The following is a 55,672-nucleotide window of genomic DNA, read 5'->3' as shown; positions in this document are numbered from 1 at the left end:
AAAGCCCAGCTCGGTGGTGCACACCGGCGTGAAGTCGGCCGGGTGGGAAAACAGCACACCCCAACTATCGCCCAGCCACTGGTGAAACCGGATGGTACCGGCGCTGGAATCCTGTTCGAAATCCGGGGCGATATCGCCCAGTCTGATACTCATGGTGCTGCTCCTGGTGAGTGCTGGTTGAGTTCAACTGTGCCTGCATTTTTTATTCATTAAAAAGAATAAATATCGATTTATTTAGATCGCAAAGGAATATTAAACATCTCTTCACTGGACGCCCGAACCCATCGCCCCCAACATCGGCCACAAGGTTCGAGAAGGCCTTGAGTTGCTGTAAAAGAGGGGAAATACGAGGCCGGTTTACGGGGGTGAGCCCGCCTCGAAAACGCAAAAGCCCCGCCCGGCGTGATGCCGGGCGGGGCTTTTTTTTGCGTCGGTTACCCTGTGGGAGCGAGCAGGCTCGCTCCCACACGCTATTACAACAGCGGGATCGAGTAGCTGACGATCAGGCGATTCTCGTCCTGGGAGCGAGTGTTCGGCAGATCGGTACGCCAGCTGGCGTTTTTCCACATCACGCCGAGGTTTTTCAACGCACCGGACTGAACGACGTAACCCACGGTCAGGTCGCGTTCCCACTCGGAAGCGCCGCTGGCCGCTTCGCGACCGGCAGAGTTGACGGTATCGATATCGTCGCCATGCAGGTACACCACGCCCGCCGTCAGGCCAGGCACGCCAACCTTGGCGAAGTCATACGAGTAGCGTGCCTGCCAGGTGCGTTCGCCGGCACGGGCGAACTTCTGGATTTGCGAGTCAGTGATGATGTAGGCCGACGATCCGTCGCCCTGGTTCAGCCACGGGAAATCGCTGCTGCCGTTGCTGACCTGGTAACCACCACCAAAGGTGTGACCGGCAACGGAATACAGGAACAGGCCGCTGTACAGGTTGTTGTCGACCTTGCCTTTACCGTTTGGAGCGTTGTAGTTGCCGGTGGTGAAGTACAGCGGATCGTGACCGTTGGCACCGTCATCGGAACTGTTGAAGTAGCGCAAATCCGACTTCAACACACCGGGGCCGATTGCCCAGTTGTGCACCAGGCCCAGGAAGTGTTGCTTGTAGAACTCTTCGAGGTTGCCGTAGTAGTACTGGGCTGTCAGGTCCTTGGTGAGCTTGTAGTCACCACCGGCGTAGATGAACTTATTGCTGTCTCGACCTGTTGAGGCACGGCTGTTGGCGCCCGAGATCGACAACTGTTCGTTGTTGCTCGAGTTACGACCTTTTACCTGCTCGATCTGGCCACCGATCAAGGTCAGGTCCTTGATATCGCCCGAGCTGAGTTGGCCACCCTGCCAGGTTTGTGGAAGCAGGCGACCATCGTTGGTCACGATAACCGGCAGTTTTGGCTGCAGGGTGCCCAGTTTCAATTCAGTCTGGGAAACCTTGGCCTTGGCAGTCAGGCCCAGGCTGGAGAAGTTATCAACCGCTTCGCCGTTGGACTTGCTTGGGAACACCGTACCGCCATAGGACGTCGCAGTGGCGCCGTTTGTACCGCCGCCCGAATCCAGGCGCACGCCCAGAAGGCCGATCGCATCAACACCAAAACCAACGGTGCCTTGGGTATAACCGGAAGTGAAACGCAGGTCGAAGCCTTGGCCCCACTCTTCGTTTTTGTTCGGACCGGTACCATCACGGTAATCGGTGTTGATGTAGAAGTTGCGCAGCCCCAACGTTGCCTTGCTGTCTTCGATGAAACCGGCGGCGCTTGCTTGCTGCGCCAAAACCCCTACGGCCACTGCCACGGCCAGGTTGGACTTGTTCATTGTTTCGCTCCTATCGTTTTCTAATTCTTGGTCCTGGGTCGAATGCCCTGGATCCGCCGGCGCCATTAGCGCCAGACCGTCTGGATCGGTCTTTTTTTGGGCCGCGCAGAATACCCCTTCATAATCCTAAAAAGAATTGAAAAATAAATTTTAATCGCATTTAGGAATATGCCCCGACGGTAAAGCCCGAGGTATCGACGACAAGCCGATTCCTGGAATTCTTGGGTGTTCGGGGATTTGGAACTCGATCCGAAGCTTACGGTGCGTATCGGATGGCCTAACTTTAAGCGCTTGAGTAAAATTCTAAAAAGAATAAAAAATAATCATATGCATTGTTTATGGAATATAAAACGGGAGGCGAAAAAAAGCCCCGTCCGCCGACGAGGCTTTTTGCTACGGCTTACTTGAAGGCGTAGGTGTAGTTGAAGATCACACGGGTCTGGTCTTCATCAAGGGTACTGGTGTTACCACGATACATACCGTGACGCAGCGTCGTACCAAAGCCTTTAAGCGGACCGGTTTGAATCACGTAATCCACACGCAGGTCGGTCTCGCGCTCGTTCAGGTCCTTGCCCACGCCGTTGGTGGCCTTGATGTCCTGGCCGTACAGGTAAGCAGCCGACGCTTTCAAACCTGGAACACCCAGCGAAGCGAAGTCATAAGAGTACTGACCGTAGGTGGTGTTTTCACCGGCACGGATAAAGCTGCCGACGGTGGCATCGGTAAACGAGTAGAAGCTGGCGCCGCCAGCACCTTCGTTGCGTCCGTTACCATCGACAACGTTGGCCTGGTTCAGGAAAACAAAGCCGCCGTCATCGTTGACACGCTGATGCCCGAGCAGGAATGCACTGCCACCCAGGGTATAGGTGAACGTGGCGCTCCAGGTCTTGTTATCGACCTCGCCCGGCGTCTTGGCGAAGCCGTTGTTGTTGTTGAACCGGTAGCCCGCCTGGCCGCTGCCGTTCTTGCCATCGGAGCTGCTGTCGAAGTAGCGAATGTCAGTCTTGAACGACTGGTTAGGCGCGATCGGGTAAACGTGCACCAGGCCGAGGAAGTTCTGCTTGTAGAAGTCTTCCAGGTTCGCGTAGTAGTACTGCAGCAACAGGTCCTTGGTGACCTTCCAGTCAGCACCGGCGTAACGGAACTGGTTGCTGTCCTGGGTAGCGCCAGCCACAGACAGGCCAGTGCTGTTCGAGGAGGCGCGACCCGTCGCGTGCTCGAGTTGACCGACGTTGAAGGTCACGTTGTCGATTTCCTTCGAGGTGATGGTGCCACCCTCAAAGGTTTGTGGCAGTACGCGACTGTCGTTCGCGATCAGGATAGGCATGTTGGGCTGCAAGGCACCCCCGTAGTGGGCCTCGGTCTTCGAGACGCGTGCCTTGACGTTGCCCGCCAAACGGCTCCACGAACTCTCTGCCGAACCATCGGAATCGCTAGGGGAGAAGGAGTTGTTGTCCGGGTGATGGCCCTTGCCGCCGTCCAGATGGATGCCGACCAGTGCCTGGGCGTCGATACCGAAGCCAACGGTGCCTTGGGTGAAGCCCGACTGGTAATCGAACTTCAGGCCTTCCGCCGCTTCACGCTGCCGGTTGGCAGGCGTACTGGCACCTTCACGCTTATCCGAGTCGAAATAATAGGTGCGCGAACTAACGGAAGCCTTGCTGTCATCGATGAAACCGGCGGCGCCTGCCTGCTGCGCCAGAACCCCTACGGCCACGGCCAGGGTCAAGGTCGACTTGTTCATTGTTTAAACTCCTCTCGTCTCTAATTCTTATTGGTCCTGGTTCCGGGTCATATGCCTGGAATCTAAGATGCGCGATTAGCGCCAGAGCGTGACCCACAAGTCAATCGTAACTACATGTGTCTACGACCATAGTCTAATCCCCGATTTTTTGGTCCTTGCCGGTCATGCTTTCGTCATAAACCTGAAAAGAATGGATGGTTTCTTTTCTCATACCGTTTAGGAATTTCGCTCATTTTTTGCCTTTCCTCAGGCTAGAGCCTCCGGCTCATAAGCTAATTCCTAAATGGTATTTATTAGGCGTTTTTTAGATCGATTAGGTTTGGAAGCAATTCCGAAACAAAACCTTTCATAAAGGCCAACGCCATGTCGATCAGACGCGCACTATCCAAGCCATTTGTTACAGTTTGTGTATCGCTCGTATTTTCTTTTTCCACCCATGCGGCAAACCTCACGGTTGGCTACCAGACCGGCATTGATCCAAGCAAAGTCCCCCAGGCCGATGGCCTTTATGAAAAAACCATTGGCGAGAAAATCGACTGGCGGCGCTTCAACAGTGGCCCGGAAGTGGTCACCGCCATTGCTTCCGGCGACGTGCAGATCGGCAACCTCGGCTCCAGCCCACTGGCCGCCGCGGCCTCGCGCAATCTGCCGATCGTCGCGTTCCTCGTTTCCGCACAGATCAATGCCGCCGAAGCCTTGGTGGTGCGCAATGGCAGTGGTATCGCAAAACCGCAAGATCTGATCGGCAAGACCATCGCCACGCCGTTCGTTTCCACATCCCACTACAGCCTGTTGGGCGCGCTTAAGCACTGGGGCCTGGACGCGTCGAAAGTCAAAGTGGTGAACCTGCAACCGGCAGAAATCGCCGCCGCCTGGAAGCGTGGAGACATTGATGGCGCATTTGTGTGGTCGCCAGCCCTGGGGGAAATCCGCAAGACCGGCAAGACCTTGACCGATGCCGCACAAGTCGGCCAATGGGGTGCACCGACCTTCGAAGTCTGGGTAGCGCGCAAGGATTACGCCGAGAAGCACCCAGAGGTCATCGCCCGGTTCGCCAAGGTCACCCTCGACTCATTTGCCGACTATGCGGCGCATAAGGACAGCTGGACCGAGGATTCGGTACCGGTGCAGAAAATCGCCAAATTGACCGGAGCCAATGCAGCCGATGTACCGGAATTGCTGGCCGGGTCCGCGTTCCCGGATGCCAAGGCACAACAGACCAGCGCCCTGCTGGCCGGCGGTACGGCGCTGGCGATTGGCGAGACGGCGAAATTCTTGAAGGAACAGGGGAAGGTTGAAACGGTGCTGCCGGATTACTCACCGTATGTCAGCGCAAAATTCGTGCAGCAATAACCCCCCCTGCACTTGATCGTTCCCACGCTCCGCGTGGGAATGCAGCCCGGGACGCTCCGCGTCCCCACTCAGAAGCCAAACGCGGAGCGTCCGTTGAGGCGTTCCCACGCAGAGCTTGGGAACGATCCGGTCGACCGTGACCGCACAATCACAAGGCTTTTTCGAAGATCTTCGAGTTACGCTGGTAGTTGTACAGCGACGCCCGTGCCGACGGCAGGCGATCGACGCTGCTCGGCACGAAGCCACGCTCGCGGAACCAGTGAGCCGTGCGCGTGGTGAGGACGAACAAGGTTTTCAACCCCTGGGCCCGTGCACGGGTTTCAATGCGCTCGAGAAGCTCATCACCGCGACCGCCATGACGGTACTCCGGGTTCACCGCCAGGCACGCCAACTCTCCGGCATCGGAATCGGCGATCTGATACAGCGCCGCGCAGGCGATGATCATGCCCTCACGCTCGACCACGCTGAACTGCTCGATCTCACGCTCGAGTACTTCGCGGGAGCGGCGTACCAGGATGCCCTGCTCTTCCAGCGGGCTGATCAAGTCCAGCAAGCCGCCGACGTCTTCGATGGCCGCTTCGCGCACCACCTCGAATTGCTCCTGGGCCACCAGCGTACCGCCACCGTCACGGGTAAACAGCTCGGTCAGCAGCGCACCGTCTTCGGCATAGCTGACGATATGGCTGCGGGCCACGCCGCCACGGCAGGCTTCAGCGGCGGCATCCAGCAGCTCGGCCTGGTAATTGCTGCCCAGACGCTGCAAATGCGCCGGCACCTGCTGCGGACGCAGTTCGCGTACCAGCCTGCCGTGTTCATCGATCAAACCAAGGTCGGCGCCAAACAGCAGCAGTTTGTCTGCGCCCAGGTCGATGGCCGCGCGCGTGGCGACATCTTCACAAGCGAGGTTGAAAATTTCGCCGGTCGGCGAATAGCCCAGTGGCGACAAGAGCACGATGGAGCGCTCGTCCAGCAAGCGATTGATGCCCTTGCGGTCAACCCGACGCACTTCACCGGTGTGGTGATAGTCGACACCTTCAAGCACGCCGATGGGACGCGCCGTCACCAGGTTGCCGCTGGCCACCCGCAGGCGCGAGCCTTGCATCGGCGAAGACGCCATGTCCATGGACAGCCGCGCTTCGATGGCGATGCGCAGTTGGCCGACCGCATCGATCACGCACTCCAGGGTCGCCGCATCGGTAATGCGCATTCCATGGTGGTAATGCGGGGTCAGGCCGCGAGACTCGAGGCGTGCTTCGATTTGCGGGCGCGAACCGTGCACCAGCACCAGGCGCACGCCCAGGCTGTGCAACAACACCAGGTCGTGGACGATGTTGCCGAAGTTCGGGTGTTCAACGCCATCGCCGGGCAGCATGACGACAAAGGTGCAATCGCGGTGGGCGTTGATGTAGGGCGAAGCGTGACGAAGCCAATTGACGTATTCGGGCATGAACCTGGGCCTGTAATAAATAGCAGCCGAAAAAAGGGCGGAACAGAAAACGCACAGCGGGCTGATGGTTATCGTCGGAACAGGCTTGGCGACACGCGCGCTCTCCTCATGAATACGGGTTGGGACACCGGCAATTTAAACTGCGCATTCAACCGGTTGGTACCGATTTTTGGGCCGGCGTCAGGCAGTAATGTTCAATCAACTGTCGTAATAGATGCACCGTAGGCTGCAAACGTGACATTTCGAGGAATTCCCCCGGTTGGTGGGCACAGGCGATATCGCCCGGGCCAAGCACCAGTGTTTCGCAGCCAAGTCGCTGAAGATAAGGCGCTTCGGTGCCAAATGCCACTGCTTCGGCGCCATGGCCGGTGAGCTTTTCGGCAATGCGTACCAGTTCCGCATCCTCAGCCTGCTCGAAAGGAGGCACTTCGGGGAAGAGCGGTGCGTAATCGATTTTTACCTGGTGCCGCTCGGCAATCGCCTTGAGCTTCTGCGAAATATCGGCTCGCAGGATCTTGGGATCCATGCCCGGCAACGGCCGCAGATCGAACTCCAGCGAACACTGGCCGCAGATGCGGTTGGGGTTGTCGCCACCATGGATGCAGCCGAAGTTCATGGTCGGCATCGGCACGCTGAATTGCGGATTACGGAATTCACGCTGCCACAACAGGCGCAAGCCGCGTAGTTCACCGATGGCATCGTGCATGGCTTCGAGTGCGCTGTGCCCCAGGCGCGGGTCCGAGGAGTGGCCGCTCTGCCCGAGGATATCGATGCGCTCCATCATGATGCCTTTGTGCATGCGGATCGGCTTGAGCCCGGTCGGCTCGCCGATCACGGCTGCACGTCCCAGCGGCCGTCCCGCCTGGGCCAGTGCCCGGGCGCCGGACATCGAGCTTTCTTCATCGCAGGTGGCAAGGATCAGCAGCGGCTGCTTGAACGGTTGGTCGAGCAGCGGCCGGACGGCTTCGATGGCCAGGGCGAAAAAGCCCTTCATGTCGCAACTGCCCAGGCCGACCCAGCGCCCGTCGACCTCAGTCAGCTTCAGGGGGTCGGTCTGCCACAACGCGCCATCGAACGGCACCGTATCACTGTGACCGGCCAGCACGAGCCCGCCGGGGCCACTGCCAAAACTGGCCAGCAAGTTGAATTTGCCGGGGCTGACCTGCTGGATGTCGCAGGCAAAACCCAGATCACCGAGCCAGGCGGCCAGCAAGTCGATCACCGGACGATTGGATTGATCGAGGCTTGGCTGGGTGCAACTGACGGATGGCGCAGCGATCAGTGCAGCGAACTGATCTTTCATGGACGGCAAAGGCATCGCTGACTCCAACTCCCGAATTGAAGTCCATCATAGAGCCATCCGGTGACAGGAATAAACCGTCGCACGGCGTAGGCAGGTTGAGTCCTGTACACTGCACGACCTTGGCAGCCACCTTTTCCCCCGGCTGCGCTCCCGATCCTGGATTTTCCGGCCATGCAGAAAGAAACCGAAATCAAGCTCCGCGTCAGCCGCGAAACCCTCGCCGCCCTGCGCGAGCACCCGTTACTGAAAAAACGCAACAAAAGTGGCTGGGAACGCCGTGAGTTGATGAATCAATACTTCGACACCCCTGAGCGTGACCTGGCCCGGGCCAAAGTCGCCCTGCGCCTGCGCAAGGATGGCGAAGAAGTGATCCAGACCCTCAAGACCCGCGGCCAAAGCGTCGCTGGCCTGTCCGTACGTAACGAGTACGACTGGAACCTGCCCAAAGCCAAGCTCGACCTGAAAAAACTGGACGGCGAATGCTGGCCCGAAGAACTGGCCGAGCTGGACAAGAAAACCCTGAAAGCCATCTTCACCACCGACTTCGTCCGCGAGCGCGCGGAAATCGCCTGGGGCCGCGGCAAGACCAAAGTGGTCATCGAAGCGGCACTGGACCTGGGCCACGTGGTGGTCGGCAAGCAAAAAGAAGAAATCTGCGAACTGGAACTGGAATTGCGCGAAGGCGAACCCGCTGCGCTGCTGGAACTGGCCGCCGAACTGGCTGAAAAACTGGCGCTGATGCCATGCGACATCAGCAAGGCCGAACGTGGCTATCGCCTGTACGACGCCCACAGTTACTCCTTGAGCCTGCCGGCACCGCAGATCAGCGCCGAAACGCCACTGGACGACGCCTTCGCCGCACTCAGCTGGCACTTGCTGGGCAGCAGCCAGCGCCTGGCCGAGCAGTATCGTTTCAATGGCCACTGGCGCCTGTTGCAGGACTGGGTCGAGAACCTGGCTGAAATGCGCGCGCTGATCAGCAGCCTCGGTCAAGCCGCACCGCGCCAGTCGACCCACGATTTGCGTGTCGCCCTCGACGCCCTGCTGGAAGACTGGCGCCCGCTGGTACAGGCTGGCCTGGACGATGAAGACGTTCGCAAAGCCGCGCCGGAGCAGTTCCTCGAAGAACTCGAAGACCCGCGTTGGGGCTTGTTCTCCCTGAACACCTCGCGTTGGTTGCTGGCCCGCACCTGGACCGCCGAGCGTAATACCCGGGGCAATCGCCAGGGCGCCGCGCAATTGGGCAGCTGGCTGCCGCGCCTGCTGGGCGAGGAAGCCACCTCGCTGCAATTGCAGCGCTACCAGCAACAGCCGGAAGACCTGGCCGAGCAACTGCCGCGTATCGAGCGCATTCAGGTCTGGTTGCACCACGCACGCAACGTGCTGGAGATCCCGGAAATGGATCGCCTCTACGGCGAGCTGAACAAGCTGGCGCAACTGGCCAACGAGCCGATCACCGACGAAACCCTGGATGCGCGCAAGCAGCAGGCGATCGCGGTTTATCAGAATCGTGCCTGGAAGATGCTTCTGCGTCTGTAACACCGCTAAAAGATCGCAGCCTTCGGCAGCTCCTACATAGAATTGTGTACCCCTGTAGGAGCTGCCGCAGGCTGCGATCTTTTGCTTTACCGCAACACCGGCAAACTGGTCGTCGATTTGATCTCCGACAACGCCACGATCGAGTTCACCTCCTGTATCCCCGGCACCAGCGACAGCTTCTCGAAGAAGAACCGCTCGTACGCCTCGATATCCGCCGCGACGATCCTCAACATGAAGTCCACCGCCCCCATCAGCACGTAGCACTCCAATACTTCAGGAAAACCTCGAATGGCCTCGGTGAACTCGGTGAAGTTCGAACGGCCATGGGCGTTGAGTTTTACCTGGGCAAAAATCTGCGTGTTCAGGCCGATTTTCTTGCGGTCGAGCAAGGTGACCTGGCTGCGAATGATCCCCTCCTCTTTCATTCGCTGAATCCGCCGCCAACAGGGTGACTGCGAAAGCCCCACCTGTTCGGCGATCTGCGCGCTTGAAAGCGAAGCATCCTCCTGCAGCAAGGCGAGAATCCTACGGTCGTAGCTGTCCAACTCGCTATGCATAAAAAAACCTTCAACTGATGATCTTGCGAATTACTTAATTCAACATAACGCGAATATGTCCAATCATAGATAAGAAATACCCGCCACCGAATGTAAAAATTTCTCCAATCAGATTGGAGATCGAGCATGCCTTACCTGGAAGCCGTGAATACCTCGCTAACCCGCGCCGATGCCTGGAATGCCGGCAACACCCATTGCCGCGTTCACTATCAATTGCTCGCCGAAGCCGAACCGGACCTGTTATGCCGCGCGCTCAACCTGTTTGCCTTGCAGTGCCTGACCCCGCAGCAGGTGCAGGTGCAGCGTCACGACGATTTGCTGGCCATCGATGTGGTCGTCGACGGCTTGAGCTGGCATCGCGCCCAGGTGATTGCGCAAAAACTGCGCAACCTGATCAGCGTCTGTTCGGTCGATCTGCAAGCGGCGGATTGCGCCTGGGGAGAAGCGGTTCTGGCGGCGGGCTGAAAAACCCCGATACGGCTTCGTCGGGTAGTGGCCCAACGGCTTGCAGGGTCACGACTATCCTTTGCGCACTGTTTTCAAAAGGAGCCCGCATGTCCGTTCAAATCGCCCTTCAGGACCGCTGGCTGGACCTCAATGATGTGCTGCGTGAACTGGTCGCCCAGGGCTTTGTCAGCCAGGACTCGGCCGAACAGGCGTTGAACGCCCGACGCCGTCACGCCGCCGATGGCCAGATACACCCGCTGGAGTTCATCGCCAGCCAACACCTGGACGACCTCAGCCGTCCGGGCAAGCACCTCGACCTTGAAAGCCTGACCCTGTGGCTATCCCAGCAGGCGGGCCAGCCTTACCTGCGGATCGATCCGCTGAAAATCAACGTCGCGGCCGTGACGCCGCTGATGTCCTACGCCTTCGCCCAGCGCCACAAGATTCTCGCGGTGTCGGTCGATCGCGACGCAGTAACCATCGCCAGCGCCCAGCCTTATGTAACGGGTTGGGAAGCAGACCTGGCCCACGTGCTGAAGTTGCCGATCAAGCGCGTGGTGGCCAACCCGGTGGACATCCAGCGTTTCAGCGTGGAGTTCTTTCGCCTGGCCAAATCGGTCAGCGGCGCGAACAGCGCCGATCAGCAGGTCAGCCACCTGGGCAATTTCGAGCAGTTGCTCAACCTCGGCGCCAGCGACCAGGAGCCCGACGCCAACGACGCGCACATCGTCAATATCGTCGACTGGCTGTTCCAGTACGCCTTCCAGCAGCGCGCCAGCGATATCCACATCGAGCCCCGACGCGAACAGGGCACGGTGCGCTTCCGCATCGACGGCGTATTGCACAACGTCTACCAATTCCCGCCCCAGGTGACCATGGCCATCGTCAGTCGCCTCAAAAGCCTGGGCAGAATGAACGTTGCGGAGAAACGCAAACCCCAGGACGGCCGGGTGAAAACCAAGACTCCGGAGGGTGGAGAAGTCGAGTTGCGGCTCTCGACCTTGCCCACGGCCTTCGGCGAAAAAATGGTCATGCGGATCTTTGACCCGGAAGTGCTGCTCAAGGATTTCGATCAGTTGGGTTTTTCCGCCGATGACCTGCGGCGCTGGCAGGACATGACCCGCCAGCCCAATGGCATTATCCTGGTCACCGGGCCGACCGGTTCGGGCAAGACCACTACGCTCTACACCACGCTGAAAAAACTGGCGACGCCGCAAGTCAACCTCTGCACCATCGAAGACCCGATAGAAATGGTCGAGCCGGCGTTCAACCAGATGCAGGTCCAGCACAACATCGACCTGACTTTCGCCGCCGGTGTCCGGGCGCTGATGCGGCAAGACCCGGACATCATCATGATTGGCGAGATCCGCGACCTGGAAACCGCCGAGATGGCCATCCAGGCGGCCCTCACCGGGCACCTGGTGTTATCGACGCTGCACACCAACGATGCACCCAGCGCCATCAGCCGTTTGCTGGAACTGGGCGTGCCGCACTACCTGATCAAGGCCACCGTACTCGGCGTGATGGCCCAACGCCTGGTGCGCACCCTGTGCCCACACTGCAAGGCCCCGCAAACCCTGGGCGAGGAAGACTGGCAAACCCTGACCCGGCCCTGGCAGGCCCCCTTGCCTGGCAACGCCCAGCGCGCCATTGGCTGCCTGGAATGTCGCGATACCGGCTACCACGGTCGTGCCGGGGTGTACGAAATCATGCAATTGAGCGACGGCTTGAAGGCGCTGATCAATCCCGACACTGACTTGCTGGCGGTGCGGCGCCAGGCGTTCAAGGAGGGCATGCGCAGCCTGCGACTGTCGGGGGCGCAGAAAGTGGCGGCGGGCCTGACGACGATTGAGGAGGTGTTGCGGGTGACTCCGCAGAGCGAGCAGAAGTAGGTGGACCGTTACGGAACTCGATTGGGGGTCGACAATCCAACATCGCAGTTAATCAGTGGAGTCACCCATCATGCGTTTCAAAGTTGCTGTCGCTACCATCGCCTTGTTGTCCCTGCCTGTCGGCTCGGCGATGGCTGATAGCTTTTGGCGTAACGTCCTTACCTCCGGTGCAACCACCGGCTCGACCTACCTGACGTTCAAGGATAACAAGATGATCGTCGCGGCCCAGGACGATGCCGGCAGCTTTGTGGCCAGTGACGGCAGCATCCGCGGCCCGTACCTGGAAGCGGCAATGCAGAAAGTCCGCGCCGACAACCCGGGTTTGCAGGCCACGGATATGGAACTGGCGAATGCGATCCTGGCGAAGAATGCCGTGGCTTCGGAATAAGGTTGCCGAACAAAAAATGCCGCCCATATGAGCGGCATTTTTTATGGACGTTTAAAAGCAAAGATCGCAGCCTGCGGCAGCTCCTACGGGGGATCGCATTACCATGTGGGAGCTGCCGCAGGCTGCGATCTTTTGACCTTGCCTAACGGTATTCGTCCAGCGGCACACACGCACAAAACAGGTTCCGGTCGCCGTAGACATTGTCCACCCGGTTCACCGCCGGCCAATACTTGTGCGCCTTGGTGTGCGCATCCGGTGTGACCGCCTGCACGATGCTGTAAGGCCGTTCCCACACGCCAGTGATGTCCGCCAGCGTATGCGGCGCTCGTTTCAACGGGTTGTCCTCGGCCGGCCAGTTGCCATTCTGCACCTCGGTAATTTCCGCGCGGATGCTCAGCATCGCGCCGATAAAACGGTCCAGCTCTGCCTTCGATTCGCTTTCGGTGGGCTCGACCATCAACGTTCCCGGCACCGGGAACGACATGGTGGGTGCATGGAAGCCGTAGTCCATCAGGCGCTTGGCAACGTCCTCCTCGCTGATGCCGGTCAGCGCCTTGAGGGGTCGCAAGTCGAGAATGCATTCGTGGGCCACTCGCTCGTTGCGGCCGGTGTAGAGGACCGGAAACGCGCCGGACAGGTGCCGCGCCAGGTAATTGGCCGCCAGGATCGCCACTTCACTGGCGTCGGCCAATTGCGGCCCCATCATGGCGATGTACATCCAGCTGATCGGCAAGATGCTTGCACTGCCCCAGGGCGCCGCACTGACTGCGCCATTCTGTGGTTGCGGTCCTTCGATAGGCACGACCGGGTGATTGGCCACGAACGGCGCCAGGTGGGCGCGCACGCCAATCGGCCCCATGCCCGGCCCGCCGCCGCCATGGGGAATGCAGAAGGTCTTGTGCAGGTTCATGTGTGACACATCGGCGCCAATGTCCGCCGGGCGCGCCAGCCCGACCTGGGCGTTGAGGTTGGCGCCGTCCATGTACACCTGGCCGCCGTGGCTGTGGATAACTTCACAGATTTCGCTGATGCCTTCTTCATACACGCCGTGGGTCGATGGATAAGTCGCCATCAGGCACGCCAGCTTATCCCCGGCCTGGGCGGCCTTGTCTTTCAGGTCCTCCAGATCGACGTTGCCCGCCTCGTCACACTCGACGATCACCACGCGCATCCCGGCCATCTGCGCCGAGGCCGGATTGGTGCCGTGGGCCGACGAAGGAATCAGGCAGACATCCCGCCCGCCCTGCTGGCGGCTCTCGTGGTATTTGCGGATCGCCAGCAGGCCGGCATATTCGCCCTGGGCCCCGGAGTTGGGCTGCATGCAGATCGCATCAAAACCGGTAATCGCGCAAAGCCAGCGCTCCAGTTCTTCGATCATCAATGAATAACCGAGGGCCTGTTCTCTGGGCGCAAACGGGTGCAGGTTGGCGAACTGCGGCCAGGTAATCGGGATCATTTCGCTGGTGGCGTTGAGCTTCATGGTGCACGAGCCCAGCGGGATCATCGATTGATTGAGTGCCAGATCCTTGTTTTCCAGTTGCTTGAGGTAGCGCAGCATCTCGGTTTCGCTGTGGTGGGCGTTGAACACCGGGTGGCGCAGATAGGGCGAGGTCCGTGCCAGCGTGTCGGGAATGCCGCCGTCCAGGGTTTCAGCGTCCAGCTCGTCGACACTGAGCCCATGATCGGCCCCCAGGAACAGGTCGAACAGTTTCGCCACCGTGGTTTCATCGCAGGTTTCGTCGAGGCTCACACCCAATTGCCCACGCCCCAGAATGCGCAGGTTGATTTGCGCGGCCTGGGCGCTTTCGATGATTGCGGTCTGGGTGCCACCGACCTCCAGGGTCAGGGTGTCGAAGAAGTGTTGGTTGAGACGGGTAATGCCCTTGCGCTCAAGGCCCGCGGCAAGAATGCAGGTCAGCCGATGGACGCGCTGGGCAATCCGTTTCAGCCCTTCGGGGCCGTGATAAACCGCGTAGAAGCTGGCGATATTGGCCAGCAGCACTTGAGCGGTGCAGATGTTCGAGTTGGCCTTTTCACGACGGATATGCTGCTCGCGGGTTTGCAGCGCCATGCGCAGGGCAACGTTGCTGCGGGCGTCTTTTGACACGCCGATGATGCGGCCGGGAATCGCCCGCTTGTACTCGTCACGGCTGGCGAAAAACGCCGCGTGAGGGCCGCCGTAACCCATGGGCACGCCAAAACGCTGGGATGAACCGAACACCACGTCGGCACCCAGTTCCCCCGGCGGGGTGAGCAGCAGCAGGCTCAGCAAATCAGTGGCGACACACGCCAGCGCCTGCTGGGCATGCAGATGATCAATCAGCGGACGTAGATTACGGATCTCGCCGTGGGTGTCGGGATATTGCAGCAGTGCACCAAATACCTGGTGCTGTTTCAAGTTATCCACAGCGTCGACGATCAGCTCGAACCCGAAGCCTTCGGCACGGGTCTGCACCACGGAAATGGTCTGCGGATGGCAGTTTTCGTCGACAAAGAACAGATTGCTTTTCGACTTGGCAACCCGCTTGGCCAGGGCCATGGCTTCCGCGGCCGCAGTGGCTTCATCCAGCAGCGAGGCGTTGGCCAGTTCAAGTCCCGTGAGGTCGATGGTCAACTGCTGGAAATTCAACAGCGCTTCAAGCCGGCCTTGGGCGATTTCCGGTTGATAGGGCGTGTACGCGGTGTACCAGCCGGGATTTTCCAGGACGTTGCGCAGGATGACGGCGGGGGTCAACGTGCCGTGATAGCCCATGCCGATCAGGCTGGTCCAGACCTGGTTTTGCTCAGCGTAACCGCGCAGCTTGGCCAGTGCGGCTTCTTCGTCGAGGGCTGGCGGCAGGTCGAGTGGTCGGTTCAGGCGGATTCCCGGCGGGACCGTCTGCTCGATCAATTCGACCCGGCTGCCGAGGCCAAGGCAGTCGAGCATCGCCTGCTGCTCGGCGGCATCAGGGCCAAGGTGGCGGCGAAGAAAGGCATTGGGGTCGCGTAACTGGCTCAGGGACGGCAACTGGGACATGACGGGCTCTCTCTTGGCTGGCGCTCAGCGTCGATGCAACTCGGTCAATCCAGCATAGCAGTCGATGCCAGACCCGAACCCTTGTAGGAGCGAGCATGCTCGCGATGAACCTGAGAACACCGCGGGGTGTCAGGCTTCCAGCGTCATCGTTGACGACCATCGCGAGCGTGCTCGCTCCTACAGGGGAAAAATCGCCAGAAGCAAAAAAGCCCCGACAGGTCGGGGCTTTGAGATAACGCTGAAGGCTTACTCGCCGATGGCGGCCTTGTAACCCGCTGCATCAAGCAGCTTGTCCAGGTCAGCCGTGTTGCTTGGCTTGAGCTTGAAGATCCACGCGCCGTACGGGTCGGAGTTGAGCAACTCAGGCTCACCGCTCAGAGCTTCGTTGACCGCGATCACTTCACCGGCAACCGGGGAATAGATGTCGGAAGCGGCCTTGACCGACTCCACCACACCAGACTGATCACCGGCGGCGAAGACGTTGCCGACTTCAGTCAGCTCAACGAACACCACATCACCCAGCGCTTCCTGCGCGTGATCGCTGATGCCCACGGTGACGGTGCCATCGGCTTCCAGGCGAGCCCATTCGTGACTCTCGGCAAAACGCAGGTCGGCAGGGATATTGCTCATGTTCTGTGTCCTCAGGAAATTTATCGGCGGTCAACATCCGCCGGGAAAGGTTAGATCAAGGTTTTGCCATGGCGCACGAAGGTCGGCTTGACCACTCGGACCGGGTACCACTTGCCACGGATTTCCACTTCCGCGCGGTCGGCGGTGGCCATCGGCACCCGCGCCAGTGCAATGGACTTGCTTAGCGTAGGAGAGAAACTACCACTGGTGATCTCCCCTTCGCCAACATTGGCGATGCGAACCACCTGATGAGCGCGCAAAACCCCGCGTTCCTCAAGGACCAGACCGACCAGTTTATGTTGTACGCCACCGCTGCGCTCGGCTTCCAGCGCCGGGCGGCCGATGAACTGGCGAGTGGAAGGCTCCCACGCGATGCTCCAGGCCATATTGGAGGCCAGCGGGGAAACGTCCTGGTGAATGTCCTGACCGTACAGGTTCATGCCCGCCTCGACCCGCAGGGTGTCGCGCGCGCCCAGGCCTATGGGGGAAATGCCCGCCCCCACCAGATCGTTGAAGAACCCCGGCGCCTGGTCGGCAGGCAGAATGATTTCCAGGCCGTCTTCACCGGTGTAGCCGGTGCGTGCGATGAACCAGTCACCGTCGGGCCGACCTTCGAACGGCTTGAGTTTCTGGATCAGTGCGCCGCGTGCCTGGCTCACCAGCTCGGCAATCTTGTGCCGGGCATGGGGGCCTTGAATGGCCAGCATTGCCAATTCGGATCGCTCGTTGAGCTGTACGTCGAAACCATCGAGATGCGCCTGCATCCACGCCAGGTCCTGGTCGCGGGTGGAGGCGTTGACCACCAAGCGGTAACCGCTTTCGAGACGATAGACGATCATGTCGTCGACGATACCGCCGCGCTCATTGAGCATGGTGCTGTACAACGCGGTACCGGGTTTATGCAGGCGTTCGACGTCGTTGGCCAGCAAATGCTGGAGCCAAGCCTTGGCCTGGGGGCCGTCGACATCGATCACGGTCATGTGGGATACATCAAAAACACCGCAATCGCGGCGCACTTGATGGTGCTCCTCGACCTGGGATCCATAATGCAGAGGCATATCCCAACCGCCAAAATCGACCATCTTCGCGCCGAGGGCAAGATGAAGGTCATACAGAGGCGTACGCTGTCCCATGGGTTTCTCCTTCCGGGCGTGGCGAAGGTGCGGTCGAGTGATAATTTGTGCGGGAACCTTGAAATAAAAGGCTTCCAGCCGCTTTCACTACCTTATCTGTCAGACGGACCGCACCGAATGCCGCGCATTGTAGCCGCAAGGTGTAGGACTGGCACCTAGCTGTTTCGATGCGCCGAACGTCGTATCAATCCGATGACTGGTAGCAGCCCGACCAAAACCAGGGTCAAGGCCGGTAAAGACGCCCTCGCCCACTCACCTTCACTGGTCATTTCGAAAATCCGCACCGCCAGCGTGTCCCAGCCGAACGGGCGCATCAGAAGGGTCGCGGGCATTTCCTTGAGCACATCGACGAACACCAGCAAGGCCGCGCTCATCGAACCGGGGAGCAGCAAAGGTAGATACACTTTGAAAAACAGTCGCGGCCCACTGACGCCCAGGCTACGTGCCGCTTCGGGCAAAGATGGCCGTATACGCGCCAGACTGCTTTCCAGCGGACCGTAGGCCACAGCGATGAAGCGCACCAGGTAAGCTAGCAGCAGCGCCAACAGACTGCCCAGCAACAACGGCTTGCCAGCCCCGCCGAGCCAGCCGGAGAGCGGGATCACCAACACGCGATCGAGGTAACTGAACGCCAGCATGATCGAAACCGCCAGCACCGATCCGGGCAAGGCGTAGCCAAGATTGGCCAGGCTCACCCCGGCGCGAATCCCCCGGGTCGGCGCCAGCCGCCGGGCAAACGCCAATACCAGGGCGACACTGACGGTGATCAACGCCGCCATCGCCCCCAGGTACAACGTGTGAATGATCAGGCCGGTGTAACGCTCATCCAGATCCAGGCGACCGCGCTGCCAGAACCACACCACCAGCTGCAGCATAGGAATGACAAAGGCGCAGGCGAACACCAGAGCGCACCACCCCGTCGCCAACAGTGCCTTGAGACCGCGCAGGTGATACAACGCCTTGACCCGTGGCCGTTCATTGCTCGCACGGTTGGCGCCGCGGGCACGCCGCTCGCCGTAGAGCACGAGCATCACCACCAGCAGCAACAGGCTGGCCAGTTGCGCGGCGCTGGAGAGGCTGAAGAACCCGTACCAGGTCTTGTAGATGGCGGTGGTGAAGGTGTCGAAGTTGAACACTGACACGGCACCGAAATCCGCCAGGGTTTCCATCAGCGCCAAGGCTACGCCAGCACCGATGGCCGGGCGCGCCATGGGCATCGCCACGCGCCAGAACGCCTGCCATGGGGATTGACCGAGCACCCGTGCCGCTTCCATCAGCCCCTTGCCCTGAGCCAGGAAAGCGGTGCGCGCCAGCAGATAAACGTAAGGATAGAAGACCAGCACCAGGACCAGGATCACCCCTCCCGTGGAGCGCACACGCGGCAAACGCAGGCCGCTGCCGAACCACTCTCGCAACAGGGTTTGCACGGGACCGGCAAAATCCAGCAGCCCGACAAAGACGAATGCCAGCACGTAGGCCGGAATCGCAAAGGGCAGCATCAGTGCCCAGTCCAGCCAACGCCGACCGGGGAATTCGCAAAGGCTGGTGAGCCAGGCCAGGCTCACCCCCAGGACCGTGACGCCAACGCCGACACCGAATACCAGGGTCAGGGTGTTGCCCAGCAGGCGCGGCATCTGGGTTTCCCAGAGGTGGGACCAGATCTGCGGGTCGATGGCTTGCCAGGACAGCAGCAGGACACTCAGGGGAAGCAGGACCAGCGCAGCGATGGCGAAGACCAGGGGATACCAGCGGCGTTGGGCGGGGTGGGCCAAGGTATAGCTCTCGCAAAATCTTGAAGTGTAGGGAAAACGCAAAAAGATCGCAGCCTCCGGCAGCTCCTACATTGGGTCGGTGATCACCCTGTAGGAGCTGCCGAAGGCTGCGATCTTTTGCTCTTTATTGCGGGCGACTCAGTTCCAGCCAGCGCGATCCATCATGCGAATCGCTTCGGCCTGGCGCTTGCCGGCAACTTCCACCGGCAGGGTATCGGCGACGAACTTGCCCCACGCAGCGACTTCGGCGGAGGGTTGCACGGTCGGGTTGGCCGGGTATTCCTGATTCACATCAGCGAAGATCTTCTGTGCCTCTGGCGTGGTCATCCACTCCACCAGGGCCTTGGCCGCTTCCGCATGCGGCGCGTGCTTGATCAGGCCAATGCCCGACAGGTTGACGTGCACGCCGCGATCCGCCTGGTTCGGCCAGAACAGTTTAACCGGCAGATCCGGTTTTTGCTTGTGCAGGCGACCGTAGTAGTAGGTATTGACGATGCCCACGTCGCACTGGCCAGCATTGATGGCCTCGAGCACTGCCACGTCGTCGGAGAACACGTCAGTGGACAGGTTGTTGACCCAGCCCTTGAGGATCTGCTCAGTTTTCTCGGCGCCGTGCACTTCGATCAGGGTGGCGGTCAAGGACTGGTTGTAGACCTTTTTCGCCGTGCGCAGGCACAGGCGGCCTTCCCAGTTCTTGTCGGCCAGTGCTTCGTAGGTGGTCAGTTCGCCCGGTTTCACTCGGTCGGTGGAATAGGCGATGGTCCGCGCCCGCAGGCTCAGGCCGGTCCAGGCGTGGGAGGCCGCACGGTATTGCAGCGGAATGTTGGCGTCTATGGTTTTCGAGGTGAAGGGCTGGAGGATGCCCATCTGCTCGGCTTGCCAGAGGTTGCCGGCATCGACGGTCAGCAGCAGGTCGGCGGGAGTGTTCTCACCCTCGGCCTTGATTCGCTGCATCAGCGGCGCTTCCTTGTCGGTGATGAACTTCACCTGGGTGCCGGTTTTCGCGGTGTAGGCATCGAACACTGGCTTGATCAGTTCATCGATGCGCGAGGAATAGACCACCACCTCGTCAGCGGCCTGGGCGGCGGTGCTGCCGATCAGGGTCAGGGCCAGTGCGGTCAGTAGACGCTTCGGTGCCAACATGGGAGCGGTCTCTCGATTGAAAAAGTGAGGTCAAATGATAAGGACTCACATTTCGCTTCTCAATCGAACAGTTTCCGGAGGAGTTACCAGATGTTGCACAGCGGGAATTGATAGTGAATGTGCTGACGCCTTCGCGAGCAAGCCCGCTCCCACATTTGAAATGCATTCCCATGTGGGAGCGGGCTTGCTCGCGAAGAGGCCATCAGCCACACCAAGGACATCAGGCCTTGGCCAGCGCCGGCAAATCCCCGATCAACCCCAACGCCTCACGCACAAACAGCGCCTTGGCCTCGGGCATCCGATCGACCCAATTCAACCCGACATTACGCAACAAGCGCACCGGCAACGGGTCAGCCTGGAACAGCCGTTCAAAACCTTCCATTGCCGCCATCAACGCCAGGTTATGCGGCATCCGCCGACGTTCGTAACGGCTCAGCACCTTCACGTCCGCCAGTCGCTCGCCACGGGTTGCCGCTTGCAATAGCACTTCGGCCAGCACGGCAGCATCCAGGAAACCGAGGTTCACGCCCTGCCCGGCCAGCGGGTGAATGGTGTGCGCGGCATCGCCGATCAAGGCCAGGCCCTCTGCCACGTACCGCTTGGCATGGCGCTGACGCAGCGGCACGCACAGGCGTGGGTCCGCACTCAGTACCGTGCCAAGTCGACCTTCGAAGGCCCGCTCCAGCGCACGACAGAAATCCTCGTCATCGAGTTCCATCAAGTGCCCGGCTTCGCTCGGCGTGGTCGACCAGACGATCGAGCACCAATCCTGCTGACCGTCGCGTTCAAGCGGCAGGAACGCCAGCGGGCCATTGTCGGTAAACCGCTGCCAGGCGGTCGCTTGATGAGGTTTAGAGCTGCGCACGCTGGTGACGATGGCGTGATGCAGGTAATCCCATTCCCGCGTGGCGACACCAGTCAGGCGTCGCACCGCCGAGTTGGCCCCATCCGCCGCGATCACCAGCGGCGCGCGCAAGGTGCGGCCATCGGCCAGGGTTAGCAGCCAGTCGTCGCCGGAGCGGCGCATTTGTTCCAGGCGCGCATTGGCCAGCATGCCCAGGTCACAGTCGTGCAAGCGGTCGAGCAAGGCGTCCTGAACCACACGATTCTCGACGATATGGCCCAGGGCATCGGCATGCACGCTGGCCGCCGAAAAGTGGATTTGCCCGGTGCCGCTGCCGTCCCAGACGTGCATGTCGCTGTAGGGACTGCTGCGCCGGCTGGCAATACCGTCCCAAACACCCAGGCGTTCGAGAATTCGCTGACTGGCAATGGACAATGCACTCACGCGCGGCTCGAACGGCGCCTGCGGGTCATAGGGTTTGACGCTCAACGGGCTGCCATCGAGCAGCAGGACTTCCAGCCCGCTGTCCTGCAACGCCAGCGCCAGGGCGCTGCCGACCATTCCGGCCCCGACAATCAGCAGATCTGCGCGCATTTCCATGCTTTAAGCCTGTCTCGCTTGCGGCTTGAGCCGCACGTAAAGGGTTTTTCCGACACGCGCCACCAGGTGGCCGGCGCCGTCATGGATATCGACCTGCAATTGCGGCAGGTACTTCTTGCCCTCCGCCGTCTGCCGGCGGATCTCGTCGAGCAAGGTGTCATCGATGTTGAAACGGGCGAATACCGGGCCTTTGCCCGGCGCAATGAAATCGATGTCGGCGGACTTGTCCCAGATGATGTACTCGCGACCAAGGTTTTCCATCAGCATCAGCATGAAGAACGGATCGACCATTGAATACAGGCTGCCGCCAAACTGCGTGCCGACGTAGTTGCGGTTGTACCAACTCAAGCCCATGGACACCTGGACATCACGAAAGTCATCGCTGATGTACCGCACCCGAACCCCGGCACCAAGGTACGGCGGATAGAGGTTCATGAACCGGCACATCAAGCGGGCCTTGCCAAACCTGCGCGTCAGCCACTTAAACATCAGGGCGAGTACCCAGGCCCATGGCTTGCCGGGCGAACCAGCGCTTGGCCGGCGGCAGCAGATCAAGACCGAGCAGGCCCAGATTGCGGCCCAATGAGACCAGCGGCTGAGTACTGCCGAACAGGCGCGTGACCTGGTCGGAGAAGCCCACGGTGAGGCTCTGGTCCAATCGCTGGCGCTCGCGGTAATCCTGCAAGGTGGCGAAGTCGCCCGGCAGGCGTTCGCTGGCGAGCAGCGCATCGGCCAGCGCCTGGGCATCGCGCAGGGACAGGTTGAACCCCTGGCCGGCAATCGGATGCAGGCTGTGGGCAGCATTGCCGAGAACCACCAGGTGCGAGCGCACCTGCTCTTCGGCCTCCACCAGCGCCAGCGGATACAAGTGCCGCACACCGACTTGCTTCAACGTGCCAAGGCGATAACCGAACACCCCCTGCAGCTCGCTCAGGAAACTGCGCTCATCAAGGGCGGCCAGGCGCTGTGCATCCATGCCCTGGCGGGTCCAGACCAGCGCGCAACGATTGTCCGGCAACGGCAGGAACGCCATTGGGCCGTCGTCGGTGAAACGTTCGAACGCCATGCCGTCATGGGCTTCGCTCGGGGTGATGTTGGCGATCAGCGCGCTCTGGTTGTATGGGCGTTTCTTGATGCCGATGCCCAGTTGCTCGCGCAAGCCTGAACGGCCGCCATCGGCGAGCACCGCAAGGTCGCAATCGAGCGTGGTTTCGTCATTCAGGGTCAGGCGGTAGCCATCAGTGAGCGGCTCCATGCGCGTGACTTCCGCCGGACAACGCCAACTGATCACGTCCTGGTCCAGGCCTTGCCACAGGCAATGGCCAAGCCAGGCGTTTTCCACCACATACCCCAGCGCCGGAACGCCCTCTTCCATCGCCGACAGTCGCGCCGTGGAAAAACGCCCACGGTCAGAGACGTGAATCTGCTTGATCGGCTCTGCGCGGCGGGAGATTTCCTGCCAGGCGCCCAGGCGCTGATAAATCTGCCGCGCACCGAAGGACAACGCCGTGGAACGCGCATCGTAACTGGGTTGATAGCTGTCCCCGGGGGCAAACGGTTCGATCAGCACGATCTTCCAGCCACGGGCCTTTGCCCCGGCCTGCAAGGCTAACGCCAGACTGGCGCCGACCAGGCCGCCACCGATAATCGCCAGGTTGACTCGATTCATGCCGCTTGTGTCCGTGCTTGCGCCATCAGGGCCTCGATCTCGGCGACGGTTTTCGGTACGCCTTTCGTCAGGATTTCACAGCCGGCCTTGGTGACCACGACATCGTCCTCGATGCGCACGCCAATGCCGCGCCATTTCTTCGCCACGCTCTGGTTGTCCGGAGCAATGTAGATCCCCGGCTCCACGGTCAGCGCCATGCCCACTTCCAGCACGCGCCATTCGCCACCGACCTTGTACTCGCCGACGTCATGCACATCCATGCCCAGCCAATGACCGGCGCGGTGCATGTAGAACGCCTTGTAGGCTTCGCTGGCGATCAGTTCGTCGACGTTACCCTGCATCAGTCCCAGCTCGACCAGGCCCGAGGTAATCACCCGCACCGTGGCTTCGTGGGCCTGGTTCCAGTGCTTGTTCGGGGCAATCTCGGCAAACGCGGCTTCCTGGGCGGCCAGCACCAATTCGTAGATTGCCTTCTGTTCTGCGCTGAATTTGCCGTTGACCGGCCAGGTACGCGTGATGTCGCTGGCGTAGCAGTCGATCTCGCAACCGGCGTCGATCAGCACCAGATCGCCGTCCTTGAGCAGCGCGTCATTCTGCTGGTAATGCAGGATGCAGCTATTGCGCCCCGCCGCGACGATCGAGCCGTAGGCCGGCATCTTCGCCCCGCCTTTGCGAAACTCGTAATCGAGTTCGGCTTCCAGGCTGAACTCATGCAACCCGACGCGGCTGGCCTGCATCGCACGCACGTGTGCCTGGGCGGAAATCCGTGCGGCTTCGCGCATCACCTTCACCTCTGCCGCCGATTTATACAGGCGCATGTCGTGCAGCAGGTGATCCAGGGCAACGTATTCGTTCGGCGGCTGGGCGCCGAGGTTGGCCTTGGAGCGGATCACGTTGATCCATTCCATCAGGTGCCGGTCGAATTCCGGGTTGCTGCCCATGGCCGAGTAGACGCGGTCACGGCCTTCGATCAGGCCGGGCAGGATGTCGTCGATGTCGGTGATCGGGAAGGCGTCGTCGGCACCGAAGTCGCGAATCGCACCCTCTTGCCCGGCGCGCAGGCCGTCCCACAACTCGCGTTCGGCGTTGCGTTCACGGCAGAACAGGATGTATTCACCATGCAGGCGCCCTGGCATCAGGACCAACACTGCCTGAGGCTCGGGAAAACCGCTGAGGTACTGGAAGTCGCTGTCCTGGCGATAGACGTGCTCGACGTCGCGGTTGCGGATGGCTACCGCGGCGGCGGGCAGGATGGCGATGCTGTTGGGTTCCATCTGCGCCATCAGGGCCTTGCGGCGACGGCTGTATTCCGATTTCGGGATATGAATCATGGGCAGATGGCGTTCCCTGGCATTGATCAGTGCAGCGACGGCTTGGCCGCAGCCGCTGCGTCTTTCTTGGTTTCCGAGAACAGCAGCAGCGGCGCGACGCGCAGGTACTCCATGACTTCCATATAGTCGGTTTCGCCGTCTTCGGACTCTTCCAGCGCGTCTTGCACCTGGGAAATGGCTGCAAGATCCTGCAACACTTCAGTTGCCTCAGTGCTGAGCATGCTACTGTCGCGGCAATTCAAGCCGAAACCACTGAGGAAGCCTTGGCACCACTGGCCCAGAGCCACGGCGCGTTCGGTCAGCGGAGCGTCGTCGGTCGGCAGCAACAGGACCACGGTTACGTCGTCGCCGGTGAGCTCACCCTTGACCATCTCTTGCAGGCCGATCAGGGCGCTGCGAACGTTGTCCTGCGGCTCGCTTTCGAGCAGCTCGGCGGCGTCGATCAGCCAGCCTTCGGCGTCGAAACCGGCGCCGGCGCAACTGCGGCCGAGCAGCAGGCCGTGCAGTTCGGCAGGCGAGACGTTATGACCGCTGGAGGTCAGCAGGGTGGCGAAGCCTTGGTACGGGGAATTCTGAATGGTCATGGGCAGCTAGGCGCCAGACGGCGCTATGTCTAGAATGAAGGCCTTGTATCCTACATCGACTACCCCTGTAGGAGCGAGCACGCTCGCGATGGTCGTCAACGATATCCCTGGGGTCCTGACACCCCGCGGCGTTCTCAGGTTCATCGCGAGCATGCTCGCTCCTACAGTTACCACCCATCAGACGAACAGTGGACACAATGGAAGACACCGACCTGCAAGCGCTGATGGCCAGACTCGAACTGTTGATTACCCGAGTCGAGCAACTTAAGAGCCAAAACGGACTCTTACTAGCTCAGGAAAAGACCTGGCGCGAGGAACGCGCGCACCTCATTGAAAAAAACGAAATCGCCCGGCGTAAGGTCGAATCGATGATTTCGCGCCTCAAGGCCCTGGAGCAAGACTCATGAGTTCAAGCAATAGCGTCACTGTGCAGATCCTCGACAAAGAATATTCGATCATCTGCCCCCAGGAAGAGCGCAGCAACCTGGTGAGCGCCGCTCGCTACCTGGACGGCAAGATGCGCGAAATCCGCAGCAGCGGCAAAGTCATCGGCGCCGATCGCATCGCCGTGATGGCCGCGCTGAACATCACGCACGATTTGCTGCACAAGGAAGAACGACCGGATATCCAGGCCAGCGGTTCAACCCGCGAACAGGTGCGCGACCTGCTCGATCGCGTCGATCTGGTGCTCGCCACTGATCCGGATGTCACCAAGGGCTGATTCGCGTCACCGCTTGCGGTATACTCTGATCACTCCCTGGGGTGCTTGCCAGTTGGCGATGTCCCTGAGCCGATTTGCTATACCCTGGAAGTCGCACGTTGGGCTGGTGTGCATGTCCGCTAGACGGAAAGCCTTAAAGCCTACTGCGTCTTCCACCTTGAACTTTCGGGTTCAAGGGCTAAGTCGACAGCGGCACATCCGGGGAGCCTGATTCCAGTCCGATGCCGGTTTTAATACCGGCATCGGCGTTTTTACTGCTCTGCTTTTTTACAGAGGCGCTTTAGGTAACCGTATTGCCGAAGCCAAAATCCATGACCGAACCTGCGCTGCTCCCTCGACCGCAACTTCGACGCATGCTGCGCAAGGCCCGCCGCGCACTGACAACCAGTCAGCAGCGCCAGGCGGCTCGCGGGCTGTACAAGCAATTGGCCCAGCAACCGCTGTTCCGCCGCGCCAAACACATCTCTCTTTACCTGCCCACCGACGGTGAAATCGATCCGCGCCTGTTGTTGCGTGCGGCTCAACGTCGGGGCAAGGCCACCTATCTGCCGGTGCTCAGTGCCTGGCCGCGAACCAAAATGGTGTTCCAGCGCATCCGCCCCGGCGAAAAGCTCAAGCCCAATCGCTTCCGTATCCTCGAACCCAGGCACAACCTCGCACGACAACGCAAAGTCTGGGCGCTGGACCTGGTGCTGCTGCCATTGGTGGGGTTTGACGATGTTGGCGGACGCCTGGGCATGGGCGGCGGCTTCTATGATCGAAGCCTCGCCTACCTGGCGCGCCGCAATGACTGGCGTAAACCGACATTGCTAGGGCTGGCCCATGAATGCCAGAAGGTCGAGCGACTGGCTCAAGCGAGCTGGGATGTGCCGTTGCAAGGAACGGTGACGGACAAGGCCTGGTATTACGCAGGCTAGACGCCACCGCGCTCAGGCGTCAAAAAGCAAGGATCAGCGCTTGAAGGCTGTCGACTGTTGCTGCAGCGCCGAGACCTCGATGGGTGCATCGGTCTTGTTGTTCCACAGGCTTTGGGCATAGCCAGTGGTTACGACGCCAAGGCCGAACAAAATAACCAAAATCCAAAGTAAATCCGGTTTGCGTTTCATCGATTGCCCCCCAAAGGCATATCAACACGATGTCAGCAGCGGTTTCCATTTGTAGGCCGTGCAGCAGCGTCAAGCTTGAAAGGCCGGCATTTTGCGACAACGTGAACCCGCACGCAAATGCTGGCGTCAACCGACCGTCGGTTTGTCATAAAATTGCCCGACGACCTTTCCACCCACTTCGCAAGGATCCAAACCATGGCCTATTGGCTGATGAAATCCGAGCCCGACGAACTCTCGATCAAAGGCCTGGAGCAGCTTGGCAGAGCGCGCTGGGACGGGGTTCGCAACTATCAGGCGCGTAATTTTTTGCGCGCAATGGCGGTGGGGGACGAGTTCTTTTTCTACCATTCGAGCTGCCCTGAGCCGGGGATTGCCGGGATTGGCAAGATTGTCGAAGCGGCGTATCCGGACCCGACGGCGCTGGAGCCTGAGAGCCATTACTACGACCCTAAGGCAACACCGGATAAAAACGCCTGGAGTGCTATCGATGTCGCTCATGTGGAAACGTTTTCCAGGGTGTTGAAGCTCGATTATCTGAAGCAACAGGCGGCGCTGGCGGAGATGCCTTTGGTACAGAAGGGTTCGAGGCTTTCGGTGATGCCGGTGACGGCGGAGCAGTGGGCGGCGGTGATAGCACTTAAGCCGTAAGATGTGCGGCGGCAATCAGAATGCTTTCGCGAGCAGGCTCGCTCCCACAGGGGACGCATTCCAATGTGAGAGCGAGCCTGCTCGCGAAGAGGCCCGTCCGGGCAACGCAAGCCTTATTGGATGATGAGGTTGTTGAACAACAGGTCCTCAACCACCGGTTTGCCGGTTTCATCATTCATGATCTGCTGGGTTTGCTTAAGGGCTTCCTGACGCAGCTTTTCCTTAGCCTCGACATTGTTCATCGTCTCGGTGGACTGCTGGGCAAACAGCGCCACCAGTTGATTACGAATCAACGGTTCGTTGGCCTTCACCGCTTTGGCGGCCTCGTCACCCGTCACACGCAATGCCACATCAGCCTTGTAGACCTTGAGCTTCGGCGTGCCATCGAGCCCGTAGTTGCCCACGAACGGCGGGCTCAAGGTGACGTAATTGACCTTCGGCGCCACCTCTTCCTTGGCCTCTTCGGCCACCGCTGCCATAGGCAAGGAAAGGCCCAGCAACAACATGATCCACGCTTTCACAATTCGCTCCTTATCCGGTTTGCGGCCTAGCATAACCAGCCGCTACGCCAGCACAAGCTTATGGCTGGTTATCAGGGCCGGGCATGCTCGTTGACCCGTCGACTCACACACCTACACTTATCGGCCAACACTCCCAAAGGAATAGCCCTGATGAAAGCCGTGCTGTGCAAAGCCTTCGGCCCTGCCGAATCGCTGGTGCTGGAAGACGTCGCCAGTCCTGTCGCGAAGAAGAACGAAATCCTGCTGGAGGTGCACGCCGCCGGGGTGAACTTTCCCGACACGCTGATCATCGAGGGCAAGTACCAATTCAAGCCGCCCTTCCCTTTTTCCCCCGGCGGTGAAGCCGCCGGCGTAGTCAGCGCCGTGGGCGAAAAAGTCAGCCACCTGAAAGTCGGTGACCGGGTCATGGCCCTTACCGGCTGGGGCAGCTTCGCCGAACAGGTCGCGGTGCCGGGTTACAACGTGTTGCCGATTCCGCCTTCCATGGACTTCAACACCGCCGCCGCCTTCAGCATGACCTATGGCACTTCGATGCACGCCCTCAAGCAGCGCGCCCACCTGCAACCCGGCGAAACCCTGCTGGTACTGGGCGCCTCCGGCGGTGTCGGCCTGGCGGCTGTGGAAATCGGCAAGGCCATGGGCGCCCGGGTGATCGCCGCGGCCAGCAGCGCGGAAAAACTTGCCGTGGCCAAGGCCGCGGGTGCCGACGAGCTGATCAACTACAGCGAAACCAGCCTCAAGGACGAAATCAAGCGCCTGACCGATGGCCAGGGTGCCGACGTGATCTACGACCCGGTGGGCGGCGACCTGTTCGACCAGGCCATCCGCGCCATCGCCTGGAACGGCCGCCTGCTGGTGGTGGGCTTTGCCAGCGGACGCATTCCCGAACTGCCAGTAAACCTCGCACTGCTCAAGGGCGCGGCTGTACTCGGCGTGTTCTGGGGCTCGTTCGCCCAGCGTCAGCCGCAGGATAACGCCGCCAACTTCCAGCAATTGTTTGGCTGGTTTGCCGAAGGCAAGTTGAAGCCGCTGGTGTCGCAGGTGTATCCGCTAAGCAATGCCGCGCAGGCCATCAATGACCTGGGCCAGCGCAAGGCCGTTGGCAAGGTGGTTGTGCAGGTTCGCTGAGCCCGCCACACGGTCTGGACTCCCATCAATGGTGTCCAGGCCGCCCCAAACTAAAGCAACTTGCGAATATCCTCCGGTAAAAACCTCACGTACCTGGACACCGGATTGTTCAGGCATTCCCTGACAATGACCGGCACCTTCCTGTTCATCCCGGCTATCAGCGCCAGGCGACGCTCGTTAGGCAACGTTGTGGCAGAAAAGGCATTCGATAAATAGGCACGGGTGTAGTGGAACGCAGTGGTATCAGCCCAGGCGTGTTCGGGCGTGTTGACCGTGACTTCATTGAGATCGCGACATTTCAGTTTCTTAAGCCATTCATTGAGATGAAGGGGTAACGCTGAATTGAATCCAAAGACCATCGGCGCAATCACTTCCTGCTCCGCAGGCTTCCCATCCTCAACCGTCCATGGCTTGAACCGCCACTGCCCTATCGCCACCCTGCACGCCTCGGCCAAATCATGATGATCGCTTTGCAAAATACTTACCTTGCTGACCGAGCCATCGGCATGGACCGTAAACCTGACCCTGACATCACCGATGATTCCGGCCCGTTGCAGCGCTGGCGGATAAATCGGCTTGGGGTTGTGCTCCGGTATCAGGAACACGTCACCTCCCCTACTTTCAACAGACAAAACCAACAGCACCAAACACATAACCCACCGCATAACGCATCCCCCTTCTTACCCTGCATCGCCAAACCTGGCTGCCAGACAAAGGGTAAAGATCGAAGGCTTTGGGCTGAAGGTCATGGCTTCCGGTAAAAGCGCAGGACCTTTCCCAAAAAGCTGCCCTATTGCGTTCAGATCAGGCACATCTACGTCGAAACGGTAACGCTTCCTACACCGCCCTTCATTTACGTCTGAGCGACATGTTCATAAAAGAACGCTCGATTTCCAACATTTCCGCTGTTTTGTCGATGAGAACCGATGCTATTTTCGGTAACGAAACTGTAACATTCGCATCCGCAGTCAAAACAAGAAATTTGGAGCTCTTGAATGTTTGCTTTCTTTTCTCCTGCCGCACATCAGGCTCCGCTGCCTGAAGAAAAAATAGACAGCACCTACCGACGCCTGCGCTGGCAGATCTTCGCCGGTATCTTTATCGGTTACGCCGGTTACTACCTGCTGCGCAAGAACTTCTCCCTGGCCATGCCTTATCTGATCGAAGAGGGCTATACCCGTGGAGAATTGGGCGTGGCGCTGTCGGCGATTGCCATTGCCTATGGTTTGTCCAAGTTTCTGATGGGCATCGTTTCCGACCGTTCCAATCCGCGCTACTTCCTGCCGTTCGGCCTGTTGGTCTCGGCAGCGGTGATGTTCACGTTCGGTTTCGCACATTGGGCGACGTCCAGCGTGACCATCATGTTCATCCTGCTGTTCATCAACGGCTGGGCGCAGGGCATGGGCTGGCCGCCAAGTGGGCGGACCATGGTCCACTGGTGGTCGCAGAAGGAACGCGGTGGCGTGGTGTCGCTGTGGAACGTGGCGCATAACGTGGGTGGTGGCTTGATCGGCCCACTGTTCCTGATCGGCATGGGCCTGTTCAACGACTGGCACGCTGCGTTTTATGTACCGGCGGCAGTGGCCATGGCCGTGGCGGTGTTTGCCTTCATCACCATGCGCGACACCCCGCAATCGGTCGGCCTGCCGCCAATCGAGAAGTACAAGAACGACTATCCGGAAGGCTACGACGCGAGCCACGAAGAGGAATTCAGCGCCAAGGAAATCTTCGTCAAGTACGTGCTGCGCAACAAGATGCTCTGGTACATCGCCCTGGCCAACGTCTTTGTCTACCTGCTGCGCTACGGCGTGCTGGACTGGGCACCGACCTACCTCAAGGAGGCCAAGGGCTTCACTGTGGACAAGACGTCCTGGGCGTATTTCTTCTATGAGTGGGCCGGTATTCCGGGCACGTTGCTGTGCGGTTGGATGTCAGACAAGATCTTCCGTGGCAACCGTGGCCTGACAGGCATGGTGTTCATGGCATTGGTGACCGTGGCGACACTGGTGTATTGGCTCAACCCGGCCGGTAACCCGACTGTCGACATGATTGCGCTGGTCTCCATCGGCTTCCTGATCTACGGCCCGGTGATGCTGATCGGCCTGCAGGCACTGGAACTGGCACCGAAGAAAGCCGCCGGTACGGCTGCGGGCTTCACGGGGCTGTTCGGCTACCTGGGAGGCTCGGTCGCGGCCAGTGCAGCGATGGGCTACACCGTGGACCATTTCGGCTGGGACGGCGGTTTCATCTTGCTGATCAGCGCCTGCCTGCTGGCGATGGCCTTCCTGGCGCCAACCCTATGGCACAAGCAAGTCGCCAGTCAGAGCCGCGAAGCACTGGCCTGATCATCCTTTGACTTGCAGCGCTTGAGCCGCGCCTCCAGATTGCGGTCTGGCATGGCGTGGCTACGCAGGGCGTGGGCGGTCTGCTCGACATAATCGCGAGTAGTGCCGTAGCGCCCGCAAGCGTTCTCGAACACGTGGCTCAGGACATGATCCGGCAGGTTGCCGGCATAACTGGGCAGATGCCGCTCCAGGACAAATCCCAATGCCTGAACCTGGTTGCCGTCTTCCAGTCGGCAGTTGAGCCAGTGCGGGCGATAGGACGGAAATGGCATCTCACGTTTCCATAGCGCATACAACGACGCGTCCAGCTGTTCATCAGGCAAGCGATAGGCGAAACCGCTGCAGGAGCCGCCGCGATCCAGACCAAAGACCAGCCCGGGCATTTCCGGCGTGCCACGATGCTCGTGGGACCACAGGTACAAACCGCGATGATAGCCATGCACTCGCCCACGAACGCGCTCGACCGCCGTGCATTCAGGGCGCCAGATCAGCGACCCATACGCGAACAACCACACCGGCCCGCCTTTGTGGCGCGCCATGGTCGACTGCATAGAGCTGAGCAATTGTTCGTGCGTGAGTTGCGGCCCCAGATCGAGCTGCGGAGGATAGGACAGGTTCAGAAACGAAGATTCAATGGCGCTCATGGCGAATAGCGTTCAGCTCCCCGCGAGTAGACAGTTACTAAATAGAACGCACCGCTGTAGCAATAAGGCACATATGTATTCAAGTAATTGAAGCGCATTGGCGCAACTCTTAATTAATTACTTGAACGATATATAACCTACCGACATTTATATGATTTTATAAATACCGATCGGCTATATAGAGAGTTATAACGGGAGGAACTGTAGGAGCTGCCGCAGGCTGCGATCTTTTGATCTTCAAGGCAAGGTCAAAAGATCGCAGCCTGCGGCAGCTCCTACAAGGGCTGGATCAAGATCGAGGCGCGTACGCGAATACGTCGGCGCGCATCTGGTGGGCGTCCATCCCCGCCTCGACCAGCGCATCCAACGTGCCGTAGACCATGGCCGGCGAACCACTGGCGTACACGTGCAGGGCTTTGAGATCAGGAAAGTCTTCGCATACTGCCTCATGCAACATGCCGCAGCGTCCCTGCCAGCCGCATTGATCGCTGACGACTTTATGCAGGAACAGGTTGGGCAGCTTCAGCCATTCATCCCAATGTTCGACTTCATAAAAGTCTTCAGGACGACGCACCCCCCAATACAGGTGCACCGGATGCTTGAAGCCCTCGGCGCGGCAATGCTCGATCAGGCCATGGACCTGGCCCATGCCGGTGCCCGCGGCGATCAACACCAACGGACCGTCCGGCAACTCGGCCAGGTGGGCATCACCGAACGGCATGTCGACACGCACCATGCTGTTGCGCTGAAGTTGCTCGATCAGGTTGAGCGCGCTGGCTTCACGCGCCAGCACGTGGATTTCCAGGTCACGGCCACCGGAGGGTGCCGAGGCCAGGGAGAAGGACGACTTCTCGCCGTTGTCGCGATGGATCATCAGATACTGGCCCGCGTGATATCGCGGCGGCTTGCCGGCGGGGGCCCGCAGCCGCACCCGCCAGGTATCACCACCGACCTCGGTGCAACTGGTGACCTGACACGACAGACTGCGCACCGGCAATTCTCCCAGCGCGAGCACGCCATCCCACAGCACGATGCAGTCTTCCAGCGGCTCTGCTATGCAAGTGTAGAACTCGCCATGGTCACGCACATCGCCCGCCTGCTCCACGCGCCCTTCCACCAGCAGTGCCGCGCACACATGGCAGTTACCGTTGCGACAGCTTTGCGGGCATTCATAGCCCAGGCGACGTGCGCCATCGAGAATCCGCTCGCCGGGCAAGATATCCAGTACTGCTCCGGAGGGCTGCAAGGTTACACGCATCAATCTATTCCTAACTGATTCCAGATGGCATCGATCCGCTGGGTCACGGCGTCGTCCTTGACGATTACACGGCCCCACTCGCGCGTGGTTTCACCCGGCCATTTATGCGTGGCATCGAGCCCCATCTTCGAGCCCAGGCCGGACACCGGCGAGGCAAAGTCCAGGTAGTCGATGGGCGTGTTCTCGATCATCACCGTGTCGCGCTTGGGGTCCATGCGCGTAGTAATGGCCCAGATCACGTCATTCCAGTCGCGGGCGTTGATATCGTCGTCAGTGACGATAACGAACTTGGTGTACATGAACTGTCGCAAAAACGACCAGACACCGAGCATTACCCGCTTGGCATGCCCCGGGTACGACTTCTTCATGGTCACGACGGCCATGCGGTATGAACAGCCTTCGGGCGGCAGGTAGAAGTCGGTGATCTCCGGGAACTGCTTCTGCAGGATCGGCACGAACACTTCGTTCAGCGCCACACCCAGGATCGCCGGCTCATCCGGTGGACGCCCGGTGTAGGTACTGTGGTAGATCGGCTTGATCCGGTGGGTGATGCGCTCGACCGTGAACACAGGGAAGCTGTCGACTTCATTGTAGTAACCGGTGTGGTCGCCGTACGGCCCCTCATCGGCCATCTCGCCTGGATGGATCACGCCTTCAAGGATGATCTCGGCGGTAGCCGGCACTTGCAGGTCGTTGCCACGGCATTTCACCAGCTCGGTACGGTTACCGCGCAACAGGCCGGCGAAGGCGTACTCGGAAAGGCTGTCCGGCACCGGGGTCACGGCGCCAAGAATGGTCGCCGGGTCAGCACCCAGCGCCACGGCGACCGGGAACGGTTGGCCGGGATGTTTTTCGCACCATTCACGGTAATCCAGCGCGCCGCCACGGTGACTCAGCCAGCGCATGATGACCTTGTTGCGGCCGATCACTTGCTGACGGTAGATGCCGAGGTTCTGCCGGTCCTTGTTCGGACCTTTGGTGACCGTCAGGCCCCAGGTGATCAGCGGCGCGACGTCGCCTGGCCAGCAGGTCTGCACGGGCAACGTCGACAGGTCGACGTCGTCGCCTTCGATGACCACTTCCTGGCAGATCGCATCCTTGACCACCTTGGGTGCCATCGAGATGATCTTGCGGAAGATCGGCAGCTTGGACCAGGCGTCTTTCAACCCCTTGGGCGGCTCGGGCTCCTTGAGGAACGCCAGCAACTTGCCGATTTCGCGAAGCTCGCTGACCGCTTCGGCGCCCATGCCCAACGCCACGCGCTCGGGGGTACCGAACAGGTTGCCGAGCACGGGAATGTCAAAACCGGTGGGTTTTTCGAAAAGCAGGGCCGGGCCCTTGGCGCGCAAGGTGCGGTCGCAGACCTCGGTCATTTCGAGCACTGGGGACACCGGAACCTGGATGCGCTTGAGTTCGCCGCGCTGTTCCAGGCCGCTGATAAAGTCGCGCAAGTCGCGATACTGCATGCGTGAGCCTCGTGTTGGCCGTGGCGTTCGGGGGCAGGCAGTTTAGCGCCGAACCTCATGCTTCAGAACCACGAACTACGGGTTGATCAAAAATCAGATAGCAAAAAGCCGGGTTTCCCCGGCTTTTGCTGGTCTATCGATTTACTTGCGCTTCATCGACAGGAAGAACTCATCGTTGGTCTTGGTCGTTTTCAGCTTGTCGACCAGGAACTCGATGGCAGCCACTTCGTCCATCGGGTGCAGCAGCTTGCGCAGAATCCACATGCGCTGCAGCTCGTCGTCGGCAGTCAGCAACTCTTCGCGACGAGTACCGGAACGGTTGATGTTGATGGCCGGGAACACACGCTTTTCAGCGATACGGCGATCCAGAGGCAGTTCCATGTTGCCGGTGCCTTTGAATTCCTCGTAGATCACTTCGTCCATCTTCGAGCCGGTTTCAACCAGCGCGGTGGCGATAATGGTCAGCGAGCCGCCTTCCTCGATGTTCCGTGCAGCGCCGAAGAAACGCTTCGGTTTCTCCAGGGCGTGGGCATCGACACCACCGGTCAATACCTTGCCGGAGCTCGGGATCACGGTGTTGTAGGCACGGGCCAGACGGGTGATGGAGTCGAGCAGGATCACCACGTCCTTCTTGTGTTCGACCAGGCGCTTGGCCTTCTCGATCACCATTTCGGCAACCTGCACGTGGCGGGTTGGCGGCTCGTCGAACGTCGAGGCAACCACTTCGCCGCGCACGGTACGCTGCATTTCGGTTACTTCTTCCGGACGTTCGTCGATCAGCAAGACGATCAGATGAACTTCAGGATTGTTACGCGCGATGTTCGCCGCGATGTTCTGCAGCATGATCGTCTTACCGGCTTTGGGCGGTGCAACGATCAGACCGCGCTGGCCTTTACCGATCGGGGCGCACAGGTCGATGACTCGACCGGTCAAGTCTTCGGTGGAACCGTTACCGGCTTCCATCTTCATGCGCACGGTCGGGAACAGCGGGGTCAGGTTCTCGAAGAGAATCTTGTTTTTCGCGTTTTCCGGACGGTCGAAGTTGATCGTGTCGACCTTGAGCAGTGCGAAATAACGCTCGCCTTCCTTAGGAGGTCGGATCTTGCCAACGATGGTGTCACCGGTACGCAAGTTGAAGCGACGGATCTGGCTCGGCGAGACGTAGATATCGTCTGGGCCGGCGAGATAGGAGGCGTCAGCAGAGCGAAGGAAGCCGAAGCCGTCCTGGAGAATCTCCAGCACGCCATCACCGGAGATTTCCTCGCCGCTTTTCGCGTGCTTTTTCAGCAGGGAGAAAATCACGTCCTGCTTGCGCGAACGGGCCATATTTTCTATGCCCATCTGTTCGGCCAATTCGAGCAGTTCGGTAATCGGCTTTTGCTTGAGTTCAGTCAGATTCATATAGGAATGACGTAATCATTTATGGAGGGGGGAAATTAAGCTTTTGGCTTAATGAGGCCGCGCCGCGGAGAAGGCGACAGGATCGCGTACTTATTCGAAAAGGAGAGCGTCGGCGACGGCTAGCAGGGGGCACTGGAGAAACCAGCGCGGGGCCGAATGTAACACCTGAGTTTCGGAGCGTCTAGCCCTCTACAACGAAAAAAGCCCCGCTATCTGCGGGGCCTTTATCTGACACGCTACTACGACGCTTAGATGTTGGCGTCGAGGAAAGCCGCCAGCTGCGACTTCGACAGTGCGCCGACCTTGGTCGCTTCAACGTTGCCGTTCTTGAACAGCATCAGCGTCGGGATACCGCGCACGCCGTGCTTGGCGGGGGTTTCCTGGTTTTCGTCGATGTTCAGCTTGGCAACGGTCAGCTTGCCTTTGTAGGTCTCGGCAATTTCGTCCAGGACAGGAGCGATCATTTTGCAAGGGCCGCACCATTCAGCCCAGTAGTCGACCAGTACAGCGCCTTCAGCCTTGAGTACGTCGGCCTCGAAGCTAGCGTCGCTAACGTGTTTGATAAGATCGCTGCTCATGGAATTCTCCAGGGTTGTAAGCAAAAAAACGTGGCCCATCATAGCCGCCCTTCCCTCGTTCAGGAAGGTGCAGATGATTGAGTCTCGCTATGGTGTTCCATGAGTTTGGGTATAGCCCAGGTCACGCCAATGCGGGAGCGACGAAAGCGATCCCGGTACGCAGCGCCGCATTGCGCACGTGTTCGTGCATGGCCTTTTGCGAGGCCCCCGAGGCCCGTCGCGCCAGCGCGCGAAGGATTTTGCGGTGCTCATGCCAGGTTTCCATGGCCCGCTCGACCCGGATGAACGGTAGCTTCTGACTCTCCAGGAAAATCTCGGCACTGGCCGTCAGGATGCTCAGCATCGCCTGATTGCCGCTGGCCAGCAAAATGCGCCGATGGAATTCGAAGTCCAGGCGGGCTGCCGCTTCGAAGTCGCCGCACTTGAGGTCGTTGCGCATGGCGGCGACGTTATCTTCCAGCGCATCGAGCTCATCGGTACTCAAGGTCACGGCCGCCAGCCCCGCCGCGAATCCCTCCAGCGCGTAACGCAACTGGAAGATATCCAGGGGCGAAGCCTGCGCCGCGAAGGGCCAACCGGGTGCGGCCTCGCTTCGCTCAAGCTCCACCGGCGACTGCACGAACACGCCTTTGCCCGGCTGGATACTGATGACACCCAGTGCGCTGAGCGATGACAGCGCCTCACGCAACGACGCCCGACTGACCCCCAGTTGCACCGCCAGGTCCCGCTGCGAGGGCAAGGCATCCCCGGGCCCGAAACCCTGTTCGGTGATCAGTTTGCGGATGGCTTGCAGCGCCAGTTCAGGTACGGCGCGAGAGATCGAATTCATGGTTTTCCAGTCGAACCAGGCCAATGAGCGCTCAGTTGTAAAGCTATTCGAAGCGCCCGGCAAGTCGTGCCCCATGGGGGTTCGGTGACTTTCGCCGCTGCGCCATCGGGGTGCGAAACGCCACCTGACTGTTCAGACCAGTAAGACCGTGTGACGCCAGCAAATCCGCGGCCTGGCGGCCCACCAACGCCATGTTGGCATGGCCCATGCTCTGTCGATCCGCAGAAATCCCTTCGCAAAGATCCGGAGACTTGCCATGACCCAGCGTTACAGCGCCCTCCTCGCAGCCTTGTTCGCCAGCCTCGTGCTGAGCCAGGCCCCCGCCCACGCCGACGCCCTGGAGGATGTCGTGCAGCGCGGCGTTCTCAAGGTCGCCGTACCGCAGGACTTCCCGCCCTTCGGCTCGGTTGGCCCGGACATGAAGCCGCGCGGCCTGGACATCGACACCGCCAAACTGCTGGCCGACCAGCTCAAGGTCAAACTCGAACTGACCCCGGTCAACAGCACCAATCGCATTCCGTTCCTGACCACCGGCAAGGTCGACCTGGTGATCTCCAGCCTCGGCAAAAACCCGGAACGCGAAAAAGTCATCGATTTCTCCCGCGCCTATGCGCCCTTCTACCTCGCCGTGTTCGGTCCTCCAGATGCCGACATCAAGAGCCTCGACGACCTCAAGGGCAAAACCGTCAGCGTCACCCGTGGCGCCATCGAAGACATCGAGCTGACCAAGGTCGCCCCCGAAGGCGTGACCATCAAGCGCTTCGAAGACAACAACTCGACCATCGCCGCGTATCTGGCGGGGCAAGTGGACCTGATCGCCAGCGGCAACGTGGTAATGGTCGCCATCAGCGAGAAGAGCCCGAAACGCGTGCCAGCGCTGAAAGTGAAGCTCAAGGACTCGCCCGTCTACGTGGGCGTGAACAAGAACGAGCCGGCGCTGCTGGACAAGGTCAACCAGATTCTTGTGACCGCCAAGAGCGACGGCGCGCTGGAGAAAAATGCCCTGGCCTGGTTGAAAGAACCGCTGCCGGCCGATCTCTGATCCGGCGCGCAGGAGACACGCGATGGCTTATCAGTTCGATTTCTTGCCGGTGGTGCACAACACCGACCTGTTGCTGCGCGGTGCGCTGTTCACTCTTGAGCTGACGGCCATCGGCGCGGTGCTGGGGGTGGGGCTGGGCATCGTCGGGGCGCTGGTGCGGGCGTGGAACATCCGCCCCTTCTCCGGGATTTTTGCGGTCTACGTCGAGTTGATCCGCAATACGCCGTTTCTGGTGCAGTTGTTTTTCATCTTCTTCGGCCTGCCGTCATTGGGCGTGCAGATTTCCGAGTGGCAGGCCGCCGTGCTGGCGATGGTGATCAATCTGGGCGCCTATTCCACCGAGATCATCCGTGCCGGCGTCCAGGCGATCCCGCGAGGTCAGCTGGAGGCCGCGGCGGCCCTGGCGATGACGCGCTTCGAAGCCTTCCGCCATGTGGTGCTGTTGCCGGCGCTGGGCAAGGTCTGGCCGGCCCTGAGCAGCCAGATCATCATCGTCATGCTCGGTTCGGCGGTCTGTTCGCAGATCGCCACTGAAGAGCTGAGCTTCGCTGCCAACTTCATCCAGTCACGCAACTTCCGCGCCTTTGAAACCTATGCACTGACCACGCTGCTCTATCTGTGCATGGCCTTGCTGATCCGCCAGTTGCTGAACTGGATCGGACACCGATTCATTGCCAGGAGCACTCGATGAGCGATTTCACCTTCTGGGACATCGTGCGCAACCTGCTCACCGGCCTGCAATGGACACTGGCACTGTCGCTGGTGGCGTTCGTTGGCGGCGGGCTGATCGGCTTGTTGATCATGGTCATGCGCCTCTCGAACAAAGCCTTGCCGCGCAGCGTTGCCCGTACCTACATCGAATTGTTCCAGGGCACGCCGCTGTTGATGCAGCTGTTCCTGGTGTTCTTCGGTGTAGCGCTGGCCGGGGTGGAGATTTCGCCGTGGGCCGCGGCGGCAATCGCCTTGACGTTGTTCACCAGCGCCTACCTGGCGGAAATCTGGCGGGGTTGCGTCGAGTCGATCCCCAACGGCCAGTGGGAAGCCTCGTCGAGCCTGGCGCTCAATCCCCTGGAGCAATTGCGCTACGTGATCCTGCCACAAGCGTTGCGCATCGCCGTGGCGCCGACCGTGGGCTTCTCGGTGCAAGTGGTCAAGGGTACGGCCGTGACCTCGATCATCGGTTTCACCGAACTGACCAAGACCGGCGGCATGTTGGCCAACGCCACCTTCGAGCCCTTCATGGTCTACGGGCTGGTTGCCCTCGGCTACTTCCTGCTCTGCTACCCCTTGTCCCTCAGTGCGCGCTACCTGGAAAGGAGACTGCATGCCTCTGCTTAGAATTTCCGCCCTGCATAAATACTATGGCGACCACCATGTGCTCAAAGGCATCGACCTGAGTGTCGAGCAAGGCCAGGTGGTGGCGATCATCGGCCGCAGCGGCTCAGGCAAGTCGACCTTGCTGCGCACCCTAAACGGCCTGGAATCGATCAACGATGGCGTCATCGAAGTCGACGGCGAATACCTCGACGCCGCCCGCGCCGACCTGCGCAGCCTGAGGCAGAAAGTCGGGATGGTGTTCCAGCAGTTCAACCTGTTCCCGCACCTGACGGTGGGCGAGAACGTGATGCTCGCGCCGCAGGTGGTGCAGAAAGTACCGAAGACCCAGGCTGCCGAACTGGCGCGACAGATGCTGGAACGGGTCGGACTTGGAGAGAAGTTCGATGCCTTCCCCGATCGCCTGTCCGGCGGGCAGCAACAGCGGGTGGCGATTGCCCGTGCGCTGGCGATGTCGCCCAAGGTGCTGCTGTGCGACGAAATCACCTCGGCGCTCGACCCGGAGTTGGTCAACGAAGTGCTGAGCGTGGTTCGGCAACTGGCCAAGGAAGGCATGACGCTGATCATGGTCACCCATGAAATGCGCTTTGCCCGGGAGGTTGGGGATAAGTTGGTGTTCATGCATCAAGGTTTGGTGCATGAGGTGGGCGATCCAAAGGAGTTGTTTGCCAATCCGCGGACGGTGGAGTTGGCGAATTTCATTGGGACGGTTGAGGCGACCACCTGATCATTCCCACGCTCCGCGTGGGAATGCCTCAACGGACGCTCCGCGTCCGCTTTGGGACGCAGAGCGTCCCGGGCTGCATTCCCACGCAGAGCGTGGGAACGATCGGCTTTGAACACAACGCGTTGGCGGCAGCCTTTGATCGTGGCAGGATGTCGAGGTTATCGACCGAGACCCCTGACCATGCCGCAATCCCAAGCCAAGAATCTGTCCTTGATCGCCGCAATCGACCTGGGCTCCAACAGCTTTCACATGGTCGTGGCCAAGGCCCAGAACGGCGAAATCCGCATTCTCGAACGTCTCGGGGAGAAGGTTCAGTTGGCCGCCGGTATCGACGACGAACGCCACCTCAGCGAAGAATCCATGCAACGCGGGCTCGATTGCCTCAAGCGTTTCGCCCAACTGATCAACGGTATGCCCCCAGGCGCCGTGCGGATCGTCGGCACCAACGCCCTGCGTGAAGCCCGTAACCGCAACGAATTCATCCACCGCGCCGAAGAAATCCTCGGCCACCCGGTGGAAGTCATCTCCGGCCGTGAAGAAGCACGCCTGATCTATCTGGGCGTGTCCCACACCCTCGCCGATACCCCGGGCAAACGCCTGGTGGCCGACATCGGCGGCGGCAGCACCGAGTTCATCATCGGGCAGAGATTCGAGCCCTTGTTGCGCGAAAGCCTGCAGATGGGTTGCGTCAGCTACACCCAGCGCTATTTCAAGGACGGCAAGATCACCCCGGCCCGCTACGCCCAGGCGTATACCGCGGCGCGGCTGGAGATCATGAGCATCGAACACGCCCTGCATCGCCTGACCTGGGATGAAGCCATCGGCTCCTCGGGCACCATCCGCGCCATCGGCCTGGCGCTGAAGGCCGGCGGTCATGGCAGCGGTGAAGTGAATGCCGAAGGGTTGGCCTGGCTCAAGCGCAAGCTGATCAAGCTTGGCGATGTCGAGAAAATCGACTTCGAAGGCATCAAGCCGGACCGTCGGGCGATTTTCCCGGCCGGCCTGGCCATCCTCGAAGCCATCTTCGATTCACTTGAACTGCAACGCATGGACCACTGTGAAGGCGCGTTGCGCGAAGGCGTTCTCTATGACCTGCTGGGTCGTCATCATCACGAAGACGTGCGTGAACGCACCCTGACGTCGCTGATGGAGCGTTATCACGTCGACCTGGAACAAGCGGTGCGAGTCGAACGCAAGGCCCTGCATGCCTTCGATCAGGTGGCCAAGGACTGGGACCTGGAAGACGGCGTCTGGCGCGAACTGCTCGGCTGGGCGGCCAAGGTGCATGAGGTGGGCCTGGACATTGCCCACTACCAGTACCACAAGCATGGCGCCTACCTGATCGAGCACTCGGACCTGGCCGGTTTCTCCCGCGAAGACCAACTGATGCTTGCACTCCTGGTGCGCGGCCACCGCCGCAACATTCCCAAGGACAAGTTCGCCGAATTCGGCGATGACGGCATCAAGCTGATTCGTCTTTGCGTGTTGCTACGCTTCGCGATCCTGTTCCATCACATCCGCGGCACCCAGCAAATGCCTCAGGTGGAACTGAACGCCAATGGCAACCACCTGGAAGTTGTTTTCCCGGAAAACTGGTTGGAGGACAACCAACTGACCCAGGCCGACTTCGAGATCGAAGCGCAGTGGCTTACCCGCGTAGACACCGTACTGACCGTGCGCTGAACCTAGGAGCTGCCGCAGGCTGCGATCTTTTGATTTTGCCCTTCAAAACAAGATCAAAAGATCGCAGCCTGCGGCAGCTCCTACAGGGTGGAAACAAAAATGGCGATCCAAAGGGATCGCCATTTTTTTACCTCGTGCCGGTGTTACCGAACCGCCAGGATCGGGCTACCCAACCGCTCCAGCAAGGTAGCCTGCGCACTGCGCGGGTTCTGGTTGCCGGTCGGTGTATTGCGGATGTAACGGCCGTCCGACTGCAGGCTCCAGCTGTGGGTGTTGTCGGTGAGGTACAGCTCGAGCTCTTTCTTGACCCGCATGATCAGCTTCTTGCCCTCTACCGGGAAGCAAGTCTCGACGCGCTTGTCGAGGTTGCGCTCCATCCAGTCAGCGCTGGAGAGGAACATCTGCTCTTCCCCGCCATTGAGGAAATAGAAGACCCGGGTGTGCTCCAGGAAGCGACCGATGATCGAGCGCACATGGATATTGTGCGACACCCCGGCGATGCCCGGCCGCAGGCAGCACATGCCACGCACTACCAGGTCGATGCGCACGCCCGACTGGCTGGCCTTGTACAACGCGCGGATGATCTTCGGATCGGTCAGCGAGTTGAACTTGGCGATGATGTGCGCCGGCTTGCCCTCGAGGGCGAACTGGGTTTCGCGGGCAATCATGTCGAGCATGCCCTTTTTCAGGGTAAACGGCGCATGCAGCAGCTTCTTCATGCGCAGCGTCTTGCCCATGCCGATCAACTGGCTGAACAGTTTTCCGACGTCTTCGCACAGGGCGTCGTCGGAGGTCAGCAGGCTGTAGTCGGTATACAGGCGAGCGTTGCCGGCGTGATAGTTACCCGTACCGAGGTGGGCGTAACGCACGATCTCACCCGCTTCGCGGCGCAGGATCAGCATCATCTTGGCGTGGGTCTTGAAGCCGACCACACCGTAGATCACCACCGCACCGGCCGCTTGCAGACGGCTGGCCAACTGCAGGTTGGACTCTTCGTCGAACCGCGCGCGCAATTCGATCACCGCGGTGACCTCCTTGCCGTTACGCGCTGCATCCACCAACGCATCGACGATTTCCGAGTTGGCGCCGGAGCGATACAGGGTCTGACGCACCGCCAACACGTGCGGGTCCTTGGCGGCCTGGCGCAGCAGGTCGACCACTGGAGTGAACGACTCGAACGGGTGCAGTAACAGGATGTCCTGCTTGCTGATCACGCTGAAAATGTTTTCGCTGTTCTGCAGCAGTTTCGGAATCTGCGGGGTGAACGGCGTGTATTGCAGCTCGCGCTGGCTGTCCAGGCCGGTAATGCTGAACAGACGCGTCAGGTTCACCGGGCCGTTGACCTGATACAGCTCGCTCTCGCTGAGGTTGAATTGCTTGAGCAGGTAGTCGGACAGGTGTTTCGGGCAGGTATCGGCGACTTCCAATCGCACCGCGTCGCCATAACGACGGGAGAACAGCTCGCCGCGCAGGGCACGCGCCAGGTCTTCGACATCTTCCGAGTCCAGCGCCAGGTCGGCGTTTCGGGTCAGGCGGAACTGATAGCAGCCCTTGACCTTCATGCCCTGGAACAAGTCATCGGCGTGAGCGTGGATCATCGACGACAGGAATACATAGTTGTCGCCAGGGCCGCCGACTTCTTCCGGCACCTTGATCACCCGCGGCAGCAGGCGCGGTGCCGGGATGATCGCCAGGCCGGAGTCGCGACCAAAGGCGTCGATACCCTCGAGCTCGACGATGAAGTTAAGGCTTTTGTTCACCAACAAAGGGAACGGGTGCGTCGGGTCGAGGCCGATCGGGGTGATGATCGGGGCGATCTCGTCACGGAAATAGCGGCGCACCCAGGTCTTTAGCTTGGTCGTCCAGTGACGGCGACGAATGAAGCGGACCTGATGTTTTTCCAGCTCCGGCAGCAGGATGTCGTTCAGGATCGCGTACTGACGATCGACGTGACCGTGTACCAGTTCACTGATGCGGGCCAGGGCCTGGTGCGGTTGCAAGCCGTCGGCACCCGCTTGCTCCCGGGCGAAGGTGATCTGCTTCTTGAGGCCGGCGACACGAATCTCGAAGAACTCGTCCAGGTTGCTGGAGAAGATCAGCAGGAACTTCAGGCGCTCCAGCAACGGGTAGGACTCGTCCAGTGCCTGTTCCAGCACGCGGATGTTGAACTGCAGCTGCGACAGCTCGCGGTGGATGTACAGGCTGCTGTCATCCAGGCCGGGAATGGCAATCGCCGGCGCTGCCACAGCGGTTTCGACGACCGCCGCGGGCGGAGCTGGCTCCAGCTCCGGCGGGGTCTCGTCGACTTGCTCCACCACAGGTTGGGCGTCTTTTACGGCAACTTCAGTGAGTACTTCGGTATTCATCGAATGTTCCTGGGAGGGCTATTTTTGCTCTCGTAACAGTTGAGCAGCACGAACGGCAAAATATGTCAGGATGCCATCAGCGCCTGCGCGTTTAAAAGCGGTCAGGGATTCGAGGATAACCCCTTCGCTCAACCAGCCATTCTGGATCGCCGCCATGTGCATGGCGTATTCGCCACTGACTTGATAAACAAAAGTCGGCACTTTGAATTCTTCTTTGACCCGGCAGAGGATGTCCAGATAGGGCATGCCTGGCTTGACCATGACCATGTCTGCGCCTTCTGACAAGTCAGCCGCCACTTCGTGCAGGGCTTCGTTGCTGTTGGCCGGGTCCATCTGATAGGAGGCCTTGTTGGCCTTGCCCAGGTTCAGTGCCGAACCGACCGCATCGCGAAACGGGCCGTAATAGGCGCTGGCGTACTTCGCCGAATAGGCCATGATCCGTACGTTGACGTGACCGGCCACTTCGAGGGCCTCGCGGATAGCCTGGATGCGACCGTCCATCATGTCCGAAGGCGCAACCACCTGGGCGCCAGCTTCGGCATGGGACAGGGCTTGCCTGACCAGTGCGTCGACGGTGATGTCGTTCTGCACATAGCCTTCTTCGTCGAGAATGCCGTCCTGGCCGTGGGTGGTGAACGGGTCCAGCGCGACGTCGGTAATCACGCCCAGCTCAGGAAACTGTGCACGCAGGGCGCGGGTGGCGCGCTGGGCAATGCCTTCGGGGTTCCAGGCTTCGGCGCCATCCAGCGATTTGAGCTCTGGAGGTGTCACCGGGAACAGCGCCAGCGCCGGAATGCCCAGCTCGACCCACTTGGCTGCCTCTTCCAGCAACAGATCGATGGTCAGGCGTTCGACGCCCGGCATCGAGGCCACCGCTTCGCGACGGTTTTCACCGTCCAGTACGAACACCGGCAGGATCAGATCATCGACGGTCAACACGTTTTCACGGACCAGTCGACGCGAAAAATCATCGCGACGGTTGCGGCGCAGGCGGGTTGCGGGGAACAAGCGGTTGGCGGGGGTAAAGCTCACGGCAGACTCCTGAGCCCGCGCGGACGGGCGAGCGTGACAGTTATAAGCGGCCATTATGACGATCACATGACAGTTGTGTGCAACCTGTGACAGGTAGCCGCATTCCATTGTCCTTGTAGGAAATGTTCACGTCGAGACACATTTGGACACTTTCCTGAATGTGTACGAAGGGTTAGGCTGCGCGTTCATTTCGCCAGCACCCAGACAATGCTCCAACAATTTCTGCATGACTTCGGCTACTTTGCCCTATTTCTAGGCACATTCTTCGAAGGCGAAACCATCCTGGTGCTCGCGGGCTTCCTCGCGTTCCGTGGATACATGGACATCAACCTGGTGGTGGTCGTGGCGTTCTTCGGCAGTTATGCCGGCGATCAGCTGTGGTACTTCCTGGGACGCAAGCACGGGCGCAAGCTGCTGGCACGCAAGCCGCGCTGGCAGTTAATGGGTGATCGGGCGCTCGAGCACATTCGCAAGCATCCGGATATCTGGGTCCTGAGCTTTCGCTTCGTCTATGGCCTGCGCACCGTGATGCCGGTGGCAATCGGCCTGTCTGGCTATCCGCCGGGCCGTTATCTGCTGCTCAACGGAATTGGCGCTGCGATCTGGGCCACCGCACTGGCGGCGGCGGCCTATCACTTTGGCGCGGTACTGGAAGGGATGCTCGGCAGCATCAAGAAATACGAACTGTGGGTGCTCGGTGCCCTGCTCGTCCTCGGGTTGGGCCTGTGGCTGCGCCGCCGGTTCAAGAATGCTCGCTTGGCCAGGCAGATCTATGCCGACGAGCAAGCCCTGAAAGCCCAACAGCACAATGCCGGCAACCCTAAGACGCCAATCGAGTAAAACGGTTTCTGCAGCAGTAGAGCCCGATACCGCTGATCAGACTGTAACTGAGCAGGCCGACCCAGCCCACCGCGCTGGCCGGCCACAGCCCCACCAGCGGCGCCAGCCATACCAGCGGCACATTCGATGCCAGCCGCAGCAACTCCAGCTTCAGCGCCCACGGGCGATTCTCCAGGGCCACGCCCAGCACGAACAGGCCCAGCGCCACAGCTCCCCAGCCCAACACCAACGCGGCCGTCGACAGATTGGGCGCGAGGTTCATCAAATAGCTGCCAAACGCGATGTAGACGCAGAACTGTAACAGCACGTAGAGCTGCTGACGCCCGTCCAATGGCACCTCGAATTTGCGGAACTGGCTCAGGTCCGGCTTGTTCATCGGGTACTTGGCCGCCACGTCCGCCGGTCGCCAGCCGGTGCGCATGAACCAGATCCGCAGCTTGTCCCAGGTGCTTTCGGCACGCCGCGCATCCGCCCACAACTGGGTGTAGAACTGCACGTTGGCCCACACCGGGTTCCAGCTCGACAGCGGTGTTGTTACGCCGAAAATCACCGGCTCGTTGTCGTCTTCTTCCTGGAACGAGCCAAATAGACGGTCCCAAATAATGAACACACCGCCGTAGTTGCGATCCATGTAGAGAGCGTTCTGTGCATGGTGGGCCCGATGATTGGATGGCGTGACGAAAAACCACTCGAACCAGCCGAGCTTGGGAATGTGCCGGGTATGCACCCAGAACTGGTACAGCAGGTTAAGCGCCGCGACGCTGACGAACACCAGCAACGGCACACCGACGACGGCCATGGGGAGGTAGAAGATCCAGCTCAGGAGGAATCCGGTGCTCGTCTGGCGCAAGGCGGTGGAGAGGTTGTAGTCCTCGCTCTGGTGATGCACCGAATGCGCGGCCCAGAGGATGTTGCGCTCGTGGCCCATGCGGTGCAGCCAGTAGTAGCAGAAATCGTAAAAGACGAAGGCAAACACCCAGACCCAGATGCTGTCGGGCGAGAGCTCGAACAGTGCCAGGTGCTTGAGGGCGAACGCATAGGTCACCAGCCCTACGCCTTTTGTCAGCAGGCCGGTGGTGGTCGACAGCACACCGGTGCTGATGCTGTTGATCGCGTCCGCCAGCCGATAGTTGCTGACCCCGCGCCAACGGTCGGCCAGCAGCTCGATAGCGATCAGCACAAAGAAAAACGGCACCGCATACAGAATGAAGTCCATGACGCGCCCTGGTCGGAATCTTGAGGACAGATCCTATGTGTAGCCTCGAATTATCCCTATGGCAACGAGTGACAAATTAGTGGACATTTAACGCCATGAATCTGGAGAAAAGCCCATGAGCAAAAAAGTTGCAGTGATCCTTTCCGGTTGTGGCGTATACGACGGCGCCGAGATTTACGAAAGTGTGGTGACCCTGCTGCGCCTGGACCAGCGTGGCGCGCAGGTGCAGTGTTTTGCCCCGAATATCGCGCAGCTGCACGTGATCAACCACCTGACCGGCGAAGAAATGCCCGAGTCGCGCAATGTGCTGGTGGAGTCTGCCCGTATAGCCCGCGGCGAGATCAAGGATATCCGCGAAGCCGACGCCGAGGAGTTCGATGCACTGATCATTCCCGGCGGCTTCGGCTCGGCCAAGAACCTCTCCAACTTTGCCATCGAAGGTACTGGCTGCACGGTGCAACCGGATGTCCTGGCATTGACCGAAGCCTTTGCCGAGGCCGGCAAACCGGTCGGCCTGATCTGCATCTCACCTGCCCTGGCGGCGAAAATCTATGGTCCCGGCGTGACATGCACCATCGGCAACGACGCAGAAACGGCAGCGGCCCTGAACAAGATGGGCGCCACCCACAAGGAATGTGCCGTGAGCGATATCGTCGAAGACAAGGCGCGCAAACTGGTGACGACACCGGCCTACATGCTGGCGCAATCGATCAGCGAAGCGGCTTCGGGCATCAACAAACTGGTCGACCGGGTGCTCGAGCTGACCCACGAAAACGACGCCTGACATCGATTAAATGTGGGAGCGGGCTTGCTCGCGAAAGCGGTGTGTCATTCAACAATGATGGTGACTGATACACCGCATTCGCGAGCAAGCCCGCTCCCACAGGGTTCTTTACAAGGTTCAAGCTTGGCGGGTCAGCCTTGTAAGGATCCGGTCCAGCGCATTGGCAAACGCCTGCTTTTCCCGCTCACCAAACGGCGCTGGCCCGCCACTCATCTGCCCCTGTTCGCGCAAATCGGTGAACAGGTTGCGCACGGCCAGGCGATCGCCCATGTTCTGCGCATCGAACTCCTTGCCCCTCGGGTCCAGCGCAGCAACGCCTTTTTTCACCAAGCGGTCGGCCAGCGGCACATCGCTGCAGATCACCAGCTCACCAGGTACCGCGTGCTCCACGAGGTAGTCGTCGGCCGCATCAGGGCCACTTGGCACCACGATCAACTTCACCAGCGCCAGGCCGGGCTTGATCTGTGGCTGGCCGGCCACCAGCACCACTTCGAACTGGCGCTTGAGGGCGAACTTCACCACCAGGTCCTTGGCCGCCCGGGGGCAGGCGTCGGCATCGATCCATACGCGCATGTTCTTGTCCTCTCTAAAAAGCTTCGCGAGCAGGCTCGCTCCCACAGGTTATACGCAAATCCTGTGGGAGCGAGCCTGCTCGCGAATATGAGCGAAGCGAATGCTGTTAAGCCGTAACCCGCCGCTTTTCAGCCACACGACTACGACCATACAACACAACGATCGCAACGATCGCCACCGCCTGCGCACTCAGCGAATACGCATCCGCATGAATCCCCAACCAATCGAACTCAAAGAACGGCACCGGCCGCGTGCCGAAGATACCGGCTTCCTGCAACGCCTTAACGCCATGCCCGGCGAACACCACCGACAAGGCACAGAGCAGGCCGGCGTTGATGCTGAAGAACAGCGCCAACGGCAGTTTCGCCGAGCCGCGCAGGATCACCCAGGCCAGGCCGACCAACAACACCAGCGCCGTCGCACCACCGGCCAGTACTGCGTCATGGCCCGCAGGGCCAGCCTGCAACCACAGGGTTTCATAGAACAGGATCACTTCGAACAGTTCGCGATACACCGAGAAAAACGCCAGGATCGCAAAACCGAAACGTCCACCACCGCCCACCAGGCTGCTCTTGATGTAATCCTGCCAGGCCGCGGCATGACGACGGTCATGCATCCACACACCGAGCCACAACACCATGACGCTGGCGAACAGGGCCGTTGCACCCTCCAGCAACTCACGCTGCGAGCCGCTGACATCAATCACATACGCTGCCAGCGCCCAGGTACCCAGACCGGCCAACAGGGCCAGGCCCCAACCGACATTGACACTTCGTACCGCCGACTGTTGGCCGGTATTACGCAGGAAGGCGAGAATCGCCGCCAGCACCAGGATGGCTTCCAGGCCTTCGCGCAACAGAATCAGCAGGCCGGAAATGAAGCTCAGCGACCAGCTCAAACCATCGCTGCCCAACAATCCGGCAGACGCTTTCAACTTGGCCTTGGCCGCCTCCAGGCGCTGTTCCACCTGCTCCACCGGCAGGCCATCCTGTAATGATTGACGGTAAGCCATCAGCGACTTTTCAGTGTCTTTGCGCACGTTGGCATCGACGTTGTCCAGGGAGCTTTCGACCAGCTCGAAGCCTTCCAGGTACGCCGCTACCGACAGGTCGTAGGCTTGATCGTGATCGCCTGCGCGGTAGGCCGCGACGCTCTTGTCCAGGGTAGTAGCGGTGTAGTCGAGCAACTGCGCCGGGCCACGCTTGGCTTGCGGCGGCTGAGCCCGTTGCGCGCGGAAAGTCGCTGCGCCCTGCGGACCGTCGGCGGCCTGCACTTCGGCCGGCGTCTGACGGGCCAGATCGGCAATGTTGTAGTTCTTGTCGCTACTGGCGGCCTGCGGATCGGCGCTGAAGCTGGCGATATAGGTTGCCAGGTCCCAACGCTGACGATCATCGAGCTGATCGCCGAAAGCCGGCATATCGGTGCCTTCTACCCCCAGGCCCAGTGTGTTGTAGATCGCGTAGAGGCTCAGGTGATCCAGGCGCGTGTTATCTCGCAAATTGGCCGGCGCTGGGGTTAGCCCCACACCCGCCGGACCATCGCCAGCGCCGGTTTCGCCGTGGCACACCGAACAATGCTGGGCGTACAGTGGCGCGCCGCGAGTCGGGTCCGGGGTAATGATCGGCGCCTGGCTGACTTCATAGGCCACGGCCAATTTTGCGCCGAGTTGCCGAGCCTGGCGGGCAACGTCCGCACCGTCCCGACGCGCGGAGATCGCCTCGCGCAGCGCGCTGACGCCCTGCTCCAGCCCGGCTTTTTCCGGTTTGGCCGGCATGCCGGCGATCAAGCCTTGCAACACCTGGACAAACTCCAGCTGTTCGCGGTATTCGGATTCGTTGACGACCTTGCCTGCCTGCACTGCTTGCGGATAGTCCGCGCCGAGGTAATCGAGCAAGTGCAGCGCTTGCGGAGCGCCTTCCACGGTGTCGGCCAGCAGATTAAAGCTGCACAGGGCAAACACCGGCGCTAACAGCCAGGCCAGGAATCGGGACGGGGCAATCATGAACGAATCTCAATTGGAAATACGAAGTAACATATTGTTCACTCCCAATCAGTTTCACTCAAGCTTTGTCGTCGATTGCACGACAGCGCATAAACGAAAAAGGCGACCTGAAGAGGTCGCCTTTTTTGTGCTTGATGTTTAAACCGCGGCTTTACGCAGGGTGGCCATGAACGCCGCCGCGCCAATAAACAGCCCGGCAAAGGTACGGTTCATGCGCCGTTGCTGTTTCGGCGTGCGCAACATACGCAGCACCTTCGAAGCCAAACCGGTGTAACCGGCCATGACGATCAGGTCCACGCAGACCATGGTGACACCGATGATCACGTACTGGATCAGCAGTGGCGCGTGCGGATCAATGAACTGAGGCAACACCGCCAGCATGAACACCAACGCCTTGGGGTTGCTGATGTTCACCAGGAAGCCTCGGAACACCAGGGCCATCGGCTTGCCAATCTGCCGGATCGCCGCGTCATCGCTCATATCGCTGGGTAGCGCACGCCATTGTTTGATGGCGAGATAAACCAGGTAGGCCACACCGAACCATTTAATCGCATAGAAAGCAGTGGCCGACGCCGTGAGAATCGCGCCGACACCGGCGCCAACAATGGCAATCTGCACAGCAAGGCCCAACTGCAAGCCCAGGGCGTTCCAGTAGCCGCGCCAGAAACCGTACTGCAGGCCACTGGACATCGACGCAATGGCGCCGGCACCGGGAGAAAGACTGATCACCCAGCAGGCGGCAAAAAACGCCAGCCATGTTTGAAGCTCCATTGCACACCTCGACTCGGACTCGTGACAGATGTCTAAGCTAATGCGGCTTTGGGTGGATGACTACCGATTTTTTGAAGGAAGTGGCGACTGCCGACCAGCGTTGTATGCCTTTAGGTCCCTTTCGCGAGCAGGCTCGCTCCCACCTTGGCTTGCGTCTCTCCTGGTTGAACCTGGTCGAGTGTGGGAGCGAGCGTGCTCGCGAAGGCGGTGTATCAGGCAACAGAAGGCCTACTTTTCAAACCCGCTGGAAGGAAACACATCAGTCCCGCGCCAACGCCGCACCGATCGCTGGAAGAACAAACTGTTGGGCACCTGCACCATCGCGCTACCAGTACCCAGCTCTTCAGCCTCGATCAACGTGGTGTACAGCAGATTGATCGCCACTACCCGGCCTTTGACGCCGGGCTTGTCGGTGGTGTCCACCAACTCGACCACATCGCCCAGGCGAAACGGCCCGACTGTGAAGATCAGGATCGCGCACAACAGATTGGAGAGCACGCTCCACATGGCGAAAAACGCCACCGCCGCCACCGCGACGAATCCCGACAGCGCGGTCCAGAGCACCGTGGCCGAAACCCCCAGGCGCTCCAGCACAAAAATCAATGCACTGCCCATGATCAGCCAACGCAGGCCGCCGCGCAGCGGCATCAGCAACTGCGGCGGAAACGGATAGCGCTCACCGAGACGGGTCAGGCACTTGGCAACGAAACGCTGGGCGATGTAGCCAGCCAACAGGATCAGCAGGATTTGCACAGCGAGCCAGATCGGCTCGATCCACATCGCTGGCAGCGGCAGCTTGAACGCCTCCATCAGGACAGCGCCTCCAGCTCCGCCTGCATGCTTTCCAGCAGTTCCAGGGCTTCCATCCAGGCTTCTTCCAGCTCCCCTTCGCGCACCTTCAGCTTGGCTTGCTCGGCCAGCAAGTCACGCAACTCGTTTTTGCGCATCGGCTCGTAGATATCGCTGTCGCCAAGGCTGGCATCGATCTTCGCGAGTTTCTCGTGCAGCTTGCCCAGCTCGGCTTCGAGCTTGTCAGCCTCACGCTTGTGCGGCGCCAGTTGCTGGCGCAATGCAGCGGCAGCCTGACGCTGGGCTTTCTTGTCGGTCTTGTCCGGGTTAACCGGGGTGTTGCTGACCGGCGCATTGCGCTGGCGATACTCCACCAGCCAGCGGGTGTAGTCTTCCAGGTCACCGTCGAACTCTTCGACCTTGCCGTCTGCCACCAGATAGAAATTGTCGGTAGTGCTTTTGAGCAAATGGCGATCGTGGGAGACCACCAGTACCGCACCACTGAATTCCTGCAAGGCCATGGTCAGCGCCAGGCGCATTTCCAGGTCCAGGTGGTTGGTCGGTTCGTCGAGCAGCAACAGGTTCGGCCGGTCCCAGGCAATCAGCGCCAGCGCCAGGCGCGCCTTTTCGCCACCGGAGAAATTCAGTACAGGCTCGTCGATCCGCGCGCCGCGGAAGTCAAAGCCCCCGAGAAAGTCACGCAGGGTCTGTTCGCGCTCGGTTGGCGCCAGGCGTTGCAAGTGCAGCAACGGGCTGGCCTTGGCATCCAGGGAGTCAAGCTGGTGCTGCGCGAAGTAACCAACGACGGTATTTTCGCCACGGGTCAAGCGGCCCGCCAGAGGCGAGAGCTCACCGGCAAGGTTTTTGATCAAGGTCGATTTACCGGCGCCGTTCGGGCCAAGCAAACCGATGCGCGCACCGGGAGTCAGTTGCAGCTTGACCTTCTCCAGCACGGTTTTCTCGCCGTAACCCAGGCGGGCATCAGACAGGTCGATCAGCGGGCTGGAAATCTTCTGCGACTCGCGGAAGACGAAGTCGAACGGCGAGTCGACGTGCGCCGCCGTCAGCTCTTCCATGCGCTCCAGGGCCTTGATCCGGCTCTGGGCCTGGCGGGCCTTGGTCGCCTGGGCCTTGAAGCGGGCGATGTAGCTTTCCATGTGCGCCCGTTGCGCCTGCTGCTTCTCATAGGCCTGTTGTTGCTGGGCCAGGCGTTCGGCTCGGGCACGCTCGAAGGCGCTGTAGCCGCCGCGATAGAGGGTGATCTTGCGTTGATCGACGTGAGCCACGTGATCGACCACGGCATCGAGGAAGTCCCGGTCGTGGGAAATCAGCATCAAGGTGCCAGGATAGCTTTTGAGCCACTCCTCGAGCCAGATGATGGCGTCGAGGTCCAGGTGGTTAGTCGGTTCGTCGAGCAACAGCAGGTCCGAAGGACACATCAAGGCCTGCGCCAGGTTCAGGCGCATCCGCCAGCCACCGGAGAAATCGCCGACCTGGCGATCCATCTGCTCGTTGGTGAAGCCCAGGCCGGCCAGCAGCTTGCGCGCCCTTGCGTCGGCGGTGTACCCGTCGGCGCTGTCCAACTCGGAGTGGTAGCGGGCCTGTGCGGCACCGTCATGGGCCGCTTCGGCTGCCGCCAGGTCACGTTGCACCTGGCGCAGGCGCAAGTCGCCATCGAGCACGTAGTCGACCGCCAGGCGTTCGAGCGTGTCGACCTCCTGGCGCATGTGGGCGATACGCCAGTCGGCCGGCAGGAAGCAATCGCCCGAGTCCGGGTGCAGCTCACCCCGAAGCAAGGCGAACAGGCTCGATTTGCCGGCGCCGTTGGCACCGATGAGGCCGGCTTTCTGGCCGGCGTGCAGGGTCAGCTCGGCGTCTTCTAGCAGACGTTGCGGGCCACGCTGTAAAGTCAGGTTCTGAAGTCGAATCATAATGGCGGCGGAGTCTACCAGCTTCGCTCGCAACTGGCGCGAGTAGCACTATGTCCTCTGACCTGTGGAGCTTTTCCCTGACCCTTTATGCCCGTCCGGGCGTTGAACAGGCATGCCTGCAAATGCAGGCGGCCGGCGTCAGTGTGTGTCTGCTGCTGTGCGCGGCATGGCTGGGACAGCGGGGTATCGCTTGCGATGAACAGCGCCTGGAGAAACTTCGCGGTGTGGCACAAGCCTGGGACGTCGATGTCGTGCAACCGTTGCGGGCGCTGCGCGTGCAATGGAAGGTTGCCGCCGCACAGGATGCCGAGCTGCACTTGCTGCGCGAACAGGTCAAGGCACTAGAATTGGAGGCCGAGAGAAATCTGCTGTTGCGCCTGGAGCGATCGTCTCGGGATTGGCCGCACGGTGTCGCGACCGACCTGGCGATCTGGCTGGAAGGTGTGACGGCAGATGCCGCCCACCTGCACCGCGACGCGCTGCATCAGCTGCGCGTCGCGGTAACCGGCACTTAAGAAGCGCTGGTTGGGTTGGTGCTGGAGTTCGACGGTGCCACTGGCGTTGGCGCGGTGGAGGCTGTCGAGGTTGTTGCTGTCGGCGTAGGAGCAGCCGAAGCGGATGGCGCTGGCGCTGGCGTCGCTGGCTTGGCAGCAGGGGCCGGAGCCGGCTTGGCAACAGCGGTCGGTTTTTTCACGGCAGGTTTCGCTGCTGGTTTCGCTGCTGGTTTCGC

At 60.3% G+C, this 55,672-nt stretch carries 53 protein-coding genes and 1 other RNA gene (1 of these 54 cut by a window edge); 20 read left to right on the top strand and 34 right to left on the bottom strand.

Annotation, left to right across the window (positions count from 1 at the left end; translation table 11 throughout):
* The 3 genes from PG5_RS11475 to PG5_RS11465 all read right to left on the bottom strand — a co-directional run.
* A protein-coding gene (locus PG5_RS11475; RefSeq protein WP_020797291.1) for a peroxiredoxin crosses the window boundary here: on the bottom strand, positions 1 to 153 show its beginning. It extends 486 nt beyond the left edge of the window; 153 of the gene's 639 nt are visible here — the first part of the coding sequence; its start codon is at positions 151 to 153; its stop codon lies beyond the left edge, outside the window.
* Positions 154 to 473: 320 nt separating this feature from the next.
* Complete coding sequence (locus tag PG5_RS11470) at positions 474 to 1,814, bottom strand: OprD family porin (protein ID WP_020797290.1); 1,341 nt, start codon at positions 1,812 to 1,814, stop codon at positions 474 to 476.
* A gap of 400 nt (positions 1,815 to 2,214) precedes the next feature.
* Entirely contained in the window at positions 2,215 to 3,558 is a 1,344-nt protein-coding gene (locus tag PG5_RS11465; RefSeq protein ID WP_020797289.1) for an OprD family outer membrane porin, read from the bottom strand.
* A gap of 363 nt (positions 3,559 to 3,921) precedes the next feature.
* On the opposite strand from PG5_RS11465, the gene tauA reads away from it, so the two are divergent.
* Positions 3,922 to 4,911: a taurine ABC transporter substrate-binding protein gene (gene tauA, locus PG5_RS11460; protein ID WP_020797288.1), complete on the top strand. Its 990-nt coding sequence runs from the start codon at positions 3,922 to 3,924 to the stop codon at positions 4,909 to 4,911.
* A gap of 148 nt (positions 4,912 to 5,059) precedes the next feature.
* On the opposite strand, the gene argA is transcribed toward tauA, so the two are convergent.
* On the bottom strand, positions 5,060 to 6,358 hold the full coding sequence (gene argA / locus PG5_RS11455; RefSeq protein ID WP_020797287.1) for an amino-acid N-acetyltransferase: 1,299 nt from the start codon (positions 6,356 to 6,358) through the stop codon (positions 5,060 to 5,062).
* Positions 6,359 to 6,506: 148 nt separating this feature from the next.
* Positions 6,507 to 7,676, bottom strand: a complete 1,170-nt coding sequence (argE, locus tag PG5_RS11450; protein WP_020797286.1) for an acetylornithine deacetylase — start codon at positions 7,674 to 7,676, stop codon at positions 6,507 to 6,509.
* 156 nt (positions 7,677 to 7,832) lie between these two features.
* Here argE and PG5_RS11445 point away from each other — a divergent pair, with 156 nt between their 5' ends.
* Positions 7,833 to 9,200, top strand: a complete 1,368-nt coding sequence (locus PG5_RS11445; RefSeq protein ID WP_020797285.1) for an inorganic triphosphatase — start codon at positions 7,833 to 7,835, stop codon at positions 9,198 to 9,200.
* An 86-nt stretch (positions 9,201 to 9,286) separates the two neighbouring features.
* On the opposite strand, the gene PG5_RS11440 is transcribed toward PG5_RS11445, so the two are convergent.
* Positions 9,287 to 9,757 (bottom strand): Lrp/AsnC family transcriptional regulator, encoded by a 471-nt coding sequence (locus PG5_RS11440; RefSeq protein WP_020797284.1) that lies wholly within the window; start codon positions 9,755 to 9,757, stop codon positions 9,287 to 9,289.
* 126 nt (positions 9,758 to 9,883) lie between these two features.
* Between PG5_RS11440 and PG5_RS11435 the strand changes: the two genes are divergently transcribed.
* From PG5_RS11435 to PG5_RS11425, 3 genes are all read left to right on the top strand, one after another.
* On the top strand, positions 9,884 to 10,222 hold the full coding sequence (locus tag PG5_RS11435) for a hypothetical protein (RefSeq protein ID WP_020797283.1): 339 nt from the start codon (positions 9,884 to 9,886) through the stop codon (positions 10,220 to 10,222).
* A gap of 89 nt (positions 10,223 to 10,311) precedes the next feature.
* The gene (locus PG5_RS11430; RefSeq protein ID WP_020797282.1) at positions 10,312 to 12,096 is read left to right on the top strand and encodes a GspE/PulE family protein; all 1,785 of its coding nucleotides are present in this window, start codon (positions 10,312 to 10,314) and stop codon (positions 12,094 to 12,096) included.
* 70 nt (positions 12,097 to 12,166) lie between these two features.
* Positions 12,167 to 12,484, top strand: coding sequence for a DUF2388 domain-containing protein (locus PG5_RS11425; RefSeq protein ID WP_020797281.1), 318 nt, complete (start codon positions 12,167 to 12,169; stop codon positions 12,482 to 12,484).
* Between the two features lie 142 nt (positions 12,485 to 12,626).
* Here the strand turns inward: PG5_RS11425 and gcvP are convergent, their stop codons facing one another.
* The 10 genes from gcvP to PG5_RS11375 all read right to left on the bottom strand — a co-directional run bounded on the left by gcvP (position 12,627) and on the right by PG5_RS11375 (position 25,206).
* A complete protein-coding gene (gcvP, locus tag PG5_RS11420; protein ID WP_020797280.1) occupies positions 12,627 to 15,500 on the bottom strand; it encodes an aminomethyl-transferring glycine dehydrogenase in 2,874 nt (957 codons plus the stop codon).
* A gap of 246 nt (positions 15,501 to 15,746) precedes the next feature.
* The gene (gcvH, locus tag PG5_RS11415) at positions 15,747 to 16,130 is read right to left on the bottom strand and encodes a glycine cleavage system protein GcvH (protein ID WP_020797279.1); all 384 of its coding nucleotides are present in this window, start codon (positions 16,128 to 16,130) and stop codon (positions 15,747 to 15,749) included.
* A 50-nt stretch (positions 16,131 to 16,180) separates the two neighbouring features.
* Positions 16,181 to 17,263: a glycine cleavage system aminomethyltransferase GcvT gene (gene gcvT / locus PG5_RS11410; RefSeq protein ID WP_020797277.1), complete on the bottom strand. Its 1,083-nt coding sequence runs from the start codon at positions 17,261 to 17,263 to the stop codon at positions 16,181 to 16,183.
* Between the two features lie 155 nt (positions 17,264 to 17,418).
* The gene (locus PG5_RS11405) at positions 17,419 to 19,035 is read right to left on the bottom strand and encodes an iron ABC transporter permease (RefSeq protein WP_033044230.1); all 1,617 of its coding nucleotides are present in this window, start codon (positions 19,033 to 19,035) and stop codon (positions 17,419 to 17,421) included.
* Between the two features lie 138 nt (positions 19,036 to 19,173).
* A complete protein-coding gene (locus PG5_RS11400; RefSeq protein WP_020797275.1) occupies positions 19,174 to 20,178 on the bottom strand; it encodes an extracellular solute-binding protein in 1,005 nt (334 codons plus the stop codon).
* A 220-nt stretch (positions 20,179 to 20,398) separates the two neighbouring features.
* Positions 20,399 to 21,616, bottom strand: coding sequence for a 2-octaprenyl-3-methyl-6-methoxy-1,4-benzoquinol hydroxylase (locus PG5_RS11395; RefSeq protein WP_168759239.1), 1,218 nt, complete (start codon positions 21,614 to 21,616; stop codon positions 20,399 to 20,401).
* A gap of 9 nt (positions 21,617 to 21,625) precedes the next feature.
* On the bottom strand, positions 21,626 to 22,111 hold the full coding sequence (locus PG5_RS11390; RefSeq protein WP_033042136.1) for a DUF4442 domain-containing protein: 486 nt from the start codon (positions 22,109 to 22,111) through the stop codon (positions 21,626 to 21,628).
* Positions 22,104 to 23,291, bottom strand: coding sequence for a 2-octaprenyl-6-methoxyphenyl hydroxylase (ubiH, locus tag PG5_RS11385; protein WP_020797272.1), 1,188 nt, complete (start codon positions 23,289 to 23,291; stop codon positions 22,104 to 22,106). Before ubiH ends, PG5_RS11390 begins: the two co-directional genes overlap by 8 nt.
* Positions 23,288 to 24,622: a Xaa-Pro aminopeptidase gene (gene pepP, locus PG5_RS11380; RefSeq protein ID WP_020797271.1), complete on the bottom strand. Its 1,335-nt coding sequence runs from the start codon at positions 24,620 to 24,622 to the stop codon at positions 23,288 to 23,290. The genes ubiH and pepP overlap by 4 nt, the downstream gene beginning before the upstream one ends.
* Positions 24,623 to 24,648: 26 nt before the next feature.
* Positions 24,649 to 25,206 (bottom strand): YecA family protein, encoded by a 558-nt coding sequence (locus PG5_RS11375; RefSeq protein ID WP_020797270.1) that lies wholly within the window; start codon positions 25,204 to 25,206, stop codon positions 24,649 to 24,651.
* A gap of 197 nt (positions 25,207 to 25,403) precedes the next feature.
* Between PG5_RS11375 and PG5_RS11370 the strand changes: the two genes are divergently transcribed.
* From PG5_RS11370 to PG5_RS11360, 4 genes are all read left to right on the top strand, one after another.
* Positions 25,404 to 25,613 (top strand): TIGR02449 family protein, encoded by a 210-nt coding sequence (locus PG5_RS11370; protein WP_007982902.1) that lies wholly within the window; start codon positions 25,404 to 25,406, stop codon positions 25,611 to 25,613.
* The gene (locus PG5_RS11365; RefSeq protein WP_008055229.1) at positions 25,610 to 25,927 is read left to right on the top strand and encodes a cell division protein ZapA; all 318 of its coding nucleotides are present in this window, start codon (positions 25,610 to 25,612) and stop codon (positions 25,925 to 25,927) included. The genes PG5_RS11370 and PG5_RS11365 overlap by 4 nt, the downstream gene beginning before the upstream one ends.
* Before the next feature lie 30 nt (positions 25,928 to 25,957).
* Positions 25,958 to 26,136, top strand: a non-coding RNA gene (gene ssrS / locus PG5_RS33350) — 6S RNA.
* A 102-nt stretch (positions 26,137 to 26,238) separates the two neighbouring features.
* The gene (locus PG5_RS11360; protein WP_033042138.1) at positions 26,239 to 26,844 is read left to right on the top strand and encodes a 5-formyltetrahydrofolate cyclo-ligase; all 606 of its coding nucleotides are present in this window, start codon (positions 26,239 to 26,241) and stop codon (positions 26,842 to 26,844) included.
* Positions 26,845 to 26,877: 33 nt separating this feature from the next.
* Here PG5_RS11360 and PG5_RS34435 read toward each other — a convergent pair whose 3' ends face one another.
* Positions 26,878 to 27,033 carry a hypothetical protein gene (locus PG5_RS34435; protein WP_020797268.1) on the bottom strand — a complete coding sequence of 52 codons (156 nt, stop codon included), beginning with the start codon at positions 27,031 to 27,033 and terminating at the stop codon, positions 26,878 to 26,880.
* Positions 27,034 to 27,228: 195 nt separating this feature from the next.
* On the opposite strand from PG5_RS34435, the gene PG5_RS11355 reads away from it, so the two are divergent.
* Positions 27,229 to 27,681: an EVE domain-containing protein gene (locus PG5_RS11355; RefSeq protein WP_020797267.1), complete on the top strand. Its 453-nt coding sequence runs from the start codon at positions 27,229 to 27,231 to the stop codon at positions 27,679 to 27,681.
* Positions 27,682 to 27,794: 113 nt separating this feature from the next.
* On the opposite strand, the gene PG5_RS11350 is transcribed toward PG5_RS11355, so the two are convergent.
* The gene (locus PG5_RS11350) at positions 27,795 to 28,202 is read right to left on the bottom strand and encodes a flagellar basal body-associated protein FliL (protein ID WP_020797266.1); all 408 of its coding nucleotides are present in this window, start codon (positions 28,200 to 28,202) and stop codon (positions 27,795 to 27,797) included.
* A gap of 150 nt (positions 28,203 to 28,352) precedes the next feature.
* Here PG5_RS11350 and PG5_RS11345 point away from each other — a divergent pair, with 150 nt between their 5' ends.
* The gene (locus PG5_RS11345) at positions 28,353 to 29,330 is read left to right on the top strand and encodes an NADPH:quinone oxidoreductase family protein (RefSeq protein ID WP_020797265.1); all 978 of its coding nucleotides are present in this window, start codon (positions 28,353 to 28,355) and stop codon (positions 29,328 to 29,330) included.
* Positions 29,331 to 29,380: 50 nt separating this feature from the next.
* On the opposite strand, the gene PG5_RS11340 is transcribed toward PG5_RS11345, so the two are convergent.
* Positions 29,381 to 29,995 carry an energy transducer TonB gene (locus tag PG5_RS11340; protein WP_033042149.1) on the bottom strand — a complete coding sequence of 205 codons (615 nt, stop codon included), beginning with the start codon at positions 29,993 to 29,995 and terminating at the stop codon, positions 29,381 to 29,383.
* A gap of 330 nt (positions 29,996 to 30,325) precedes the next feature.
* Here PG5_RS11340 and glpT point away from each other — a divergent pair, with 330 nt between their 5' ends.
* Complete coding sequence (gene glpT, locus PG5_RS11335; RefSeq protein WP_020797263.1) at positions 30,326 to 31,675, top strand: glycerol-3-phosphate transporter; 1,350 nt, start codon at positions 30,326 to 30,328, stop codon at positions 31,673 to 31,675.
* Here glpT and PG5_RS11330 read toward each other — a convergent pair.
* The 7 genes from PG5_RS11330 to PG5_RS34430 form a co-directional block, all read right to left on the bottom strand.
* A complete protein-coding gene (locus PG5_RS11330; protein ID WP_020797262.1) occupies positions 31,651 to 32,319 on the bottom strand; it encodes a gamma-glutamylcyclotransferase in 669 nt (222 codons plus the stop codon). The genes glpT and PG5_RS11330 overlap by 25 nt on opposite strands.
* A gap of 289 nt (positions 32,320 to 32,608) precedes the next feature.
* Complete coding sequence (locus tag PG5_RS11325) at positions 32,609 to 33,577, bottom strand: CDP-6-deoxy-delta-3,4-glucoseen reductase (protein WP_020797261.1); 969 nt, start codon at positions 33,575 to 33,577, stop codon at positions 32,609 to 32,611.
* Positions 33,577 to 35,043, bottom strand: a complete 1,467-nt coding sequence (gene ubiD, locus PG5_RS11320) for a 4-hydroxy-3-polyprenylbenzoate decarboxylase (protein ID WP_020797260.1) — start codon at positions 35,041 to 35,043, stop codon at positions 33,577 to 33,579. Before ubiD ends, PG5_RS11325 begins: the two co-directional genes overlap by 1 nt.
* A 141-nt stretch (positions 35,044 to 35,184) precedes the next feature.
* Entirely contained in the window at positions 35,185 to 36,444 is a 1,260-nt protein-coding gene (gene rho, locus PG5_RS11315; protein WP_003206716.1) for a transcription termination factor Rho, read from the bottom strand.
* Between the two features lie 248 nt (positions 36,445 to 36,692).
* On the bottom strand, positions 36,693 to 37,022 hold the full coding sequence (gene trxA, locus PG5_RS11310) for a thioredoxin TrxA (RefSeq protein ID WP_003206727.1): 330 nt from the start codon (positions 37,020 to 37,022) through the stop codon (positions 36,693 to 36,695).
* Between the two features lie 121 nt (positions 37,023 to 37,143).
* Positions 37,144 to 37,851: a FadR/GntR family transcriptional regulator gene (locus PG5_RS11305; protein WP_042955346.1), complete on the bottom strand. Its 708-nt coding sequence runs from the start codon at positions 37,849 to 37,851 to the stop codon at positions 37,144 to 37,146.
* A gap of 43 nt (positions 37,852 to 37,894) precedes the next feature.
* Entirely contained in the window at positions 37,895 to 38,059 is a 165-nt protein-coding gene (locus PG5_RS34430) for a hypothetical protein (RefSeq protein ID WP_020797257.1), read from the bottom strand.
* A gap of 48 nt (positions 38,060 to 38,107) precedes the next feature.
* On the opposite strand from PG5_RS34430, the gene PG5_RS11300 reads away from it, so the two are divergent.
* The 5 genes from PG5_RS11300 (at position 38,108) to ppx (ending at position 42,638) form a co-directional block, all read left to right on the top strand.
* Complete coding sequence (locus PG5_RS11300; RefSeq protein ID WP_020797256.1) at positions 38,108 to 38,893, top strand: transporter substrate-binding domain-containing protein; 786 nt, start codon at positions 38,108 to 38,110, stop codon at positions 38,891 to 38,893.
* Positions 38,894 to 38,915: 22 nt separating this feature from the next.
* Positions 38,916 to 39,584: an amino acid ABC transporter permease gene (locus PG5_RS11295; RefSeq protein ID WP_020797255.1), complete on the top strand. Its 669-nt coding sequence runs from the start codon at positions 38,916 to 38,918 to the stop codon at positions 39,582 to 39,584.
* Positions 39,581 to 40,231 (top strand): amino acid ABC transporter permease, encoded by a 651-nt coding sequence (locus PG5_RS11290; protein ID WP_020797254.1) that lies wholly within the window; start codon positions 39,581 to 39,583, stop codon positions 40,229 to 40,231. The genes PG5_RS11295 and PG5_RS11290 overlap by 4 nt, the downstream gene beginning before the upstream one ends.
* On the top strand, positions 40,218 to 40,955 hold the full coding sequence (locus PG5_RS11285) for an amino acid ABC transporter ATP-binding protein (protein ID WP_020797253.1): 738 nt from the start codon (positions 40,218 to 40,220) through the stop codon (positions 40,953 to 40,955). Before PG5_RS11290 ends, PG5_RS11285 begins: the two co-directional genes overlap by 14 nt.
* A gap of 180 nt (positions 40,956 to 41,135) precedes the next feature.
* On the top strand, positions 41,136 to 42,638 hold the full coding sequence (ppx, locus tag PG5_RS11280; RefSeq protein WP_020797252.1) for an exopolyphosphatase: 1,503 nt from the start codon (positions 41,136 to 41,138) through the stop codon (positions 42,636 to 42,638).
* 143 nt (positions 42,639 to 42,781) lie between these two features.
* On the opposite strand, the gene ppk1 is transcribed toward ppx, so the two are convergent.
* A complete protein-coding gene (ppk1, locus tag PG5_RS11275; protein ID WP_020797250.1) occupies positions 42,782 to 45,004 on the bottom strand; it encodes a polyphosphate kinase 1 in 2,223 nt (740 codons plus the stop codon).
* A gap of 18 nt (positions 45,005 to 45,022) precedes the next feature.
* Complete coding sequence (gene hemB, locus PG5_RS11270) at positions 45,023 to 46,036, bottom strand: porphobilinogen synthase (RefSeq protein WP_020797249.1); 1,014 nt, start codon at positions 46,034 to 46,036, stop codon at positions 45,023 to 45,025.
* A gap of 207 nt (positions 46,037 to 46,243) precedes the next feature.
* On the opposite strand from hemB, the gene PG5_RS11265 reads away from it, so the two are divergent.
* Complete coding sequence (locus PG5_RS11265; protein ID WP_020797248.1) at positions 46,244 to 46,876, top strand: DedA family protein; 633 nt, start codon at positions 46,244 to 46,246, stop codon at positions 46,874 to 46,876.
* Here the strand turns inward: PG5_RS11265 and PG5_RS11260 are convergent.
* Positions 46,857 to 48,092, bottom strand: a complete 1,236-nt coding sequence (locus PG5_RS11260; protein WP_020797247.1) for a sterol desaturase family protein — start codon at positions 48,090 to 48,092, stop codon at positions 46,857 to 46,859. The genes PG5_RS11265 and PG5_RS11260 overlap by 20 nt on opposite strands.
* A gap of 115 nt (positions 48,093 to 48,207) precedes the next feature.
* Here PG5_RS11260 and elbB point away from each other — a divergent pair, with 115 nt between their 5' ends.
* Complete coding sequence (elbB, locus tag PG5_RS11255) at positions 48,208 to 48,876, top strand: isoprenoid biosynthesis glyoxalase ElbB (RefSeq protein ID WP_020797246.1); 669 nt, start codon at positions 48,208 to 48,210, stop codon at positions 48,874 to 48,876.
* Between the two features lie 117 nt (positions 48,877 to 48,993).
* Here the strand turns inward: elbB and PG5_RS11250 are convergent, their stop codons facing one another.
* The 5 genes from PG5_RS11250 to PG5_RS11230 form a co-directional block, all read right to left on the bottom strand.
* Positions 48,994 to 49,449 (bottom strand): YaiI/YqxD family protein, encoded by a 456-nt coding sequence (locus tag PG5_RS11250; RefSeq protein ID WP_020797245.1) that lies wholly within the window; start codon positions 49,447 to 49,449, stop codon positions 48,994 to 48,996.
* A 106-nt stretch (positions 49,450 to 49,555) separates the two neighbouring features.
* Positions 49,556 to 51,451: an FTR1 family protein gene (locus PG5_RS11245; RefSeq protein WP_020797244.1), complete on the bottom strand. Its 1,896-nt coding sequence runs from the start codon at positions 51,449 to 51,451 to the stop codon at positions 49,556 to 49,558.
* A 138-nt stretch (positions 51,452 to 51,589) separates the two neighbouring features.
* Positions 51,590 to 52,222 (bottom strand): LysE family transporter, encoded by a 633-nt coding sequence (locus PG5_RS11240; RefSeq protein ID WP_020797243.1) that lies wholly within the window; start codon positions 52,220 to 52,222, stop codon positions 51,590 to 51,592.
* 228 nt (positions 52,223 to 52,450) lie between these two features.
* On the bottom strand, positions 52,451 to 53,032 hold the full coding sequence (locus PG5_RS11235; protein ID WP_020797242.1) for a mechanosensitive ion channel family protein: 582 nt from the start codon (positions 53,030 to 53,032) through the stop codon (positions 52,451 to 52,453).
* Positions 53,032 to 54,942, bottom strand: a complete 1,911-nt coding sequence (locus PG5_RS11230; protein ID WP_008066418.1) for an ATP-binding cassette domain-containing protein — start codon at positions 54,940 to 54,942, stop codon at positions 53,032 to 53,034. The genes PG5_RS11235 and PG5_RS11230 overlap by 1 nt, the downstream gene beginning before the upstream one ends.
* A 50-nt stretch (positions 54,943 to 54,992) precedes the next feature.
* On the opposite strand from PG5_RS11230, the gene PG5_RS11225 reads away from it, so the two are divergent.
* The gene (locus PG5_RS11225; protein ID WP_020797241.1) at positions 54,993 to 55,457 is read left to right on the top strand and encodes a TIGR02444 family protein; all 465 of its coding nucleotides are present in this window, start codon (positions 54,993 to 54,995) and stop codon (positions 55,455 to 55,457) included.
* Positions 55,458 to 55,672: the final 215 nt, after the last annotated feature.

The sequence above is a fragment of the Pseudomonas sp. G5(2012) genome, from assembly GCF_000408945.1.
In the GTDB taxonomy this organism is placed as follows: Bacteria; Pseudomonadota; Gammaproteobacteria; order Pseudomonadales; family Pseudomonadaceae; genus Aquipseudomonas; species Aquipseudomonas umsongensis.
The sequence above is the reverse complement of the archived record's forward strand: the minus strand, read 5'-3'. Positions and strand labels throughout refer to the sequence as shown.

What these genes read in the sequence shown, in the direction of transcription:
- PG5_RS11325 (WP_020797261.1), bottom strand. Translation starts at nt 33,577, where the DNA reads ATGCGTGTAACCTTGCAGCCCTCCGGAGCAGTACTGGATATCTTGCCC.
- PG5_RS34430 (WP_020797257.1), bottom strand. Translation starts at nt 38,059, where the DNA reads ATGGGCCATGCCAACATGGCGTTGGTGGGCCGCCAGGCCGCGGATTTG.
- gcvP (WP_020797280.1), bottom strand. Translation starts at nt 15,500, where the DNA reads ATGTCCCAGTTGCCGTCCCTGAGCCAGTTACGCGACCCCAATGCCTTT.
- PG5_RS11430 (WP_020797282.1), top strand. Translation starts at nt 10,312, where the DNA reads ATGTCCGTTCAAATCGCCCTTCAGGACCGCTGGCTGGACCTCAATGAT.
- PG5_RS11465 (WP_020797289.1), bottom strand. Translation starts at nt 3,558, where the DNA reads ATGAACAAGTCGACCTTGACCCTGGCCGTGGCCGTAGGGGTTCTGGCG.
- PG5_RS11470 (WP_020797290.1), bottom strand. Translation starts at nt 1,814, where the DNA reads ATGAACAAGTCCAACCTGGCCGTGGCAGTGGCCGTAGGGGTTTTGGCG.
- PG5_RS11290 (WP_020797254.1), top strand. Translation starts at nt 39,581, where the DNA reads ATGAGCGATTTCACCTTCTGGGACATCGTGCGCAACCTGCTCACCGGC.
- PG5_RS11230 (WP_008066418.1), bottom strand. Translation starts at nt 54,942, where the DNA reads ATGATTCGACTTCAGAACCTGACTTTACAGCGTGGCCCGCAACGTCTG.
- PG5_RS11395 (WP_168759239.1), bottom strand. Translation starts at nt 21,616, where the DNA reads ATGCGCGCAGATCTGCTGATTGTCGGGGCCGGAATGGTCGGCAGCGCC.
- PG5_RS11265 (WP_020797248.1), top strand. Translation starts at nt 46,244, where the DNA reads ATGCTCCAACAATTTCTGCATGACTTCGGCTACTTTGCCCTATTTCTA.
- ppx (WP_020797252.1), top strand. Translation starts at nt 41,136, where the DNA reads ATGCCGCAATCCCAAGCCAAGAATCTGTCCTTGATCGCCGCAATCGAC.
- PG5_RS11370 (WP_007982902.1), top strand. Translation starts at nt 25,404, where the DNA reads ATGGAAGACACCGACCTGCAAGCGCTGATGGCCAGACTCGAACTGTTG.
- PG5_RS11330 (WP_020797262.1), bottom strand. Translation starts at nt 32,319, where the DNA reads ATGAGCGCCATTGAATCTTCGTTTCTGAACCTGTCCTATCCTCCGCAG.
- PG5_RS11440 (WP_020797284.1), bottom strand. Translation starts at nt 9,757, where the DNA reads ATGCATAGCGAGTTGGACAGCTACGACCGTAGGATTCTCGCCTTGCTG.
- PG5_RS11245 (WP_020797244.1), bottom strand. Translation starts at nt 51,451, where the DNA reads ATGATTGCCCCGTCCCGATTCCTGGCCTGGCTGTTAGCGCCGGTGTTT.
- PG5_RS11300 (WP_020797256.1), top strand. Translation starts at nt 38,108, where the DNA reads ATGACCCAGCGTTACAGCGCCCTCCTCGCAGCCTTGTTCGCCAGCCTC.
- PG5_RS11340 (WP_033042149.1), bottom strand. Translation starts at nt 29,995, where the DNA reads ATGCGGTGGGTTATGTGTTTGGTGCTGTTGGTTTTGTCTGTTGAAAGT.
- elbB (WP_020797246.1), top strand. Translation starts at nt 48,208, where the DNA reads ATGAGCAAAAAAGTTGCAGTGATCCTTTCCGGTTGTGGCGTATACGAC.
- PG5_RS11235 (WP_020797242.1), bottom strand. Translation starts at nt 53,032, where the DNA reads ATGGAGGCGTTCAAGCTGCCGCTGCCAGCGATGTGGATCGAGCCGATC.
- ubiD (WP_020797260.1), bottom strand. Translation starts at nt 35,043, where the DNA reads ATGCAGTATCGCGACTTGCGCGACTTTATCAGCGGCCTGGAACAGCGC.
- PG5_RS11435 (WP_020797283.1), top strand. Translation starts at nt 9,884, where the DNA reads ATGCCTTACCTGGAAGCCGTGAATACCTCGCTAACCCGCGCCGATGCC.
- trxA (WP_003206727.1), bottom strand. Translation starts at nt 37,022, where the DNA reads ATGAGCAGCGATCTTATCAAACACGTTAGCGACGCTAGCTTCGAGGCC.
- PG5_RS11285 (WP_020797253.1), top strand. Translation starts at nt 40,218, where the DNA reads ATGCCTCTGCTTAGAATTTCCGCCCTGCATAAATACTATGGCGACCAC.
- PG5_RS11250 (WP_020797245.1), bottom strand. Translation starts at nt 49,449, where the DNA reads ATGCGCGTATGGATCGATGCCGACGCCTGCCCCCGGGCGGCCAAGGAC.
- PG5_RS11305 (WP_042955346.1), bottom strand. Translation starts at nt 37,851, where the DNA reads ATGAATTCGATCTCTCGCGCCGTACCTGAACTGGCGCTGCAAGCCATC.
- PG5_RS11375 (WP_020797270.1), bottom strand. Translation starts at nt 25,206, where the DNA reads ATGACCATTCAGAATTCCCCGTACCAAGGCTTCGCCACCCTGCTGACC.
- PG5_RS11295 (WP_020797255.1), top strand. Translation starts at nt 38,916, where the DNA reads ATGGCTTATCAGTTCGATTTCTTGCCGGTGGTGCACAACACCGACCTG.
- gcvT (WP_020797277.1), bottom strand. Translation starts at nt 17,263, where the DNA reads ATGGGACAGCGTACGCCTCTGTATGACCTTCATCTTGCCCTCGGCGCG.
- PG5_RS11225 (WP_020797241.1), top strand. Translation starts at nt 54,993, where the DNA reads ATGTCCTCTGACCTGTGGAGCTTTTCCCTGACCCTTTATGCCCGTCCG.
- PG5_RS11345 (WP_020797265.1), top strand. Translation starts at nt 28,353, where the DNA reads ATGAAAGCCGTGCTGTGCAAAGCCTTCGGCCCTGCCGAATCGCTGGTG.
- rho (WP_003206716.1), bottom strand. Translation starts at nt 36,444, where the DNA reads ATGAATCTGACTGAACTCAAGCAAAAGCCGATTACCGAACTGCTCGAA.
- gcvH (WP_020797279.1), bottom strand. Translation starts at nt 16,130, where the DNA reads ATGAGCAATATCCCTGCCGACCTGCGTTTTGCCGAGAGTCACGAATGG.
- pepP (WP_020797271.1), bottom strand. Translation starts at nt 24,622, where the DNA reads ATGATTCATATCCCGAAATCGGAATACAGCCGTCGCCGCAAGGCCCTG.
- argA (WP_020797287.1), bottom strand. Translation starts at nt 6,358, where the DNA reads ATGCCCGAATACGTCAATTGGCTTCGTCACGCTTCGCCCTACATCAAC.
- PG5_RS11240 (WP_020797243.1), bottom strand. Translation starts at nt 52,222, where the DNA reads ATGGAGCTTCAAACATGGCTGGCGTTTTTTGCCGCCTGCTGGGTGATC.
- PG5_RS11365 (WP_008055229.1), top strand. Translation starts at nt 25,610, where the DNA reads ATGAGTTCAAGCAATAGCGTCACTGTGCAGATCCTCGACAAAGAATAT.
- PG5_RS11445 (WP_020797285.1), top strand. Translation starts at nt 7,833, where the DNA reads ATGCAGAAAGAAACCGAAATCAAGCTCCGCGTCAGCCGCGAAACCCTC.
- PG5_RS11390 (WP_033042136.1), bottom strand. Translation starts at nt 22,111, where the DNA reads ATGTTTAAGTGGCTGACGCGCAGGTTTGGCAAGGCCCGCTTGATGTGC.
- PG5_RS11260 (WP_020797247.1), bottom strand. Translation starts at nt 48,092, where the DNA reads ATGGACTTCATTCTGTATGCGGTGCCGTTTTTCTTTGTGCTGATCGCT.
- PG5_RS11360 (WP_033042138.1), top strand. Translation starts at nt 26,239, where the DNA reads ATGACCGAACCTGCGCTGCTCCCTCGACCGCAACTTCGACGCATGCTG.
- argE (WP_020797286.1), bottom strand. Translation starts at nt 7,676, where the DNA reads ATGCCTTTGCCGTCCATGAAAGATCAGTTCGCTGCACTGATCGCTGCG.
- tauA (WP_020797288.1), top strand. Translation starts at nt 3,922, where the DNA reads ATGTCGATCAGACGCGCACTATCCAAGCCATTTGTTACAGTTTGTGTA.
- glpT (WP_020797263.1), top strand. Translation starts at nt 30,326, where the DNA reads ATGTTTGCTTTCTTTTCTCCTGCCGCACATCAGGCTCCGCTGCCTGAA.
- PG5_RS11400 (WP_020797275.1), bottom strand. Translation starts at nt 20,178, where the DNA reads ATGTTGGCACCGAAGCGTCTACTGACCGCACTGGCCCTGACCCTGATC.
- PG5_RS34435 (WP_020797268.1), bottom strand. Translation starts at nt 27,033, where the DNA reads ATGAAACGCAAACCGGATTTACTTTGGATTTTGGTTATTTTGTTCGGC.
- ubiH (WP_020797272.1), bottom strand. Translation starts at nt 23,291, where the DNA reads ATGAATCGAGTCAACCTGGCGATTATCGGTGGCGGCCTGGTCGGCGCC.
- PG5_RS11355 (WP_020797267.1), top strand. Translation starts at nt 27,229, where the DNA reads ATGGCCTATTGGCTGATGAAATCCGAGCCCGACGAACTCTCGATCAAA.
- ppk1 (WP_020797250.1), bottom strand. Translation starts at nt 45,004, where the DNA reads ATGAATACCGAAGTACTCACTGAAGTTGCCGTAAAAGACGCCCAACCT.
- PG5_RS11425 (WP_020797281.1), top strand. Translation starts at nt 12,167, where the DNA reads ATGCGTTTCAAAGTTGCTGTCGCTACCATCGCCTTGTTGTCCCTGCCT.